Genomic DNA, 57671 nt, shown 5'->3' with positions numbered 1-57671 from the left:
CGCACCCGCAGGGCGACGCCCCCAAGGAACAGGCGGCGGTCCGGCGTGTCGTAATAGACGGTGCGCAGGTCGCGGACGGCCGGCGCGCCCTCCGCCTTCTCCTTGAGGGCGGGCAGGTCCACGACGCGGGGCAGATCGCGCGGATCGAGGTGGAGCTTCATCTCCACCTCGCGCACGGCGGAGACCGCGGCGGGCGCGGCATTCTGGGGCGCGGCATTCTGGGGCGCGGAAGACACGGGGGGCGACTCCTGCTCGGTTCCGGGCCTGCTCTGTCAAGGGTTGAAATACCCCATTTGGCAAAAGGGCGTTAAGAGAGTTTCCGTGGCAGGATGAAATCGGCCAGCCGTCCCGCCCCGCTGTCCAGGTCGGCCCAGTGGGCCGCTTCGAACAGGAGAACGGCGCAGGCGCCGGTCGGGAACTTCTCCGCCAGCGCGTCCCGATGCCGCACGTCGCCGCTGCCGGCCAGCTCGCGGGCGAGGTCGTGGAGGTCCGGGTTGTGGGCGACCAGCATCAGCGACGACGCGGAGTCGGGGGCGTCGCGCAGCCGCTCCAGAAGGACGCGCGCGCCGCACAGGTAGAGGCCGCGCTCGCGCTCCACCGGGATGTCCGGCGCGTCCATCACCTCCAGCAGGCGGTCGGCGGTGTCCGCCGCGCGCCGGGCGGTGGAGCACAGCACAAGCCCGATGCGCGCCCCGCGCTCCTTCAACGCGTGGCCGACCAGCCGGGCCGCCTTCTTTCCCCGCGGCGCCAGCGGGCGGTCGTGATCGTCCAGGGAGGGATCGTCCCACGCGGACTTGCCGTGGCGCATGAGATACAGGGTCTTCATCGAGGCGGTCCCTTCCTGTCCGGATCGCGCTCCGGCGGGATGCGCCGGGGGTGCGACTGTTTTCGCAGCGGTATTATCGTGACGGCAGTATTATGCTGTCTGACCCAAAACCGTAACGTAGTTGGGGTAGGTTGCCTGGCCCGTCGACCGCGGCGGGCGGTCCGGTTCGCCCGGACTGTAGCGGCATCACCCATCACGCAAAAGCCCGAGGCTGCTGTGACCGAACTTCAGGACCTGGAAGCGACCTGCATCGAAGCGGACGCGCCGGAGCGCTTCATCAACCGCGAACTGTCGTGGCTGGCCTTCAACCAGCGTGTCCTGGATGAGGCGTCCAACCCGAATCACCCGCTGCTGGAGCGGTTGAGGTTCCTGTCGATCTCGGCCAGCAACCTCGACGAGTTCTACATGGTCCGCGTCGCCGGCCTGAAGGGGCAGGTGGCCGCGGGGGTGAAGACCCCCAGCGCCGAGAACCTGACCCCGGCCCAGCAGCTGACCGCGGTGAACCAGCGCATCGTCGAGCTGATGAACGCGCAGCAGACCATGTGGCGCAGCCTGAAGCAGGACCTGCGCGAGGCCGGCATCATGGTGGTCGGCGCCGAGGACCTGACCGAGGGGGAGAAGGACTGGCTGGAGGCCAAGTTCCTCGACGACATCTTCCCCATCCTGACGCCGATCGCCGTGGACCCGGCGCACCCGTTCCCCTTCCTGCCCAACCTGGGCTTCTCGCTGGCGCTGCAACTGCACGAGCCGGTCAAGGGGCGGCATCTCGACGCGCTGGTCCCGCTGCCGGCGCAGCTCGACCGCTTCATCCGCCTGCCGGGGTCGGAGATCCGCTTCATCCAGCTTGAGAAGCTGGTGATGCTGTTCATCGACCGGCTGTTCCCGCCGTTCCAGGTCAAGGCCCACGGCGTCTTCCGCGTGCTGCGCGACAGCGAGATGGAGATCGAGGAGGAGGCGGAGGATCTGGTCCGCACCTTCGAAAGCGCGCTGAAGCGCCGCCGCCGCGGCAGCGTCATCCGGCTGGCCACCGACGCCGGCATGGCCGCCGACCTGCGCGAGTTCCTGCGCCACGAGCTGCGCGTCTCGAACGACGACGTGTTCATCCTGGACGGGCTGATCGGCCTGTCGGACACTCGTCAGCTGATCGTCGACGAGCGGCCCGATCTGGTCTTCCGTCCCTTCAACGCCCGCTTCCCGGAGCGCATCCGCGACTTCGGCGGCGACTGCTTCGCGGCCATCCGCGACAAGGACATCGTCGTCCACCACCCGTACGAGAGCTTCGACGTGGTGGTGCAGTTCATCCGGCAGGCGGCGCGCGACCCGCAGGTGGTCGCCATCAAGCAGACGCTCTACCGCACCAGCAAGGACAGCCCGATCGTCGCCGCGCTGATCGAGGCGGCCGAGGCCGGCAAGTCGGTGACCGCCCTGGTCGAGCTGAAGGCCCGCTTCGACGAGGAGGCCAACATCCGCTGGGCGCGCGATCTGGAGCGCGCCGGCGCCCAGGTCGTCTACGGCTTCGTCGATCTGAAGACGCACGCCAAGGTGTCGCTGGTGGTGCGGCGCGAGAACAAGGCGCTGCGCAGCTACGTGCATTTCGGGACCGGCAACTACCACCCGATCACGGCGAAGGTCTACACCGACCTGTCCTTCTTCACCTGCGACCCGGCGCTCTGCCACGACGCGGCGGTGATGTTCAACTACATGACCGGCTACGCCACGCCGAAGCTGCTGGAGAAGATCGCCATCGCCCCGATCACGTTGCGCCAGAAGCTGGGCCAGCTGATCGACGCGGAGGTCGCCAACGCCGCCGCCGGCAAGCCCGCCCACATCTGGGTGAAGCTGAACTCGCTGGTCGATTCGGAGATCATCGACCGGCTGTACAAGGCGTCGCAGAAGGGCGTGCAGATCGACATGGTGATCCGCGGCATCTGCTGCCTGCGCCCCGGCGTGAAGGGCCTGTCGGAGAACATCCGCGTGCGCAGCATCGTCGGGCGCTTCCTGGAGCACGGGCGGGTCATCTGCTTCGCCAACGGCCACGCGCTGCCCAGCCCGCAGGCCAAGCTCTACATCTCCTCCGCCGACTGGATGACGCGCAACCTGGACCGCCGCATCGAGACGCTGGTGCCCATCGAGAACCCGACGGTGCACGAGCAGGTTTTGGACCAGATCATGGTCGCCAACCTGAAGGACGAGGCGAACACCTGGAAACTCGGCCCCGATGGCGTTTATCATCGGGTGGAGGCTGGTCCGGACGCGTTCAGCGCCCATAACTATTTCATGACGAACCCCAGCCTGTCGGGCCGCGGCAGCGCGCTCAGCAGCAAAAAGACGCCGCCGCGGTTGAAGCTGCGTACGGTCATCTGATTGAGGACATCGGTTGCTTATGACGCCGGCGCAGGAACACACGGTCCCCACCAGGGCCGTCGAGAAGGTGGTCGAGAAAGGCGAGCGGATCGCCGTGATCGACATCGGGTCCAACTCGATCCGGCTCGTCGTCTATGACGCTCTGAAGCGGTCGCCCCTCCCGGTCTTCAACGAGAAGGTCCTGTGCGGGCTCGGCCGCGGGGTGGAGAAGACCGGCTGCCTGAACCCGGACGGCGTGATCCAAGGCCTGGAGGCCCTGGAACGCTTCGCCCTTCTGGTCGCGGGCATGCGCGTCGGGCGGCTGGACGTCATCGCCACGGCGGCGGTGCGCGACGCCACGGACGGTCCGGCCTTCATCCAGCGGGTGAAGGACCGCACCGGCCTCGACGTCAGCGTGATCAGCGGCGAGGAGGAGGCGCGGCTGTCCGCCATGGGCGTGTTGTCCGGCACCCCCGCCGCCGACGGGCTGGTCGGCGACCTCGGCGGCGGCAGCCTGGAGCTGGTGCGGCTGGAGCGCGGCGTGATCGGCGAGCATCTGACGATGCCGCTGGGGCCATTGCGCCTGATGGAACTGAACCCGGCCAAGCCGAACGGGCTGGTGCGCGCCATCGACCAGCATCTGGAGAAGCTGGACTGGCTGGCCCAGATGCGCGGCAAGCCCTTCTTTCCGGTGGGCGGCGGCTGGCGGGCGCTGGCCAAGCTGCACATGGAGCATGTGAAGCACCCGCTGCACATCATCCACCACTACACGGTCCCCTTCGCCGAGGCGCGGGACTTCGCCGGGCTGATCGCCAAGCAGAGCCGGTCCTCGCTGGAGAAGATGTCCGGGTCGCGCCGCCGGGTCGACACGCTGCCCTACGCGGCTCTGGTCTTCGAGCGGCTGCTGCGCATGGTCCAGCCGTCCAGCGTGGTGTTCTCGGCCTTTGGGCTGCGGGAAGGGCACCTCTACGCGCTGCTCGATCCCGAGGCGCAACGCCAGGACCCGCTGCTCGCCGCCGTCGAGGACTGGGCGCAGCGCTTCGTCCGCATCGGCGACCCGGCCCTGCTGGTGTCCTGGACCGGCAACCTCTTCGCCGGGGAGGACGACGCGGCGCTGCGGCTGCGGCAAGCTTCCTGCCTGCTCAGCGACGTGGGATGGGCCGAGCATCCCGATTACCGGGCGGAGCACGCCTGCCTGCGCATCCTGCGCTACCCCTTCCCCGGCATCGACCATGACGAGCGGGCCTTCCTGGCGCTGGCCGTCTACGCCCGCTACGCCGGGTCCATCGACGGTCCGGGCGCGCCCAACGCGGTCACCGCGGGGCCGCGGTCGCTGCTCAGCGACGCCCAGGCGCGCAAGGCGCTGGTTCTGGGGCTGGCGCTGCGGCTGGCCCACACGCTGACCGGCGGGGCCACGGCGCTGCTGCAGCGCACGGCGCTGAAGGTGTCGGGGGAGCGGCTGGTGCTGACCCTGCCGGACGATTTCAGCGTGCCGGCCGGCGAGACGGTGCAGCGGCGCCTGGACGCGCTGGCGAAGGCGTTGAACCGCAAGGGTGAGATCGTGCCGCCGGCCAGGCCGCAAGCGGCGGAGTAGGAGCGGGAGGCGGCGGAGGAGCCGCCTCCCTCACGCCACCTTGGCGTGGGCGATGGCTTCGCGGACGCTCACGCCCTTGCGCAGGATGTTGTCCACGGCGCGGCCCTGCACCATCGTGATGCCGACCTTCTGGGCGTAGACGAGGCTCGACACGCTGTCGCAGCGCGCCAGGATGAACTTGCAGCGGTCCTGCTCCTGGATGCGCTCCATGAAATACTTCTCGAAGGTCGGGTCCATCTCGAGCATGTCGTTGGACCAGAAGATCTTCGCGTAGTCGGCGTTCAGGTATTCCAGGTCGAAGTTCGTCACCCAGAAGGGGTTCAGCCCGTCCACCGCGATCTGGTAGCGGCGGTCCTGGGCGAACTCCACCACCTCGTTGAACAGCGACAGGTTCTCGATCAGGTCGCCCTTGGAGATCTCAAGCACCACCTGCCCGCGGAAATCGAGGGGAAGCCGCTCGTCGAACTTCACGAAGCCGGTGGAGATGACCGTGGACAGGTTGATGTTGATGCCGATGCGCCGGCCACGCATGAAGCTCAGCCCGTGGTTCAGCGCCCGCAGCACCGACTGGTCGAGATTGGCCGTGAAATAGTTGAACAGCCACTTGTTGGCCGTGATGTCGTAGTCCGGGCAGAGCCGTTCCTGAAGCAGCTTGATCGAGATGTAGAGTTCGAAATAGGCCATGTCCTCTTCGGCGTTGCGGCCGATGTTGGCGATGGCCTGATTGAACAGGAAGGGCGACAGGTCGAACATCTGCATGGAGCGTTCGAGCTTGGCCATCTCCTCCAGCGTGATCGGCGGCTTCGTCTCGTTGGAGTGGTCGCCGGTCTCGTTGGCCTGCAGCTCCTCGATGAAACGGATGACGTTGATGAAGTTCAACGCCAGTTCCATGATCGAGTAGAGCGAGAATTCCTTGTAGGGGTTCGCCCCGGTCAGGGTCGTCTTGGCCAGGAAGATCTGCTCCACCTTCTGGCAGACGTCGGTGACGCCGGTCAGCTTCAGCCCCTTGTAGAGGATGATGACGTCGCCGTTGGAAATGTTGAAGGACTGGAGGTAGGAGGCCTTGTTCGCCAGCTCCTGGATGATCGTGCGGACGATCATCTGGCTGGACGGGTCCTTGTCCCGCAGCAGCGACAGATGCATGTGGATCAGCCGCATGCCCTGCAGTTCGGACTTCGCGGAGCGGAGCAGATTCAGCAGCTTGTCGTTGTCGAATTCGGGCTTCTGGTCCTTCGCGGCGGCGACGGCGGCCTGCTTCTCCGTGGTGGAGAGGCGGACGCGGTCGCGTCCCATGGGTGGTTTGCCGCCGAACCTGCTCATACGCGAAATCCCCCGGGTGTGCGCATAGGGCTTGTGCGCACCTTAAAGGCGAGAATTTCCCCGCGAACCAAACCGCGCCGCCACACGGCATGGATACGGAGCCCGTGACTTATTAGCCCATGGTTTTTTTAACAATGCCTTAAAGCGCTGTTAATTGCGATGAAATGTTTCATAATTTTGGCTAAACGTCGCGAAGCTGAGCGAACCTGTAACGGCCCGGCCGGATTCTTGCGCCATTTTGGAATGATTCCGAATGGGGCCATTCAAGGCCCCTCTCCATTGGCGGTCGGAACGATGCGGACACGGCGGTCGAGCACCGCCAGGCCGATGCGGCCATGCTTGAGCGCCAGGGCGTCGTCGCCGAACAATTCCCGGCGCCAGCCCTGCATCGCGGGCACCTGGGCCTCGTCGTCCGCCGCGATCGCCTCCAGATCGGCGGCCGACGCGATCAGCTTGGACGCCACGTTGTTCTCCTCGCACTTCATCTTCAGAAGCACGCGCAGAAGTTCAACGATGGGTTGCAGTCCGGGCGGCGGCTCCTCGCGCGGTTCGACGCGCGGCAGGTCGGACTCCGGGATGTCCAGCCCCTTCTGGACGCAGGCCAGCACCTCGGCGCCTTGACGCCCCTCGGCGAAGCCGCGGCCCATGCCGCGGGTGCGGGCGAGGTCGTCCACGCTGGTCGGGGCGTGGGCGGCGATCTCCAGCAGCGCCTCGTCGCGCAGCACGCGCGAGCGGGGCAGGTCGCGGCGCTGCGCCTCACGCTCCCGCCACGCCGCCAGCTCCTTCAGCACCGCCATGAAGCGCGGCTTGTTGGTGCGCACCTTCAGCCGCAGCCAGGAGCTGTCCGGGTCCACCTGGTAGGTGGCCGGATCGGTCAGGACGGCCATCTCCTCTTCCAGCCAATGGGCGCGGCCGGAGCGGACGAGGCGGCGCTTCAGCTTCTCGTAGGCCGGGCGCAGATGGATCACGTCGGACAGGGCGTAGGTCAGCTGCCGCTCGGTCAGCGGGCGGTGCGACCAGTCGGTGAAGCGGCTGGACTTGTCGATGCGCGCCCCGGCCAGCTTGGTGACCAGCGTCTCGTACCCCACGCTCTCGCCGAAGCCGCAGACCATGGCGGCGACCTGGGTGTCGAACAGCGGGTGGGGGATCTGGCCGGACAGATGCCAGAAGATCTCCACGTCCTGCCGGGCGGCGTGGAACACCTTGAGGATGGCCGGGTCCACCATCACGCGGAACAGCGGCGCCAGGTCGATCCCTTCGGCCAGCGGGTCGATGGCGACCGCGCCGTTCGGCGCGCCGACCTGCACGAGGCAGAGCTGCGGCCAATAGGTCTTCTCGCGCAGGAATTCGGTGTCGACGGTGATGTAGTCCACCCCGGCCAGCGAGCGGCAGAAGGCGTCAAGGTCATCGGTGGTCGTGATCAGTGTCATAGCCGCTTCATACACGAGCGCGCGACCGCGCGAAAGCTCGCCCTTCGGCAACTCTCCCAGCGTGCAGCGGACGCGGATGGCGACTTGACATTCCCGCGCTGTCGGTGTGGTGTGTCGGGCCGCCTTTCCGCGCAGGATTCCGACCTTTTCCAAGGTGTTTCGACCCATGCACCCCTACCGCACGCACACCTGCGGCCAGCTTCGCGAAGAGAACGCCGGTCAGATTGTCCGCCTGTCGGGCTGGATCAACCGCAAGCGCGACCATGGACAGCTCCTGTTCATCGACCTGCGCGACCATTACGGCCTGACGCAGTGCGTGGTCGACACCTCCAACCCGGCCTTCCAGGCGGCGGAGCGGCTGAAGCTGGAATCGGTCATCACCGTGACCGGCAAGGTGGTCAAGCGCACGGCGGAGACCATCAACGACCGCCTGCCGACCGGCCGCATCGAGGTGCAGATCGCCGAGCTGTCGGTGCAGGGCGAGGCGGAGCAGATCCCGCTGCAGGTCAACCAGGACACCGACGCCGGCGAGGACGTGCGCCTGCGCTACCGCTTCCTCGACCTGCGCCGCGAGCGCATCCACGAGAACATCCTGCTGCGCTCGCGCGTCATCGCGTCGGCGCGCCGCCGCATGATCGACCAGGGCTTCACCGAGTTCCAGACGCCGATCCTGACCGCCTCCTCGCCGGAGGGTGCCCGCGACTATCTGGTGCCCAGCCGCAACCATCCGGGCAAGTTCTACGCGCTGCCCCAGGCGCCGCAGCAGTTCAAGCAGCTGCTGATGGTCGCCGGGTTCGACCGCTACTTCCAGATCGCCCCCTGCTTCCGCGATGAGGACGCCCGCGCCGACCGCTCGCCGGGCGAGTTCTACCAGCTCGACTTCGAGATGTCCTTCGTCACCCAGGAGGACGTGTTCGCCGCCATCGAGCCGGTGCTGCACGGCATCTTCGACGAGTTCGGCGGCTTCCGCCGCGAGACGCCGCCGGCCATCGACAAGCCGCCCTTCCGCCGCATCTCCTTCGCGGAGTCGATGCTGAAGTACGGCAACGACAAGCCGGACCTGCGCAACCCGCTGGAGATCACCGACGTCACCGCCGTCTTCAAGCGCGACGACGTGGAGTTCCGCGCCTTCAAGCAGACGCTGGAGAAGGGCGGCGTGGTCCGCGCCATCCGCGCCCCGAAGGTGTCCGACAAGCCGCGCAGCTTCTTCGACAAGCTGAACGACTGGGCGCGCGGCCTCGGCGCTCCGGGCCTCGGCTACATCATCTTCGAGGCGGCGGGCGGCAAGGGCCCGATCGCCAAGTTCGTGCCGGAGGCCGCCCAGGCCGAGCTGCGCACCGCGGCGGGCGTGGAGGACGGCGACGCGGTCTTCTTCGTCTGCGACCAGCCCGGCCCGGCGGCCAAGCTGGCCGGCTTCGCCCGCACGAAGATCGGCGAGGAGTTGGACCTGATCGAGAAGAACGCCTTCCGCTTCTGCTGGATCGTCGACTTCCCGATGTACGAGCTGGACGAGGAGACCAACAAGGTCATCTTCAGCCACAACCCCTTCTCCATGCCGCAGGGCGGCCTGGAGGCGCTGAACACGATGAACCCGCTGGACATCAAGGCGTACCAGTACGACATCGTCTGCAACGGCGTGGAGCTGTCGTCGGGCGCCATCCGGAACCATCTGCCGGAGCTGATGTACAAGGCGTTCGAGATCGCCGGCTACCCGCCGGAGGAGCTGGAAGCCCGCTTCGGCGGCATGCTCAGCGCCTTCAAGCTGGGAGCGCCGCCGCACGGCGGCTCGGCTCCGGGCATCGACCGCATCGTGATGCTGCTGGCCGACGAGCCGAACATCCGCGAGGTCATCGCCTTCCCGCTGAACCAGCGCGCGGAAGACCTGCTGATGCAGGCCCCGGCCCCGGTGGATCAGGCGCGCCTGCGCGAACTGCACCTGAAGCTGGACCTGCCGAAGCCGAAGGTCGCCGCCGAGGCGCCGAAGGCCGCCACCTGACGGCTTGAGTTCTCCTTTCCCTTCCCGCTTCGGCGGGGAGGGAAGGGCGGCCAACAAGAAAGCCCCCCGTCCGCGAGGCCGGGGGGCTTTCTTGTTGGGAACGGAAAGGCGAAACCGGAAGGCGTCAGGCCGCGACGTTGCCGGCGGGGGCCGATCCGATCATGCGGTAATAGTTGGAGTCGACCAGGACGAAGCAGCTCAGCGTCTTGGCGTCGCCCTCGTCCTCCGTGCTGACCACGCGGGCATGCGGGATGCCGAACAGGGTCACGGTCTCCCGCACGCGCCAGGACCGCCCGTTGGTCGCGCCAACGGTCTGGAACACCTGTCCCACCAAAACCTGCTTCTTGGCCATAGGGAAACCCTCATCCTGCTGTCGGTGCACACCATGACTCCATGGAGGCGTGGATGCACCATGCACAGCTTAGGCCAGTTTCGTCATAATATGGCACATTGAATTGTAACGATTTGCGCCAAAGGCTGTGACCTTTGCGCCCGGCGGTCAGCAACCCGACTTCGGCAGAGCCTCCACCTTCTCCAGGATGGCGTTCACGGTGAAATCGCCGTAGTCGATCTGCATGGATTCGGCCACGCCGTTCTGTAACAGGCGCAGGCTCATCTCGTACTCGGGCTGGGCGGAATCGCTCTTCAGCGGGAAGAAGGCCATGCGCACCGGCCACGCCTTCTTGCCCTTGAGCAGCGGGTCGGCGTCGTCCTCCTTGATCGGCGCCGCCGCGCCGATGACCGTGGACACCTCGGTCGCCCCTTCGGAATCGGCGCCGTCGAAGACGACCCGGTTGAAGAAGGTCTCGCCGGCCCCGGCGTGGTCGAGCACCGCCAGGGTGTGGGCGGTCGGGAACATGGTGTTGGGGGGCAGTTCCATGTCCTGGGGTTCCGGCTTGGAGAAGGCCGCGGTTCCGCTGCCGTCCTTGGCCAGCCGGGCGTCGCCGCGCACCTCCTCGTCCTCCTCGCCGTTGATCAGCTTGCGGACGTTGAAGCGGTAGCGCTGCCCGTCCTTGGCCTCCCACGTCGTGTAGTTGGTGGTCATCGCCATCTCGTCGCCCTCGGCGTAGACGAAGCGGAGTTGGAAGCGCTGCTCCGTCGTCCAGCCGTCGCAGGCGTCGGCCCACTCGAACAGCATGCGGCCCCGCACGTCGCTGACCTTGGAGCTGTTGCGGGCGGACAGCAGCGACATCTTGTAGACGGCGCGGTGCGGCAGGATGTTCGCCGCGGCGCCGGCGGCCGCCCCCACCGCCGCGCCCGCCGCGTTGGCGGGTGCCGCCTGGGCCGGGCCGGCGACGGGAAGGGCGGTCACGGACACCAGGAACGCGCCGATGGTCGCGCAAAGGGCGAGACGGGCGGCGGAGCGGCGGTTCTGCAAAGCGACATCCACAGGTGATTGGCAGCGTCGGATGGATTATGGGTGTTTCGGCGTCGGAGCGGAAGGCCCGACCCCCCGAATAAACGGAAGGCTGAGGACAGAAACATGCGCAGCGACACCCCCGCAACACGGCCCGTCCTCCTGGTGACCCGGCGTCTGCCCGAGGCGGTGGAGGCCCGTGCCGCGCGTGATTTCGATGCCCGGCTGAACCCGCAGGACCGTGCGCTGTCCGGCGCCGACATCGCCGCCCTGGCGGCGGAGACCGGTGCCGAGGGCATCCTCTGCACCGCCGGGGACCGGCTGGACGCCGCGGCCATCGCGGCCCTGCCCGAGGGCGTGCGGATCGTCGCCACCTTCTCCGTCGGCACCGACCACATCGACCTGAACGCGGCCAAGGCGCGCGGCCTGATCGTCACCAACACCCCGGACGTGCTGACCGACGCGACCGCCGACATCGCGCTGCTGCTGATGCTCGGCGCGGCGCGGCGCGCCTCGGAGGGCGAGCGGATGATCCGCGCCGGGGCGTGGAGCGGCTGGACACCGACCCAGCTTCTCGGCACCCATCTCGGCGGAAAGCGGCTGGGCATCATCGGCATGGGCCGAATCGGGCAGGCGGTGGCGCAGCGGGCGCGGGCCTTCGGCATGACCATCCACTACTCCAACCGGCGCCGCCTGCCCGCGGAGCAGGAGGCCGGGGCCGTCCATCACGCCGATCCCGAGGCGATGCTGGCGGTCTGCGACGTGCTGTCGCTGCATTTCCCGGCGACTCCGGAAACCACCCATTGGCTGAACGCGGAGCGGATCGGGCGCCTGCCGCCGGGGGCCATCGTGGTCAACACCGCGCGCGGCTCCGTCGTCGACGACGAGGCCCTGATCGCCGCGCTGGCCAGCGGACGGCTGGCCGCCGCCGGGCTGGACGTGTTCGAGAACGAGCCGAACCTGCACGCCGGCTACCGCGGGCTGGAGAACGCCTTCCTGCTGCCGCATCTGGGCAGCGCCACGGTGGAGACCCGCAACGCCATGGGCTTCCGGGCGCTCGACAATCTGGATGCCGTCTTCGCCGGGGCGGCGGCGCCGGACCGCGTGGTGTAATGGGGCCGCGGGCGCGCCTGTCGGGAGCCCGACAGTCCTTTTGTTCGAAAGCCGTTCAAAAGAGAAAATAAATCAAAAATAGATAAAATTTTCCGCAACCAGCTGTCCTCCAGGCAAATTCTGCCTGGGGGCGGCCTTGCCCGGCAGAAGTTGCCGGGACGAAAGGCCTAGTCTTCTGGATTTCACCATATGGCACGGCGATTGCTTTGAATTCGGCGCAGCCAGTGCCGATCATGTGGAGAAAGCCCATGAGCGCCGTCGTGAACACCCAGGACCCGGACCCCATTTCCTCCGACCATCACGACGGACTGCCTTTCGACCGCGGAACCCACGACCGGCTGTTGCGGATGCCGCCGTTGCGCAACCCCCGCATCGCCCATCCGGTGGCGGCCGTGACGGTCGAGGCGTCGGCCCTGGAGCGCCAGCTCGCCGAGGCCCGCGCGACCATCGCCGAACAGCGCGACCGGATCGCCCATCTGGAAAGCCTCTCCATGACGGACGAGCTGACCGGCCTGCTGAACCGCCGCGGCTTCTTCAGCCATTTCCGGCGCGAGATCGCCGCCGCGCGGCGGCAGGGGAGCAAAGGAGGCGGCGCCAAGGGAAATGGAACGGGCGGCGGGGTGCTGGTCATCATCGATCTGGACGGCTTCAAGCGGATCAACGACACCCATGGGCACATGGCCGGCGACGCCTATCTGCGGCAGGTCGCGCGGATGCTCGTCGGATCGGTCCGTGAGGAGGATGTGGTGGCTCGGCTGGGCGGGGATGAGTTCGCGCTGCTGCTCACCAAAACCGACGCGGTCTGCGGCGACGTCCGTGCCCGGCAGATCGCGGCGGCGGCGGGCCGGCACTGCGTGCGTTGGAACAACGCCGACCTGCCGGTCCGCTTCTCCTTCGGGGTGCAATCCTACGGGGCCGACGACCGGGAGGAGGAGGTGATGCGCCTCGCCGATTCCCGGATGTACAGCAACAAGGCCGGACGTCGCCCGCATCCCGCGGGACGCAAGGTCGCACGCCCGTCCGGTCATCGCGCGGCGAACCCGCGGACCACCGCCTGACACCGTTCGATTCCGCTCCCGCCGCCACCACCACACAGCGGGATCGGGCAGCCTGTCGCACCCCCCAGACCGCGCTTGACCGGACGATTGTTCCCGCCGCAGCATCGGCACCTTCCCGTCGCAGAGGTGCCCGTCCTGAACACGTTTTCGGATAGTCCGAATCCTCCCTCATCGCCGTCCAGGGTTGGCCGATCGACCCTTTGGGCCGCCGAAGGCGCGGCCGATGGGATACAACCGCACGGTGCTCTGGTGGCGTTGCACAGCGATGGCGAGACCATCCTGGCCTGCAGCGCGAACACCGCGGAATTCCTCGGCCTGGTGCCGGACCGGCTGCTGGGGCGTGGCGTGGGGGTTCTCGAACTGCCCGAGCTCGCGGATTTGTTGGCGGGGCTGCGCGCCCTGCCGCCGGACCTGCGGGCGCTGGGGGTGCACGCGTCGGTGACGCCGCCGGGAAGCCGGCCGCTGCCGGCCTTTCTGCACGAGCATGACGGACGGGTGATCATCGAGGTGGAGAGGCAGCCCGCCGGGGCGGAGCACTGGCCTGCCACGACGCCGCCGTCCGGCGTCATGCCGGGCGTCGCCGCCCTGCGCGGCGCCGCGGGGCTGGAGGCCATGGCGGCGCACACCGCCCGGACGGTCCGCCGTCTCACCGGGATGGACCGCGTCATCGTCTGCCGTTTCGACGATTTCGGCAACGGGGAGGTGGTGGCAAGGGACGAGGCGCCGGACTGGGGGCACGCGGTTCCGGAACTCCGGCCCGGCGCGGCCTTGCCGGCGAGCGTCTTCGACCGCGGTCCGGACGGCAGCCCGCGCCTGCGCGTGGTCCTCGACCATGCGGCGGAGCCGGTTCCCCTCCTGCGCGCCGACCGGGCGGTTGCGCCCCCCGATCTTGCCCACGCCCATCTGCGCAGTCCGCCTCCGGCCCGCCGGGACTTCCTGAGGCGCATGGGAGCCGGGGCGGCCCTGACTGTACCGATTCTCCAGGGTGGCAAGCCGTGGGGAGTGATCTCCGGCCACCGCCGCCAACCCCAGGGGGTGCCGCCCGCCGTCCGGATGCTGGCCGCCATGGCCGCCGACGCGTTCGGCCTGATGCTGGAGTCCGCCGAGCGAGCCGTGGAGCGGGAGCGCCGGACCGCCCACGCCACGCGGCAGGCGGAGCTGAACCGGGTCAAGTCCGACTACCTGACCGGGATGAGCCACGAACTGCGCACACCGCTCAACGTCATCATCGGCTATTCGGACTTTCTGCTGCATCCGGGGACCGGGCCGCTGACCGACCGGCAGCGCGATTGCATCGGCAACATCCGCGCCTCCGGCACGCATCTTCTCGAACTCATCAACGATGTGCTGGACCTGTCGAAGATCGAAGCCGGCCATCTCGACTTGAACGACGAGGACGTGGACGTCGCGGTCGTGGTGGGCGAGGTCTACGCCCTTCAGGAGTTGACGCTGGCGTCCGCCGGGCTGACCTTCGACGCGCTGTTTCCCCGTCCGCTGCCGCGCCTGCGCGCGGACCGGCGGTCGCTGCGGCAGATCCTGCTCAATCTGCTGTCCAACGCCGTCAAGTTCACCCCGGCCGGCGGGCGCGTCACCATCGATGTGGCGCGCACGGAGGAGCGGACCGGGACCGGGCTGCGCATCGCCGTGATCGACACCGGGGTCGGCATTCCGGAGGAGCACCGTCCCATCGTCCTGGAGCCCTTCCGGCAGGTGCCGGGGGAGCGCATCCGCGGCGGCGCTGGGACCGGGCTGGGCCTGCCCATCGTGCGGTCCCTGGTGGAGGCCCACGGCGGGCGGTTGGCCCTGTCCGGCGGGCCGGGGCAGGGCACGCGGATCGACCTGCATTTCCCGCCGGAGCGGGTCATCGCATGATGGAAGCCGTGGAATCCGCGGGACTTACCGCTTGGCGGCCGGCCGCGAAGGTCATCGCTAACGACAATTTAACCGTCGCGGCGGGACAGTGAACGGGATATACCGGTCTTTCCGGGTGTGGTCGCTGCAAGCAGAAGCGCGGGTGGCACAATGCTCGCGGAACCGAACAGCCCCAAGAAGGCGCCGATGGACGACCGAACCGTGAAGCGTGTCCTGATCGTCGAGGACAACGAGCTGAACATGAAGCTCTTCCACGACCTGCTGGAAGCGCACGGCTACGCGACGCTTCAGACCCGCAACGGGATGGATGCCCTGGCCATCGCGCGGGAGCACCGGCCGGACCTGATCCTGATGGACATCCAGCTGCCCGAGGTGTCGGGCCTGGAGGTCACGCGCTGGATCAAGGACGATCCGGAGCTGGCGGGCATTCCGATCATCGCGGTGACCGCCTTCGCGATGAAGGGGGACGAGGAGAAGATCCGGGAGGGCGGCTGCGAGGACTACATCGCCAAGCCGATCTCGGTGACGAAGTTCCTGCAAGCCGTTCAGAAGTTCCTTCGTTAACCTTTTACGGGATCGGTCGCACGTTCCATGTCCGCTCGCGTCCTCGTCGTCGATGATGTCCTTCCGAACGTGAAGCTGCTCGCGGCGAAGCTGACGCGCGAGTATTTCAACGTCATCACCGCCAGCAATGGTCCCGAGGCGCTGGAGGTGATCCGGCGCGAGTCTCCGGACATCGTTCTGCTGGACGTCATGATGCCGGGCATGGACGGGTTCGAGGTGTGCGAGAAGATCCGCTCCGACCCCGCGACCATGCACATTCCGGTGGTGATGGTCACCGCCCTGTCCGACGGCGCCGACCGCGTTCGTGGTCTGGAGGCCGGGGCCGACGACTTCCTGACCAAGCCGGTCAACGACATCGCCCTGTTCGCGCGGGTGCGGTCGCTCGTCCGCCTGAAGATGATGATGGACGAATGGCGGCTGCGCGAGACCACCTCCGGCCAGTTCGGGGTTCTGGAGCCGACCGGCACGCTGCACAGCGAGTCCTATGAGGGGGCCCGCATCCTGGTTCTGGAGGACTCGCGGCTCGATCTGGCCAAGATCGCCGAGACGCTGCAGCGCGACCATGGCCACGTCATGTCCGCCGACACCTGCGCCACGGCGCTGGAGCGCGCGCTGGGCGACGATCTGGATCTCGTGGTGATCAGCCTGACCCTGATGAACGAGGATGGACTGCGCCTGTGTTCCCAACTGCGCTCGCACGAGCGCACGCGGCAGGTGCCGATCCTGCTGGTGGTGGATGAGGGCGACCTCAACCGCGTCGCCAAAGGGCTGGAACTGGGCGCCAACGATTACGTCATCAAGCCGATCGACCGGAACGAACTGCTGGCCCGCGCCCGCACGCAGATTCGGCGCAAGCGCTACCAGGAGCGGCTGCGCGCGAACTACGAGCAGAGCCTGTCCATGGCGCTGACCGACAGCCTGACGGGCGTCTTCAACCGCCGCTACATCAACGCCCATCTGCCGCGGCTGTTGGAACGGGCGATCGACAACCACAAGCCGGTGGCGATCCTGCTGTTCGACATCGACCACTTCAAGGTCGTCAACGACAGCTACGGCCACACCGTGGGCGACGAGGTGCTGAAGGAGGTGTCCGGCCGGGCCAGCCGCAACCTGCGCACCTTCGATCTGGTGGCGCGGCTCGGCGGCGAGGAGTTCGTGGTGATCCTGCCGGACACCGATGTCGATGCGGCGCTGACGGTGGCGGAGCGGCTGCGCACCCGCATCGCCGACACCCTGTTCAAGGTGACCGCCGACGTGGGTGAGATCCCGGTCACCGTGTCCATCGGCGTCACGGTCGGCGGCCGGCTGGGCGATACCGCCGAAGGGCTGATCCGCCGGGCCGACGACGCGCTCTACGAGGCCAAGCGCGCCGGGCGCAACCGCACCATCGCCGATCCCCGCGCCGACGCCCTGCTGGCCCCCTGACGGGCGCTGGGTGATCGGTGGGCTCCTGACGGAAGCTTGAGCCCCTCCGGACAAGCAAAAGGCCGCCGAAAGGCGGCCTTTTCGATTCCGGTGGTCCCGGGGAAACCTTACTTGATCTTGGCTTCCTTGAACTCGACGTGCTTGCGAGCCACCGGGTCGTACTTGCGGAACGACAGCTTCTCGGTGGTCTTCTTCGGGTTCTTCTTCTTCACGTAGAAGAAGCCGGTGTCGGCCGTGCTCACCAGCTTGATGAGGACGGTGTTCTGCTTCGCCATGATCTCAATCCCGACTAAAAATCCGTGACCCGCCAGCCCGGCGGGGCGGCGTCGTAGCGGGGGAAGATACCCGCTACAGCCGCGATGTCAAGCCTTTGTAAACTGGCCGGAAGGGCCGATCCGAGTCCTTTTTCCGCCCGCAAATCGGGGCGGAAAAAGGCTCAGCGCTCGGCCACCGTGTTGGTGGAGGACAGGGCGACCGCGCGCTGGTAGAGCGCCGGTTCGGCGAGAAGGCGCAGCGCCACCTTCACGTCCAGTTCCGGTTCATGCTCCTTCCACGGGCAGGCCTCGCGCAGGCGGGCCAGCGCCTCCTCGTCGTCGGCGGCGCGGGCGCGCCAGCCGGCGAACTGGGTCATCGGGCGGGCCCGGCCGTCGCGCAGGTCGGACAGCAGGGCGACGGGATCGTCCTGGCCGGCGCGGCTGGTGCAGACCGTCGGCTGAACGCCCTGGCGGTGCAGGGTGTAGCCCGCGGGCGTGTAGATTCGGCTCCAGGTCAGGAACAGCTCGCCGTCGTTGGGCAGGCGGGTCACCGTCTGGACGCTGCCCTTGCCGTAGGAGGAGGCGCCGACCACAACCGCGCGCCCCGAGTCCTGGAGCGCCGCCGCCACCACCTCGGCGGAGGAGGCGGACCGTCCGTCGACCAGAACGACCAGCGGCAAGCCTTCGGCGATGTCGTCGGGGCTGGCCTCGAAGCGCTGGCGGCTGTCGGGGTGGCGGCCCTCGGTCGTGATGATCTTGCCCTGGGCGATGAACAGGTCGGCCACCGCGACCGCCTGGTCGAGCAGGCCGCCGGGGTTGCCGCGCAGGTCGAGCACGAAGCCCCGCAGGCCCTTGCCCACGCTCTGCCGCGTCGACAGCACGGCGTCGCGCAGGTTGGAGGCGGTGGCGGCGTTGAAGCGGTCCACCTTGAGCACCCCGACCTGCTCGGACACGCTGGCGTTCACGGTGTTGGGAACCACGCGCTCGCGCCGGAGGGGGGCGCGGCGCGGCGGGTTGTTGTCGCGCGCCACGGTCAGCAGGACCATGGTCCCGGTTGGGCCGCGCAGCCGGTCGCGCATGTCCGACTCGCTCAGGCGCGCGGTCAGGTCGCCGTCGATCGCCAGAAGCTGGTCACCGCCGCGGATTCCGGCACGGTCGGCCGGGCTGCGCGGCAGCACGTTGCGGATCAGGGTGCGCCCGTTCGCCGTCTCCAGCGACAGGCCGATCCCGCCGTACCCCTCGCGCTGGGCGCGCTCGCTGGTGGCGCGCTGGGTGCCGGTGTAGCGGGAATAGCCGTCCAGATCCGTCATCACGGAATCGAGGACCACCTGATAGACCCGCTCCGGCACCGCCTGGTAGAGGGTGGGGGAATAGAGGCGGGCGCGCTCCACCGCCTTGGTGGTCAGGGCGGCCCAGCCGGCGGCGTCGGACAGGGAGGGGGCGGCGTATTCCCCGATCACGCTTCCGGAGACGTACAGGCGTACGGTGTTGCCCTGGCGTTCGGCGCGGGCGGTCGGGTCGATGGTCGCGAGACCCTTCAGCCCGTCCAGCCCAAGGCGGCCGAAATCAACCTGTTGGAGATACACTTCGGCGATCTTGCCGTACGCGACGGCGAAGACCTGCTCGCTGACGAAGGCGGCCTCGGTCGCGGCTGCGGCCGGACGGGGCAGCGTCTCGCCGAGGCTTCCGAGGCCAACCGCGAGCATGGCGGCCGCGAGCGGGACCGACAGACGCCCGCGCGGCGAAAATCCTCGTTTCCGTATGCCCATGGCGCGCCGTACGCGGCCTCCTTTCCCACAGGCGGACCCGGACGGTTGCCCGCCGGATTCGAACGGATAAGGAATAGCACTTCAGAAATGAGGGCTGGCGGGACAAAAGTCGGGGGCAAGACTCTTTGTCGTGGAATGTCCACCACTGTGACTCAGCGGCCACGCTTCCGTTGCTTCTGGGTTGCACGGCCCGCGAAACGGGCGTTTCCCGTGGGGCGATCGGGGTGGCCGGATTGCAACGGATGATCGGTCCCACCAATCAACCGTCCGGTCGAATCGTCTTCGGCGCGGGGCAGGGCGAACAGGGTGCTGCCGGTCAGCGGGTCGGCCTCCATCAGCACCACCGTCACCGCGGCGCCCAGCCGGTAGCTGCGGCCGGTGCGCTGGCCGACCAGGGCGTGGGCGCGCTCGTCATGCTCGTACTGGTCGTCGGGCAGGGTGCTGGCGGGGATCAGCCCGTCGGCCCCGTTCTCGTCGAGCCGGATGAACAGGCCGAAGCGGGTGACTCCGGAAATCCGTCCGGTGAACAGGGCGCCCACGCGGTCGGCCAGGAAGGCGGCGGTGAAACGGTCGATGGCGTCGCGCTCGGCGGTGGCGGCGCGGCGCTCGGTCATCGAAATGTGCTCGCCGATGTCGGCCAGCCCGGCCATGGCCGCGTCGTCCAGCCCGCCCGGCCCCAGCCCGTGCGCGCGGATCAGCGCGCGATGGACGATCAGGTCGGCGTAGCGGCGGATCGGCGAGGTGAAGTGGGCGTAGCGGTCCAGCGACAGGCCGAAATGGCCGATGTTCTCCGGGCTGTATTCGGCCTGCGACTGGCTGCGCAGGATGACTTCGCTGACCAGCTGCGACTCCGCCGTTCCGGCGGCGCGGTCGAGAATTGCGGTGAAATGGGCCGGGGACAGCCGGGGCACCCGCGGCAGCGTGTAGCCAATGCCGGTCAGGAACTCGCGCAGCGCCTCCTGCTTGGCGAGCGACGGCTGGTCGTGCACGCGGAACAGGCCGGGCATGCCGGCCCGCTCCAGGCTGTCGGCCGCCGCGACGTTGGCGCAGATCATGAACTCCTCGATCAGCCGGTGGCTGTCGAGGCGCTCGCGCGGCGCGATCTCCGCCACCCGCCCGCGCCCGTCCAGCCGGACGCGCCGTTCCGGCAGGTCGAGTTCCAGCGTGCCGCGGCGCTGCCGGGCCGCCCACAGGCGGGCGTAGGCGCCGTAGAGCGGCGCGATGACGGCGTCCAGCAGCGGCGCCGTCGCCTCGTCCGGCGCCCCGTCGCGGGCCGCCTGCACCTGCTCGTAGGTCAGGCGCGCGGCGGAGCGCATCAGACCGCGCACGAAGCGGTGCCGCAGCAGCGCGCCGTGGCGGTCGATCCACAAATGCGCCGCGACGCAGGCGCGGTCCTCATGGGGGCGGAGCGAGCAGAGGTCGTTGGACAGCGCCTCCGGCAGCATCGGCACGACGCGGTCGGGGAAATAGACGGAGTTGCCGCGCTCGTAGGCCGCCCGGTCCAGCGCCGAGTTGGGGCGCACGTAGAAGGCCACGTCGGCGATGGCGACCACCAGATGCCAGCCGCCGTCGTTCGCCGGGTCGGGGTCCGGCTCCGCCCACACCGCGTCGTCGAAATCGCGGGCGTCGGCGCCGTCGATGGTCACCAGCGGCAACTCGCGCAGGTCGGTCCGTCCGGTCAGGGAGGGCACGGCGGCGTGCGACGCTTCGCGCAGGGCGGCGGGCGGGAAGTCGGTGGGCAGCCCGTGGGTGTGGACGGCGATCAGGCTGACGGCGCGCGGCTCCGCCGTGTGGCCCAGCCGCTCCGCGACGCGGGCCTGCGGCAAGCCCATCCGGGAGGCCGGCAGCAGGTCGGCCAGGACCAGCTCGCCCGGCTCGGCGTCGTTGCGGTTGGCCGGGAGGACCAGCAGTTCGGTCTTGTTGCGCTTGTCGGTGGGGACGATCCGTCCACCGTCCGCCGCCGGGTAATAGACGCCGAGAACGCGCCCCACCGTGCCGTCCAGCCGACGGATGGTGCGGGCCTCGTAGAGCCGGTCGTTGACGCGGCTGAGCTTCGCCAGCACCCGGTCGCCGGTCCCCAGCGTCGGGTGGCCCTTCCGCTCCGGCATCAAGAAGATGCGCGGCGGGTTGCCCTCGCCGGTCCAGGTGACCGGGCGGGCGGTGACCTCGCCGTCCGCGTCGGCACCGGTCACCTCCAGCACGGCGACCTCCGGCAGCGACTGCGGCGGGGCGACGCGTTTGTTGCGCCCGCGTTCCACGGCGCCGTCGGCCTCCAACTCCTTCAGCAACGCCTTCAGCCGTTCGCGGTCGTCGCTGCCCGACAGCTTGAAGGCGCGCGCGATCTCGCGCTTGCCGACCGGAGTCGCGCTGTCGCGGATGAAGGAGAGGACCGTGTCCTTATCGGGAAAGCTGCCGGAGCGGCGGGAGGTGTCGGTCAAGGGAATCCGTGCCGTGGAGAGTGGACCGCTTAAGTAAGCCCTGGGCGCGGCGAATCCAACCGCCGCGCCATGGCTCCGCCACAAAGGCGCGCCAGAACCGTGCCGGGCGTGGCGGGAGCGCATCCATGAGGGTGGTACGGAACGGGGTGGCGTTGGCGTTGGCCATTCCGGCGATTGCGGCCGGAGCCTACCTGCTGGCCTCTGCGGTGCTTTCCCGTCTCGCGGTGGAGGGGCGGCCGGCGGCGCGGGAGGGCGCGGAGGTCTTTGTCTGCACCAACGGCATCCACACCGATCTGGTGCTTCCCGCCGTCACGGACACCGTGGACTGGACCATCGACCTGCCGGACGGCGATTTTCCCGGCGCCGGTCCCCGGGCGAGCCATCGCTCCTTCGGATGGGGCGACCGCGCCTTTTATCTGGAAACCCGCCAATGGTCGGACCTGCGGTTCGCCACGGCCCTGTCCGCCCTATTCGGCCGCGGGCCGTCGGTGATGCATGTCTACGCGTTGCACAGCCCGGCGAGGAGCCCGGATTGCGGCGCGCTGGTGCTGGGCGAGGAACAGTACCATGCCCTGGCGGCCTTCGTGCGCGACAGCTTCCGCCGGGACGGAGCGGGGAGGGTGATGCCCCTGCCGGGCAGCGGCTACGGCGTGACCGACCTCTTCTACGAGGCGGTCGGCCATTACAGCCCGGTCGCGACCTGCAACGAATGGACCGGCAAGGCCCTGCGCGCCGCCGGAGTGACCGTGGGCGCTTGGACACCGTTCGAGGGCGGCGTCATGCGTTGGGTGCGGTAGGGGGTGAAGAGCGCGTTTTTTCCCCTCTCCCCTCCGGGGAGAGGGTTAGGGTGAGGGGGATGCGCTTGTGCCGAACGTAGTGACACGCGCAACCCCCTCACCGGCCCTGCGGGCCACCCTCTCCCCGGAGGGGAGAGGGTTAAGACAGCGTTGTCGATGTTTATGAAGTGAGGCGTCACGCCCGCTTGCGGGCGGCAGGCTTTTCCTCGTCCCCCGCGTCTTCCTTCTTGGCGGCCGCCTTTTTCGGAGCGGCCTTCTTCGCCGCGTCCTTCTTCGCCGGCTCCTTCTTGGTAGCGCTCGCCTTGGCCTTGGTCGCCTTCTCGGCCTTGGCGGGCGCCTCGGCACCGTTGGCCGCCGCCGGTTCGGCGTCCTTCGGAGCCTTGCCCTTCTTGGCGGCGTCCTTGGCGGCCTTGGCCTCCAGAAGCTCCAGCGCCTGCTCCAGCGTCACGCTGTCCGCTTCCGTGCCCTTGGGGATGGAGGCGTAGACGGAGCCGTGCTTGACGTAGGGACCGAAGCGGCCGGACCCGGTGGTCACCGGCTTGCCGGTCTTCGGGTGGTCGCCCAGCGTCTTGGCCGGGGCCGACGCCTTCTTGGCGGCGCCGGCCAGCAGATCGACCGCGCGGTTGATGCCGATGGTCAGCACGTCGTCGTCGGGCGTCAGCGACTTGTAGACGCTGCCGTGCTTCAGGTAGGGGCCGAAGCGGCCGATGCCGGCGCTGATGTCCTCGCCCGTCTCCGGGTGGTTGCCGATGCTGCGCGGCAGGGCGAGCAGCTTCAGCGCCGTGTCGAGATCAACGTCGGCGGCGGCCATGCCCTTGGGCAGCGAGACGCGCTTGGGTTTCGGAGCCTCGACCTTGACCTTCTTCTTGCCCTTGGTCTTCTTGCCGTCGACGGGGGCTTCCTCGACCACCGCCTCGGCCGGGGCGGCGGCCACCGGGGGCGGACCGAGCTGGATGTAGGCGCCGTAGGGACCGCGCCGCACGGTCACCGGCAGGCCGGTTTCGGGATCGTTGCCCAGCTCGCGCGGGCCTTCCTGCGCCTCGCCGTTCTCGTCGTTGGCAACGGCGAGCGGGCGGGTGTAGCGGCAGTCCGGGTAGCGCGAGCAGCCGATGAAGGCGCCCATCTTGCCGAGCTTCAGCCCCAGCCGGCCCTGGCTGCACACCGGGCAGACGCGCGGGTCGTGGCCCGGCGTGCCGTTGTCGGTGTTGGTCGGGAAGAAGTGCGGCCCCAGCTCCTCGTCCAGCGTGGTCAGCACCTGGGTGATCGTCAGATCCTTGGTCCCGTCCACCGCGACGTGGAAGGCGCGCCAGAAGTCGCGCAGCACGGTCTTCCAGTCGATCCGCCCGTCCGAAATCTCGTCGAGCTTGTTCTCCAGGTCCGCCGTGAAGTTGTACTCGACGTAGCGGTTGAAGAAGTTCTTCAGGAAGGCGGTGACCAGACGGCCGCGGTCCTCCGGGATGAAGCGCCGCTTGTCCAGCCGCACGTAGTTGCGGTCCTGGAGCACCTGGAGAATGGAGGCGTAGGTGGACGGGCGGCCGATGCCCAGCTCTTCCAGCTTCTTGACCAGGCTGGCCTCGGTGTAGCGGGGCGGCGGCTGGGTGAAATGCTGTTCCGGGCTGATGTCGCCGCGGGCGAGGGCGTCGCCCTGCTCCATGGCGGGCAGGCGGCGCTCCTGGTCGTCGTCGGCGGCGCCGTCGTCGCGGTCCTCCTGATAGACCTTGAGGAAGCCGTCGAACACGACGACCGAGCCGGTGGCGCGCAGCACGACGTCCTTGGACGGCGAGGCGATGTCCACCGCCACCTGATCCAGCACCGCGCTTTCCATCTGGCTGGCCAGCGTGCGCTTCCAGATCAGCTCGTACAGCCGCAGCTCGTCGCCTTCCAGGTAGGAGGAGACCTCCTCGGGGCGGCGGAACAGGTCGGTCGGGCGGATGGCCTCGTGGGCTTCCTGGGCGTTCTTGGCGGCGGTCTTGTAGACGCGCGGCTGCGCCGGCACGTAGCGCTCGCCCCAATGGGAGCCGATCAGGTTGCGGGCGCCCTCGATGGCCTCCTGCGACAGGCTGACGCCGTCGGTTCGCATGTAGGTGATGAGGCCGACCGTCTCGCCGCCGATGTCCACGCCCTCATAGAGCCGCTGCGCGGTGCGCATGGTGCGGGTGGCGCCGAAGCCCAGCTTGCGCGAGGCCTCCTGTTGCAGGGTCGAGGTGGTGAAGGGCGGGGAGGGGTTGCGGCGGCTCTGCTTGCGCTCCACCGTCGCGACCGAGAAGGACTGCGGGCTGATGCGCGCCACCGCGGCCTCCGCCGCCTCGCGGGCGGGCAGGGCGAACTTGTCGAGCCGCTTGCCGTCGAGCTGGGTGAGCTGGGCCGTGAAGGAGGCGCCGCCCGGCGTGGCGAAGCCCACCTCGATGGTCCAGTATTCCTGCGGCTTGAAGACCTCGATCTCCGACTCGCGCTCGCAGATCAGGCGCAGCGCCACCGACTGAACGCGGCCCGCCGAGCGCGAGCCCGGCAGCTTGCGCCACAGCACCGGCGACAGGGTGAAGCCGACCAGATAGTCGAGGGCGCGGCGCGCCAGATAGGCGTCCACCAGCTCCCGCGAGACGTCGCGCGGGGCCTCCAGCGCGGCCTGGACGGCGCTCTTGGTGATCTCGTTGAAGGTGATGCGCTGGACCTTGGAGTCGTCGATCAGCCGCTTTTCGCGCAGCAGCTCCGACAAATGCCAGGCGATGGCTTCCCCTTCGCGATCCGGGTCGGTGGCGAGATAGACGCGCTCGGCCCCTTTGACCGCCTTGGCGATCTCGTCGATGTGGCGCTTGGAGCGGTCGCCCAGCTCCCAGTCCATGGCGAAGTCCTCGTCCGGACGCACCGATCCGTCGCGCGCCGGAAGGTCGCGCACATGGCCGAAGCTGGCCACCACGGTGTAGTCCGAGCCAAGGTATTTGTTGATCGTTTTCGCCTTGGCCGGCGATTCGACGATGACGACGTTGCTGCCCGGCAAGAGTCCGCGCCCCTGAAAGTGCCTTTACCAAACGCTGGCGGTGCGGATCGGGATCAGATCAGGTTCACCTGGTTCCCCGGCTGGCGCTGGACACGGCCCGCAAGCTCAAGTTCCAGCACCACGGTCAACACCACCGGAGCGGACAATTGGCACCCGCGGACGAGTTCGTCAATGGCAACCGGTGTATGGCCGAGGTTTTCCAGGATGACGGCGCGCGCCGTTTCAAGATCCGCGTCGGACGGAACGGCGGGCCGGGATTGGGCGAACAGGTCGCCCTGGCGCTCCCGCAGGGTCGGTGGCGACAGGTTGTCCAGCGCCCGCAGCACGTCGTCCACACCCTCCACCAAGGCCGCCCCCTGACGCAGCAGATTGTTGGTGCCCTGGCAACGCGGATCGAGCGGCGAGCCGGGAACGGCCATCACCTCCCGCCCCTGTTCCAGCGCCATGCGCGCGGTGATGAGAGAGCCGGAGCGCAGCGCCGCCTCCACCACCAGAACCCCCAGCGACAGGCCGGAGATCAGGCGGTTGCGGCGCGGGAAATGGCGGGCTTGCGGCGTGGTGCCGACCGGGCTTTCCGCCAGGATCACACCCTGCTGCACTATGTCGCGGTAGAGAGTCTCGTTCTCCGGCGGGTAGACGACGTCGGCACCGCCCGCCACCACCGCCGCGGTTCCGCTGCCGAGCGCCCCGGCGTGGGCCGCCGTGTCGATCCCGCGCGCCAGCCCGGAGACGACCAGCAGCCCGGCCTCCCCCAGTTGCCGCGCCAGCCGTTCGGCGAATTTCTTGCCGTTCATCGAGGCGTTGCGCGCCCCGACCAGCGCCACCGCGCGCCGTTGCAGCAAATGCGGGTGGCCGAGGACCGACACCACCGGGGGCGCGTCGTCCAGCGCCGCCATCGGCTCGGGATAGTCGGGCTCGCAGGAGCAGAGCAGGCGGGCGCCGATGCGGTCGTTGGCGGCCAGTTCGCGGTCGATGTCCGCCTTCGGCGCGATGCGCAGCGGCTTGGTCCGCCCGCCGCGTTTGGCGAGGTCGGGCAGCGCCTCCAGCGCGGCGCCGGCGCTGCCGAACCGCTCCAGCAGGCGGTGAAAGGTGATGGGCCCGACATTCTCGGTTCGAATGAGTCGGAGCCAGTCGAACCGCTCGGTGGCGGACAGGGTTCGGTGCGGTTGCATCATGGCGCCATTCATACAACCGTCCGCGCGGCGCGATCAACACGCAAACGTGTGCGGCGGCCGGTGTCTCAGGGCTCCCGCGCGGTCGTCATTTGCGCCAGAAGCCAAAGAGTCCCTTCTTCTTCGGCGGGGCCTCCGGTTCGGGCTCCGGCTCCGGTTCGGGCTCCGGCTCGTCGCCGAAGGAGAAGGGATCGTCCTCGGCGTCAGCCTTTGCGGTTCCGGCCGGCTCGGCTTCGGCCTTGGGCTCGTCCGGCTCGTCGTCGCTGTCGAAGGAGAACGGGTCCTCGTCCGGTTCCGCATCCGTCTTGGCGGGAGCGTCCTCGGCCGTTTCCTCCGTTTCGTCATCGTCGAAACTGAAGGGATCGTCACCGTCGTCGTCAGCGCTGTCGGCCGAGTCGGTTGTTTCGTCTTCGGCCGTCTCCTCCGCGTCGTCGGTGTCGAAGCTGAAGGGATCGCTGCCGTCCTCATCCTCGTCATCATCGAAGTTGAAGGCGTTGGCGTCATCGCCGCCCGCATCGTCGTCCTTGGTCTCGTCGTCATCGTCGTCGAAACTGAAAGCGGAGAAATCCGAGGACTCCTCCTCCTCCTCGTCGCCACCGCCGAGTGCCGCAGTGGCAACGGCGACCGCGCTCGCCGCACTCTGGCCGCGGCGCATCTCCGTCTTGAAGCGTTCAAGCTCCTCGCGGAAGCGGTCCTCGGCCTCGCTCCAGCGCTGGCGCTCCTGGTCGAGGGTGGCGAGCAACTCCTCTTCCCGCGCACGGGCGGCGGCGCGCTCCGTGTCGAGCGCCTGGATCAGCTCCTCCTGGCGTTGGAGAAGCGACTCGTGCCGCGTCTCCATGCCGTCGATCACCTCGCGCACATACTGCTCGAAGGCGCGGAACTGGAGCGCCAGAACATCCTCGTCGGCGCTGGGCGCGGCCGCGCTGGCCGCCGCCTTCGCGGCCTTGGTCGCCTTGGCCGTCCGCGTCCCGCCGGGGGCCGGCGGGGAGGGAGCGACGGCGGTCGGCGGCGTGCGCGGACCGCCGGAGGTGGCGCCGTCACCCCCCAGCCAGCGCGACACCAGGATGTAGGAGACTTGCAACTCCTCCGCGATGCGGCGGTAGCTCCAACCCTGGGCGCGCAGCCGTTCGGCCATGCGCTGGCGGTCCGGCTCCTCGCTGGGCGACGCCGGGCGCGTGGGCAGGGAGGATGTCGGGCCGATCCCCTCGGTCGGGGTCGCGACGACGATCACATCCTTCAGTTTCTGGTCGGCCATCGGGTCTCCGCCGTCCTGCGCGCAGGGCGTTCCTTACCGCGATGTTGGCCGCTTTCGGGGCGTGCTGTCGATCCGGGACGGGTCCCGGTTGAAGCAGTCTGGACGGGAAACCCGCCGGACCGGGCCAATTCGCGCCGGCCCGGCCCGGTCAGGTCAGGTCCTGGATGTGCTCGACATAGTCGGACAGGGCGACGATCCCCTGTTCGGTCAGTTCGATGAAGACGCGGCGGCCGTCCTTCTCGTCGGCGATCCGGCGCACCAGACCGCGATCGTGCAGTTCGGTGATCCGCCGCAGCGCCGTGGTCTGGGCCACGCCGGAGGCCATGCACAGCGACGACACGGAAATCCGCCGCCCGCGCAGGTGGTTGGCCATCAGATCGAGCAGCATGTCCCAGCAGGGGTCCTCGAACAGCCCCTTCGGAAAATACTTGTCGCGGGCGACGCGGGATTGCTGGAGCGTCCTCAAAACCGCCAGCCGCCGGTTTTCCCCCGCCGCGGCAGGGGGCGGGGGCGGAGCGGCCTGCGCGGTGACCCTTGCCGGCGCGGCCGCCTCAGGCTGGTTCTCCCGCAGCGCCTTCACCGCTTCGATGAGGGCGAGGCCGTGGCGGTAGGCGTCCTCCAGCGCGCCATGCAACGCGCCGTTGCCGGCGTGCGCAGGCGGGGCGGGCAGCGGCGCCGCCGCCTGATGGGCGGCCAGGGCGCGGGCGAGCGCGCCGTGAAGCTGGCTGCCGTCCTGCGGATCGCTGACGAAGTCCGCCGCGCGCAGATGCATGGCGCGGACGACGTCCGCCGCCGTGGCGTCGGGTGCTACGACGATGACCTGGAGATGCCGCTGCACGCTCTTGCGCATCCGCTCGACCAGAGCCAGCCCGTCGAAATGGGGCAGGGCCAACTCGACCGCCACGATGCCGATGCTGCCGTCCGCTTCCAGCGTGTCGAGCGCCGCGATGGGGTCGTGGGTCACGTGGATGCGGTGGCCGTTGCGTTCGAAGGCGTCGTGCATGCCGATTCCCAGCGCGCGGTCGGCGCAGGCGATCAGAATGGACGTCGCCGAAACATGAAGGCCGGCGCTGGTCTGAACCGGGCGCACCGGCCACGCCAAGGGTCGCTCCAACTCGATCCGCATCGAAGCCCTTCCCCCGTTGGGTGCATGGAATGCTGTGCATAAGGATTACCACGCAAAGCAAACCATCATGGATGCAATCATGGTCCAAAACAGAGCGATCGATAAATGTCGCAAAATTCCGCAAAAATTCGATGGATTAGGCGAAACGGCATAATTCGACGGACTTGTGTCGCCGACTGTTCTTGATTTGATAAGTAAATCCCAGTGGAATGCCCTTCCCGGTTGCGATGCGGTGGGTGGGTGTGCGCGTCCGGCGGGGTCGGGCCGGAGCGGAGCCATGTCGCCGGGGTCTTCTCCAGACTGGACCCGTCTTGGAAACGGCGGCGCACGCGATGCGCGTAAGGTGGCCGCACCCCTTGCCGGCACCGGACCCATGCGCCTGACCCTGACGACCAAGATCATTTTGCTGCTGCAGGTGGCGCTCTGTTTCGCGCTGCTCTCCACCGCCGCGCTCTCCTATCTGAAGATGGAGCGCATGGTGGAGGACACCGTGGCGTCCCGCTTCACCGTCGCCCTGCGCGGGCTGGCCGGGGAGGTCGAGGGCGCGGTCAGCCTCGGCGTGTCCATCACCGCCCTGCGCAATCTCGACGCGCTGATCCAGCGCGCGATGGTGCGGGACGACCGGATCACCGGTCTGGTCCTGTTCACCGACACGGGCGAGGTGCTGGCGGCGGCGGGCCGGGGGGCGGGGCACGGTGGCCCGGTGGGCGCGATCCCCGCCGGCTGGAAGGCGGCCTTCGCCCGCGACGGCAAGTCCGACCGGGTGGCGGCCGTCGCCGACGGCGACAGCCAGGCGCTTCTGCTCGGCATCCGCAACGCCTTCGGCGGCGTGGCCGGCGGCGTCGCCCTGACCTATTCGCTGGGCGAGGTGCAGGCGGGCATCCGCGGCACCATTCCCGACCTGCTGCTGTCCGGCGGCATCAATCTGCTGACCGGGCTGTTGATCACCATGGTCGCGGTCTGGCTGCTGCTGCGTCCGATCCAGCGGCGGCTGCGCGAGATGACCGTCAGCATCAACATGCTGGGCATGGGCGAGCCGCCCAAGCTGACCCCGGAGCTGGCGGCCTTCGCCCCCGGCCTGAAGGATTTCGCCGACCGCATCCTGGAACAGCAGCAGCACGGTGCGGAGGAGGACCCTCCCCAGCCCGCCGGTCCGGCGGCGGAGGCCGCGCGCCCGGCGGGAGTCGCGCCATGAAGCTGTCCTTCATACGCCGCCTGAACTGGATGCTGACGGGCGTCGTGTCCGTCCTGATGCTGGTCAGCCTCGCCGTCCAGACCAACCACGTCAACACGCTGTTCCGCCCGCTGATCGAGCCGGAACTGGCCCGCAAGGCCGAGGTCGTCGGGTCCTATGTGGTGGCGCAGATCGACCGCGCGGTGGCGCTCGGCTTCGAGCTGGACAAGCTGGTCGGAGTGGACGAGCTGTTGTCCGACGCGCTGGCCGCCAACCCGGACGTCAAGTATCTGGCGCTGGAGATCGACGGGCGCCTCCACGCCTTCTCGGGAACCGAGGAGGCGCGGGCGGGCAGCCGCCTGACCGTCGCCGACACCCCGCCGGAGGGCGAGTCCCCGCAATTCCTCGACACCGTCCTGCCGCTGGAGGGCAACGAGGCGGCGCGGCTGCATGTCGGCGTCGATTCCGGCTATGTCCGCTCGGCCATGAACGAGGTGGTGTTCGACCTCGGCTCCGTGCTGATCGTCGCCATCCTGCTCAACATCGAGATCCTGCTGCTGGTCGTCGGCTCCTCCGTCGCCGCACCGCTGCGCCGGGTGACGGCGGTGATGAAGCAGGCCGCCGACGGGCATCTCGGCGTGCGCGTCGCCCTGCGCAACCGCGACGAGGTGGGCGAGCTGTCGCGCGCCGTCGACTGGGCGCTGGACAGCGTGCAGCACAAGGCCGACATGACCGCCTCCGAGCAGGCGATGACCAAGATCGGTATGATGCAGCGGGTGGTCGAGCTGCGCTTCGCCATCTTCGTCTTCTCCCTGGCGGAGGAGCTGACCCGCACCTTCCTGTCCGTCTACATCAAGCAGCTGTTCGAGCCGGTGCCCGGCCTGTCGATGGAGATGGTCATCGGCGCGCCCATCGCGCTGTTCATGCTGCTCTGGGCGGTCAGCCAGCCGATCGCCGGCAGCGTGTCGGAACGGCGCGGGCGGCGGGCCGTGTTCCTGGGCGGGGCGCTGCTGTCCTTCGTCGGCCTCGTCGGCTCCGGCCTCGCCACCGACCTCATCCAGCTCATCGTCGCGCGCTGCCTGACCGCCGTCGGCTACGCCAGCGTCTTCATCGCCGCGCAGGGCTTCGTCATCGACGCCACCGACCCCAAGCAGCGCGCCCAGGCCATCGCCATGTACGCCGGCGGCATCCTCAGCGCCGGCGTCTGCGGCCCGGCCATCGGCGGCGTGATCGCCGGGCAGGTGGGCTTCCGCACGACCTTCCTGATCTCCGCCGGGCTGGCGCTGCTGGCCGCCTTCATGGCGTGGCAGGTGCTGCCGCGGGTGCGCGCGGCCCAGGCGAAATCCAGCCGCGGCCTGCGTCTGGCCGACGCCGTGCTGTGCCTGCGCAACCCGCGCTTCGTCGGGCTGGCCGTCTTCAGCGCGGTTCCGGCGAAGCTGGGGCTGACGGCGCTGCTGTTCTTCCTGCTGCCGCTGGCGCTGGACGACCAGGGGGTCAGCCAGTCCTGGATCGGCCGCGTGCTGCTGCTCTACTGGCTGCTGATGATCGTGGTGTCTCCGATGGCGGCGAAGCTGTCGGACCGCTCGGGCCAGCGCATCGGCTTCCTGGTGGCGGGCGGGCTGGTCGCCGCCGGAGCCGCCTGGGTGCTGTCGATGCCGGGTTCGCTCGGCACGGCGCTGGCCGGGGTCGCCCTGCTGGGGGTGGCGCATGCCATGCTTGGCGCGCCGCAGCTCGCCATGCTCGCCGACGTCTGCGTCAAGGAGCGGGCGGCGCTGGGCGAGACCACGGTGATCGGCATGTTCCGCCTGATCGAGCGGCTGGGTTCGGTCATCGCTCCCTTCCTGGCCGGGCTGTTCCTGGCCCATTACGGCTACGCCGGGGCGCTGAAGGGCATCGGCGCGGTGCTGGCGGCCTGCGTCGCCGTGCAGCTTCTGCTGAGCACCCTGTTCCGCCCGCGTCCGCCCGCCGCCGACCTTCCGCAGAGGACCCCCGCATGAGCCTGTCCCGCCGCACCGTCCTGACGGCCGCCCTGAGCGCCGGAACTCTGCTGGCCGGGGCCGCACCATCCTTCGCGCAGCCGTCCTTCGGTCCGGCGGCCCGGACCTTCACCGCCGCCAAGCCGGCGCGCATCGTCGTGCTGACCCCGCGCAAGGACGTCGGCGACGTGCTGGGCCTGCGCGACTTCATCGCGTCGAGCGGCCTGTCCGCCACGGTGGAGGTGCGCGAGGTGCCGCAGGCCTCCGCCATGCCGGCGCTGCTGCCGGAGATCCGGGCCTCCAAGCCCGATCTGGTGGTGACGGTCTTCACGCCGCTGACCCTGGGAGCGGTCGGGCGCTACGACGATCCGGACCCGTCGCGCTTCCTGACCGACGTGCCGGTGGTCTTCACCTCGGTCACCGACCCGGTGGCCTCGCGGGTCGTGCGCGCGCTGGACCGTCCGGGGCGCGCGGTCACCGGCACGAGGCACATCGCGCCGGCCGCGGTGCAGATGAAGACCATGCTGTCCTACCGGCGCTGGAAGAAGATCGCCGCGGTCTACAACCCGGCCGAGGACAACATGGTCGTCGCCGTGCGCGACCTGAAGGAGGAGGCCGCCCGCCAGGGGGTGGAGATCCACGACGCGGCGCTGCCGCGCGACGCCTCCGGCGCGCCGGTCGCCGCCGCCATCCCCGACCTGATCGCCGACGCGGCGCGCGCCGGGGCGGAGCTGGTCTACATCGGGCCGGACACGCTGGTCGCCTCCAACAACAACGCGGTGGTGGCCGAGCAGGCGCTGGCCCACCGGCTGGCCACCTTCTGCTCCACCGAGCTGCCAATCCGCCGGGCCAACCTGCTGATGGGGCTGGTCAGCCCGGCCGTCAACGTCGGGCGCTTCGCCGGGCTGAAGGCGGTGGAGATCCTGACCGGAGCCAAGCCCGCCGACACCATTCCGGTGGAGACGCTGAACCGCTTCTCCCTGCTGCTGCGCATCGGGGCGGCCAAGCAACTGGACCTCTACCCGCCGATGCGCCTGCTCAACATCGCCGAAATCGTCCAGGACGCCTGACATGACGGTCCTCTTATCCCCCGAACAGACGGTCCACACGGGCATGCTGCGCGTCCGGCGCGGCGAGCCGGTCTGCGTTCCCTACCGCATCCGCTTCCTCGGCCCCGCCGACCTGCCGGCGCTGGAGGCGTTCCGCGGCTACATCTTCGGGCAGTTGCCGGACATCGACGCCTATTTCCCCGAAACGCCGGAGTTCGCCGGTCTGCATCTGGGTGAGCGCGGCGTGACCCTGGGGCTGGAGGCCGAGGGGCGGCTGATCGGCTGCGCCATCCTGGGGCTGCCGCAGCCGGGCATGCCGGCCTTCGTGGACGACCTGCCGGGCGCGCGCCCCGCCGTCACCGCCACCGCCCACATGGCGAGCTGCATGGTCCATCCGGACTTCCGCGGCAACGGGCTGCAACGGCTGCTGGTGACTCTGCGCACGCTCCACGCGCTCGGGGCCGGGCGCCCGCACCTGTTCTCGCGCGTCGCCCTGTCCAACCCGCGCAGCTTGGCGAACCTGCTGGCCGGCGGCTTCCTGGTGCGCCGGGTGCTGGTCATGCACGCCAGCGGCCGGCTGCGCTACCTGCTGCACCGCGACCTGGGGGCGGCGCCGCCCGCCTGGGTGCCGGGCAGCGAGCGCGTTTTCGCGGTGCCCGAGCTGGACGAGCAGAGGGCGGTGATCGAGGCCGGCTGGATCGGGCGGTCGGTGGAGCTGGACGGTCCCGTGCCGCTGGTCACCTACGCGCGCCCGCAGGAGCCGGTGCAGGCCGTACCCCAGGACGCCGAGCTGGAGGCCACGCCGTGAGTGCCCTGCGCAAGATTGCGGTCGTCGTCGACCCCTATTCCACCGGCATCCTTCTGGCGCCGCGCCTGCGCGCGCGGGGCTACGACGTGGTCGCGGTGCAGAGCCGCCCGGACCTCGCCCTGTCGCTGCTGCGCAGCTATCAGCCCAACGACTTCGCGGCGCACATCCTCCATGACGGCGACCTCGACGCGCTGGCGAGGACGTTGCGCCCGCTGGCCCCGGCCTTCATCCTGCCGGGCAACGAGTCCGCGGTGGAGCTGACCGACGCGCTGGGCGCCCTTCTCGGCACGCCGGGCAACAGCCCGAAGCTGACCGCCGCGCGCCGCAACAAGTTCATGATGATCGAGCGGCTGGCCGCCGCCGGCCTGCTGACCGCCCGCCAGACCATGGCGACCGGCGCCGCGGAGGCGGTGGAGTGGGCGGCACAGGCGGGCTGGCCCGTGGTGGCGAAGCCGATGGCCAGCGCCTCCACCGACCATGTCTATTTCTGCGACACCCCCGCGCAGCTCCGCGCCGCCGTGGACGCCATCCTGGGCAGCCGCGACTTCTGCGGTTCGGCCAACGAGCGGGTGCTGGTGCAGACCTACCTCGACGGGCTCGAATACGTCGTCAACACGGTCAGCCGCGGCGGGCGCCACTATGTCTGCGACGTCCTGCTGTCGGCCAAGCGGGCGCTGAACGGGTCGCCCTTCGTCTACGACTATTACCGTCTGCTGCCGCCGGAGGAGCCGGTGGCGCAGGCGCTGATGGCCTACATCCGCCGGGTGCTCGACGCGCTGGAGATCACCGACGGCGCCGGCCATGCCGAGGTGCGGATGACCGCGCGCGGACCGGCGCTGGTGGAGATCGCGGCGCGCGCCATGGGGCCGGCCGGCTCGACCACCGGCATCGCGGCGGGCACCGGGCACGATCAGGTCGATCTGCTGGTCGACGCCTTCGACGGGGCGGCGGCGGTCGGGCCGCTGCTCGACGGCCATTACCGGTTCCAGGCCGACGCGATGGTCCTTTACCTGCCGGTTCTGGTGTCGGGCCGGGTGGCGGCGCTGCCGGACCTTTCCGTCCTCGACGGGATGGCGAGCGTGCGCGGCTACGGCCTCGTGCCGCGGGTCGGGGACGATGTGGTGCCGACCCTCGATCTGACTCAGGTGCTGGCGAAGGTCTATCTGGCGCATCCGGACCGCGCCGTGTTCGAGCGCGACTGGGCCGCCATCCGCTCCCTGGAGGACCGCCTCCAGCCGACCGTCGCGTAGCGTCGGAACGGACGGGCGGCGATGGCGCATGTCCCTTACGAGCAGCGCTGGGCCGCGGCCCGCAAGCGCTTCGAGGCCGCCACGGCGAAGCACCGGCCTAAGGACGCCAAGGCGGTCGCCGCCGCGCTGAACGGCGACGCCGCGCTGGTCAAGGCGTTGAAGGCCGGCGACGCCGTCCACCGCGCCGCCACGGCCGGCGATGAGGCCGTGAGGGCTCTCGTCGCCGTGGGGAAGGACGCCGCGAAGGCGCGCAAAGCCTATCTGGCCACGCTCGGCAAGGCCCTGGACGAGGATACGGCAAGCCGTGGCGACAAGGCTGCGGCGGCGGTCTGCGAACGGGCGATGAAGGCCCTTGTCAAGGAGGTCGCCGAACTGGAGGCGGACATCGGCGCGGACGCCGACCGCTTCAAGGCGCAGGCCGCCCAGGCCGAGAAGGACGCCGCCTCGTCGGAGCGGGCGCAGAAGCGATGGGAGGCCAACATCAACGGCGCGCTCGCCCGCGCCGCCGCCGGGGTCGCCAAGGTGCGCGCCAAGCCGACGCCGGACACCTACAACGAGCTGTTCCCGGCGCTGGCCCGCGATCTCGCCGCCCAGCTCGCCGCGGCGAAGGCGCTGGACGGGCTGCGCGCCGATCCCGACTTCTACCGTCGCAAGCTCGCCCCGTGGGCCGGGCAGGGCGGCGACGGGCCGCCGATGCGCGTGCCGCCCGACTACACCGCCCGCCAGATCACCGACCTCATCAAGGAGTTCGCCACCGTCTGCAAGGGCGTGGTGCAGCTGGTGGGCGGTCGCTGAAGCGGGGCGGGGGGCGAAGCCGCCGTTTTGGACCCATTCGGTTCCGGTCGCGGCGGGAGAGGAGCAATCGCCGATTCCGAGGGGCGCGCCCGCCTCCTACCATGCGGACCGATAGGGTGAATGCTTGGTTAAGCGGAGGAGGTGAGACATGGGTGGTCCCCTGAAGCGGATCGACATCCCGGACATCCTGACCCAGAAGGATTGGGACAAGAAGAAGGGCGCCATCGCCAAGATCGCCGGCAAGACCGGCATCGGCGACGCGATGAAGGCGGTGGACAAGGCGCACGGCGCCATCAATTGGAAGACGCTGAGCGTGTCGGTGAACGCCCCCAGCAACGCCACGCTGGACGACCTCAACTCGCTGCTGGACGAGGCGCGGGCGGAGTACAAGCGCTCGGTCGAGCCGCTGCGCACCCAGCTCCAGAAGCTCCGCGATCTGGCCGAGGCGACGGCGAAGAAGTTCAAAGCGAACAAGCTGATCCCGAAGGATTCCACCGCCCACGCGGAGAAGGTCGCCAAGGCCGCCGACCAGCTCTTCGTCGCCTTCAACCAGTCCTCGCTCGGCGACAAGATCGTCGATGACTACGAGGGCATGAAGGACGCCATCGAGAAGGCCGACAAGGTGCGCGCCAAGGGGCGGGAGATCCTGGAAAAATACATGCTGTCCCTGGCGAAGAAGCTGAAGACGGCGAAGACGGTGGGCGATTACCAGGACCTGTGGAAGGAGGACATCCGCGGCGTCGGCACCCAGTTGCCGAAGATGCCCGAGCTGAAGGCCTTCCTGAAGGACTGGCGCAACATCTCCTCCCAGGACGGCATCCCGGAGACCGACGAGGATGTGAAGAGCCGCTGCAAGGAGGTGATGGCCGTGCTGGCCCGCATGGACAAGCAGATGAAGGCCATGGCCTGACCGCGTTCAGCGTCATCACCCATCGGGTGCGTTGTGTCGGAGCGTCCAGAGGTTCGCCTGTGTTCGGGCGGTTCCGGGCGCTCTGCCCATTAGCGAACGCTGTTGAAATCGCCACGTTCGGTGGTCAGCGCCAAGTATGGGCCTCATCCTCGATTGAGAGGTTAAAACCACATTTTCTATAGGATTTACGATTGATGAAGCTTGCTGTGAATTTGTGAGTCGTTGTTGCGCCGATGGCCGATTATACTTCGCAGCGTGGCCGGTTTCGGTTTCATGGGGTTTCGGCTTTAAATGCCTGGGTGCATCGGTATTTCCGCAACGACCGTTTTGCGATACCTCTCATGATGGGATCGGCTGGGCGTCATTCGACCTGCGGGTCGGGCCGCGGCCTGTGCCATGCGCCTGCCGAAGGAACTGTGTCCCGGTGCCTCTGCCGCCTGCCGTCATGCCGTCCGTAACCGCCATTTTTGCTTGTGGCGCCCGACGGCTGGGCGCGGTTCTGCTTCTCGCTCTTCTTTGCACCGTTCTGGCCAGCGGTCCGGCTCTGGCCACGGTCCTGCCGCAGGCGGAGCGCGGCGTGCTCGACCTGCGCGGCTGGTACGCCGACCTCGACGGGCCGGTGTCGCTGGACGGTGAATGGCTGGTGTCCTGGGACCGTCTGGCCGGGGAGGAAAGCCTGAATCCCCTGCCGGAGCCGGATGGGTCGCTCTGGACGCTTTTCACCCTGCCGGCGATCTGGAACGGGGTGGAGCGCCCGGACGGCCGGGAGATGGGCGGGTTTGGCGCCGCCACCTTCCGCCTGAAGATCCTGCTGCCGCCGGGAATGCCACCGCTGACGCTGAAGATGCCGCCGGTCAATTCGGCCATGCGGGTGTGGGTGGACGGCCGCTCGGTCGCCGGCGCCGGAGTGCCGGCCCTGGCCGCCGCGCAGGAGCGGTCCTCCTCCGTTTCCCGCTTCGTCACGTTGCACGGCGGGCAGCGGGTGATCGAGTTGGCGGTGGAGGTCTCCAACCACTTCCATTTCGAGGGCGGAATCGGGCGCACGATCTATCTCGACGCCAACGGCGGGCTGTCGCGTCTGTGGCAGCGGCAGTTGATGACCAACGCCGGGGCGTTGATGTCGCTGTCGCTGATGGCGCTGTTCATCGGCGCCTTCCTGCGCCGGCGCCTCTCGGCGGCCCCGCTGTTCCTGGTCATGCTGCTGGCCGCCTGCGCCATGCGGCTGATGTGCACCAGCGAACTGCTGCGCGTCTTCTTCCCCGGCGTGTCGGAGGTCTGGGCCTACCGGCTGGAATATCTGCCGATCTACATGTTCTACCCGATCTACTTCCACCTGTTGCGCGAGCTGTTTCCCGGTTGCCTGCACCGCGGGGTCGGGCGCGCCATGATGGCGGTCGCGGTGCCGGGCATGTTCCTGGTTCTGGTGACCGAGCCGGCGCAGTTCACCCGGCTGCGCGACGTGGCGAGCCTGCTGCTGGTGCTGTCGGCCCTGTATTTCGCGTGGCGCCTCGCCGTGGCCGCCCTGCGCCGCCATTCCGGCGCGCTCCTGCTGGGGGCGGGCGCGCTGGCCTTCCTGGGGTCGGTGGTGCACGACGCGCTGATGTACGCGCATTTCTTCGAGAGCATCGACCTCGTTCCCTACGGCGCGCTGCTGTTCCTGTTCAGCCACGCGCTGGTGCTGGGGCGGCGGGTGGAGACGGCCTTCCTCAACGAGCGCCGGCTGTCCCAGGAGCTGGCCGCGCTCAACGAGGGGCTGGAGCGCCAGATCGCCGAGCGCACCCGCGCCCTGTCGGACAAGTCCGCGACGCTGGAACGCTTCCTCGCCAACCTCAGCCACGAGGTCCGGACCCCGCTGAACGCCATTCTCGGCATGGTGCGGGTGATCCGCCGCGAGGGGCCGACCGACCGGATGGACGAGCGGTTGCGCGTCGCGGACGGGGCGGGGCGGCACCTCGTCTCGATGCTCGACACCATTCTCGATCTGTCGCGGCTGGAAGCGGGCCGGATGGAGCTTCATCCCCAGCCCACCGACGTGGTGGCGCTGGTCGAGGACGCCGTGGCGCTGATGCGGGCGGGCGCCGAGGAAAAGGGGCTCGCCCTGTCCCTGACGGTCAGCGGCCTGGGGGTGGCGCGCTTTTGGATCGATCCACTGCGCCTGCGCCAGATCGTTCTGAACCTGCTGAGCAACGCCGTGAAATTCACCGAACGCGGCGGGGTGGAGGTGACGCTGACCACCAGCCATGCGCCACCGGACGCGGCCAGCGGGACGGTCGTCCTGTGCCTGACCGTGGCGGACAGCGGTCCCGGCGTGCCGCGGGCGGCGCAGGCCATCATCTTCGAGCCCTTCCATCGTTTGGAGGGAAGCCGGCTGGAAGGCAACCGCCGCGAAGGCGCCGGGCTGGGGCTCGCCATCGTCGACGGGCTCGTCCGGCTGATGGGCGGCACGGTCTGCCTGGAGGGGCGGCCGGGTGGCGGCTCCCTCTTCACGGTCTCGCTGCCGACCCGCCCGTTGCCGGTCGCCGATCCGTCACCGGACCGCGCCGCTCCCATGCCCGTTCCGGGAAGCCTGGACATCCTGGTGGTGGAGGACGCGCCGGAGAACCAGGCCATCCTGCGCGAGTACCTGGCGCCGGGCGGCCATCGCGCCGTCTATGTGGAGAGCGGCGAGGCGGCCTTGGCGGTGCTGGCGACCAGGACCGTGGACGTCGTCCTGCTCGACATGCGGCTGCCGGGGATCGACGGGGTGGAGGTGACGCGGCGCATCCGCGCGTTGCCGGATGCGGAGCGCGCGCTGGTGCCGGTGATCGCGGTGACCGCCAACAGCTCTCCGGAGGACCGCGCGGACTATCTGGACGCCGGCGTGGACGAGGTGGTGGCGAAGCCGGTGGACCCCGACGCGCTCCAGGACGCGCTCGCCCGTCACGCGCCGTCGGGCTCCGGCGCGCCCGCTCCGTCCGTGACGGTCCAGCGGGCGCCGTTCACGGCGGGGCCGGTTGCCGGCGGGCTGTCCAGCGCCGATCGGACCCGGCTGATGGACCGCTTCGCCCAGGCCTGCCGAGAGGTCCTGGCGGTCCTCGACGACGCGGACTCGCCGCCCCGGCGCGTTGTCGATGCGGCCCACCGCATGAAGGGCAGTGGCGGCACCTATGGCTTTCCGGAGGTGAGCGCCGCGGCGCGGGCACTGGAGCGGACGGCGCAGGCCGTCGAAAGCGGGGGCGGGGGGACCGCTTCCATGCAAGGGGACGCGGCGGCGCTGCGGGACCGGCTTCACGCCGCCCTGCGCGCCATCGAAAAGGGGGAGGCGGGGCTGACATGACGGCGATGAGAGTTGACGCGACCGGAGTTGTCGCAACGGGGACGGCAGCGGTGGGCAGGGCATCATGAGCGTCGGATCGGAGCTGGTCGGGCGGACCGTGCTGGTGGTCGAGGACTCCCCGGAAACACAGGATTTGATCGCGACCTACCTGGAGCATCAGGGGCTGCGGGTGCTGCGGGCCGCGAACGGGGCGGAACTGACCGCGCGCGTCGCGCAGGACCGGCCCGACCTGGTGCTGCTGGACATCAATCTGCCGGATTGCGACGGGCTGGCCCTGGCCGAGCGGCTGAGGCTGGGGGAGACCGTTCCGCTGATCTTCGTGACCGGGCGCGACAGCCCGACCGACCGCATCGCCGGTTTGTCCCACGGCGGCGACTATGTGACCAAGCCGGTCGATCTGCTCGAACTGCTGATCCGCATCCGCAACCTGCTGCGCCGCTCCGGGGCGTCCGCCGTTCCGCCCGCATCCGCGGAGGCGGCGGCGGGGCCGGCGCCCGACGCGCCGTTGACCTTCCGGGGATGGCGTCTGGATCTGGTGCGCCGCGCGCTGTTCCGTCCCGACGGTTCCTACCTCGCCTTGACGACGGGGGAGTTCAACATTCTGGCGGCGCTGGCGGCGATGCGGCCCAACCCGGTCAGCCGCGAATATCTTCTGGACGTGATCAGCAACCGCGACCCGCGTTCCATCAGCGAGCATACGGTGGATACGCTGATCACCCGGCTGCGCCGCAAGATGCGGCTGGACGACGGCACGTCCTCGCCGATCGTTACCGTCCGTGGGGTCGGCTATGCACTGGAATCCGACGAATCTTGACGATAATGATTAATATGCAATAATAAACCGCACATTACTCCGACAGAAAAGTATCAACGGCCGTTGATACGCGTTCGAACGGGGTAATGCTATACATCACCCAACGAATGATTGACGGTTCCAAGCGGGGTACCTGGAGGTGGCGGATCGTTCCGCCGCATCGGGGCGCCGCGCCGGGCCTGACACCGCCGCCGGTCAACCGGCGCGCGATCTGATGCGGGTGAGAGCGGCATGCAACGGTCCCTGGTTTCGCGTTCGGCGGAGCGTCTCGCGCTGACGGGTCACATGGCCGCCGGTCAAACGGCAGCCGGCCAAACGGCGGCGGGCTACTCGGCACCGGCGTACTCGGCGGCGGCGCCTTCCATTTTGATCATCGGCAACGACAGCGCGGCCATCGCCGGTATCCGCGATTGCGCCCTGCGGCTCGGCCACCGGGTTCAGGACACGCGGGACGTCATCTCCGCGCTGGGCCTGCTCGATGTGGACCGCAGCGTCGGCGTGGTGTTCGTGGACGGCGGGTCGCCCTGGTTCGACGGTCTGGCGCTGATGGAACGGCTGCACCGCACCCACCGCGGCCTTGCCTGCATCCTCTTCGCCCGCAATCCGGAGGCCGACGACGTGGTGCGCGCCCTGCGGCTGGAAGCGGCCGACGTGGTGACCGACCCGGAGGACGAGGCGCAGATCGAGCGTGCGCTGGCCCGTGTCCTCGACGGTGAGGAGACGGGTGCATCGCCCGCTCCGGAATTCCCGGCGGCCATGGACAGCCGCGACGACGCGCTGGAGCAGGCCTACCGCCACGGGCTGGCGCTGGTCGAAACGGTGCGGGCCTTGCGCGGGGAAGCCGCGGCGGCCCGCATGATGCCCTTCGTCGCCGCCCATCGCACGGCCGCCGCGCCCGCGGCGTCCCCCACGGTCATCGCGGCCGCGGCTCCGCCCGTTTGCGACCCGGCGGCGGACGGCGGCGCGCCGGACAGCCTGGGCATTCTGACGGCGATCCGGCGCAAGCGCGCCGCCCGCGAGAAGTTCTTTCCCAAGGGGCTGTTCGAGGACCCCTGCTGGGACATGCTGCTGGACCTGATGATCAACCATCTCCAGGGGCGGCGGATTTCCGTGTCGTCGCTGTGCATCGCGTCCGGCGTCGCCCAGACCACGGCGCTGCGCCGCATCAGCGACCTGCACGACCGCGGGCTGGTCCGGCGCATCGCCGACGACAAGGACGGCCGCCGCGTCTTCATCGAACTGACCGAAGAGGGCGTCGCCGCCATGGAGCGTTACGTGGAGACGGTCGGTCCGCTGGGCTGATCGCCCTCCGCTTCCGCCTCCGCCTGACGGGAGCAGTCCGGCCAGGGACAGGCGCAGGAGGGGAAACGGCAGTCGTCGCCGTTCACGTCCCCGGCCTGCACGGCGATCTTGTAGCGCAGGCCGTGGGCCGACGGCGTGTCGATCAGGCCGCAGGCCTCGTAGACCTCGACATTGACGCGGGCCGATTGCAGGGCAACCCGCGCGATCTGTTTGGGATCCTTCATCATCGGCGTCTCGGCCTCGCTTCCGCTGCGTCGTCGGGTCTTTCAACGCATGGTCCGCGCCGTTGTGCCAGGGCGTATCGGAAGGACTTCCTTTGGCACGCCCACGGCACCCTTACGGTTCGCGCCACATCGACCGATAGGCGTCCTCCAGCGACCGGGCAAAGGCCGGCGCGTCGCACAAAGGCGATTGGCGCAGACGCTCCCGCAGGCCGATGCGCAGGGCGGCCAGGGTCTCCGGGTCGCCGGCCAGAGCGGCGGTCTTGGCGACGTAGTCCCCCAGGTCGTCCGCCACCAATTGCTCTGCGAGGCCCAGCGTCTCCAGGAAGCTGACCCCGATCCGCCCCGCCCAGCGGTCACCGCGCAGGGTCACCACCGGCACGCCCATCCACAGGCTCTCGGCCGTCGTCGTGCCGCCGCCGAAGGGGGTGGGGGATAGCGCGAGGTCGATGCGGTTGTGGCTGTTGAGATAGTCCGCCCGCGGCGTTTTCCCTTCCATGCGCAGGCGGTTCGGCGCGATGCCGTGCGCGGCGAACTGGTCGCGCAACACCTGCCGCACGCCGTAATCGGCGAACTCCCGTGATTTCAGCAGCAGGCGGGCTTGCGGCAGCGCGGTCAGGACCCGCGCCCACAGCGCGACGGTCGGCCGGGTGATCTTGGCCCGGTTGTGGAAGGCGCCGAGCGTGACCGGACCGCCGCCGAGCATGGGAAGCGGCCCCACCGGCACATCCTCCGCCGGCGGGGTGAAGCACAGGTAGCTGGCGGGCAGGCGCCAGACCTTCTCGGTGAAGAAGCGCTCCTCCCCCGGCGGCAGGACATGGCGGTCGGCGATGATCCAGTCCATGGCCGGCAGGCCGGTCGTTCCGAAGTAACCAAGCCAGCTCGCCTGGACGGGCGCGGGCCGCCGGGCGAACAGGGTCAGGCGGTTGTTTCCCGTATGGCCGGAGAGATCGACGAGGATGTCGATGCCGTCCCGCCGGATCAGCTCGGCCACCGCCGCGTCGTCCATGCCGACGATCGGCCGCCATCCGTCGGCGGCGGCGCGCAGGCTCTCCGTCACGTCGTCGGTGCGGCCGTTGTTGGCGTAGCCGAAGGCGGTGACCGCCTTGCGGTCGTGCGCCCGCAGGACGCTTTCCAGGAAATAGCCGACCGGGTGGCTGTTGAAGTCGCTGGAGACGTAGCCGATGCGCAGCGGGCGGGGGCCGTCGTCCCGCACCGCCGGAGCGGCCGCCGGGAGCCCGCCGTCGTCCGGTCCGGCCCACTCGCGGGCGGCGGCGCGGAAGTCGGCGTTTCCGCACTCCGGCAGGTAATGCTGGGCCATCAGGACGTTGCTGTGCGCCATCGAAAAATCCGGACGGTGCGTCAGCGCGGAGCGGTAGGCGGCCATGGCCTGCTCCAGATGCCCCTGAGCTTTCAGGACGTTGCCGAGGTTGGACCAGGACAGGGCGAAATCGGGCTGGAAGGTCAGGGCGACGCGGTGGGCCGCCGCCGCCTCGCCCAGCCGGTCCTGCAGGTCCAGCGCGTAGCCGAGGTTGCCGTGGGACTGGGCGTTGGCCGGTTCCGCCTGGATGGCGTCGGTGAAGGCGGCGATGGCGGCGTCGGTCTGCCCGACCTCCAGGAACAGGGAGCCGAGGTTGTTCAACGCCTCCACGAAGCCGGGCTGGAGCGCGATGGCCTGCCGGTAGGCGGCGACGGCTTCGTTGGGCCGCCGCTGCCGGCGGAACAGGTTGCCCAGCCGGAAATGGATGTCCGCCCGGTCCGGGCCGAGGCGCAGCGCCGCCATCAGGGCGTCCAGCGCCTCGTCCACGCGGCCGGCGTCGAGCAGGGCGGAGCCGAGATTCAGGTGGTATTCCAAGGCGTCCCGGATCGACAGGGCGGTGCGGATGCCGGCGATTCCGGCCTCGTGATCGCCCCGCTCGGACAGCAGCACGCCCAGCAGGTGCCAGGCGTCGGGATTGCGCGGCTCGCGCTTCAGGATCTGGCGGTACGCCCGCTCCGCCTCCTCGCCGCGGCCGTCGTTGTGCAGGGACAGGGCATCGGTGAGCGAGGGCCGGGTGCTGCGGCTGTCCGTCATGAAGCGTCCATTGAGCGGGCATCGCGGGGAAGGGCGGTGCAACTCGGGGGAGAGTAGACCGCCCGGCCATGTCACGTCCACGAAGGAAGGCGATGGTCTCAGCGGAAGAGGCCGGGGACGATCCGCACCATGATTCCCGAGCGGGACGCCACCAGAACGGCGTCCGACCCGGCGCGGACCCAGTGATGGCCGCGCGGCGGCCGGTGCAGGTGATAAGCGGCGGGCGTGGCGATGACGTAGCGCCGCGACGCGTAGGCGGTGGGCAGCCGGTCGCCGGGCCTCCAATGCCGGGCCGTGTGGTGGACCGGCGGCGGGCGATGGGCTTCCGGGCGGTGCGCATTGGGGCCGCGGTGGTCCCGCTCCATCCGCGGCGGTTCGCGATGGTCCGGTCCCCAACCGGCGGCCGAGGCGTCCTGGGTGCCCAGGCCGACCAGCATGGTGGCGGCGGTCAGGGCGGTGGTCATGGCGGCGATCAGGGTGCGCGACATGGGGGTGTCCCTCTTCTCGTCAGGCCGGGATCGTGATCCCGATGCCCCGATGCTGCGCGCTCCCTGTTGCCGGCGTGTGTCCGGCGGCCCGCTGTTTGGTAACGGACTGTTACGGCAACGCTTGCCCGTCTTCAGCCCAGTTCGAAGGTCGTCACGCCGAACAGGCGCGCGGTGTCGATGGTTGGGGCGGGGCCGAGATGCATGCGGGCGGTTTCGAATTGCGGGCTCAGGCCCAACTCCTCCGCCAGCAGGACGGCGTCGCGGTTGACCTCCGGAACGTCGAGGACAATCGGGCCGTCGCCCGCCGTGGCGGCGAGCGCCAAAGCCAGATCGCGCGCTGTGCCGCGGTCGGCGGCGTAGAGCGGGCCGATCTTGCTGCCGCTGTGGCAGGGGCGGATCACCCCGAAGCCCCGCAGGTCCCCGTTGCTCATGGCGGCCAGCGCGGTGGCGCCGGGCAGCGTGATCCAGTTGGACAGGAAGCCGGCGCGCGGTGCCGGGAACAGCGCGCGGTCCCAATCCAGCAGCCGGTCGAAGGGCACCGTCCGCGCGTCCACCAACGAAGCGGCGGAGGAGGTTCCGGCGGGTGGCGCGCCGCCGTAGCGGATGTTGCGGTGGGCCAGCGCGAAGCCGGACTTGCGGTAATTGTCCTGCTGCGCCACCACCCCGTCGAGCCCGACGGTGCAGCCCTCCAGATGTCTCAGCCCGGCTTGCCAGAGCTCCCAGCCGAACCCGCGCCCGCGCATTTCGGGCCGCACGATGTAGAAGCCGAGGAAGCCGAAATTCCCGGGATAGCGGACGACGGAAAGGCAGGCCGCCGGCTCGCCGTCCAGCTCCCCGATCAGGAAGCCTTCGGGGTCCACGGCGTGGAAGGCCCCGGCGTCGTGCAGGCCGGGGTTCCAGCCCTCCGCCCGCGCCCAGTCCACGGCGAGATCCAGCTCGGCCCGGCTCATCACGCGCACGCGGTAGCCGTCCATGGCGTTCCTCCGGGTCAAGGCTGCGGGGCGGGGGTGAAGCGCGCCATGTCCCCGGCGTAGGGTTTGGGCAGGGGGAAAGCGTAACCGCCGGTCTTGCCGGTGCGCAAGCCCAGCACGGCCAACCCCTCCACCAGCTTCACCGCGGCGGTGACGCCGTCCACCACCGGCACGCCCATTTCGGCGGTCAGGGCGCGCGCCAGATCGGCCATGCCGGCGCAGCCCAGGACAATGCTCTCCGCCCCGTCCTCCGCGATGGCCCGGCGGATGGTCTCGCGCACCCGCTCCACGGCGCCCGACGCCGGGTCCTCCAGCGCCAGCACCGGCACGCCGGCGGCGCGCACCCGGCAGCGTCCGGCCACGCCGTAGCGCTCCGCCAGATGCTCCAGCGCCGGGACCGAGCGCGGCATGGTGGTGACCACGCTGAACCGCCCGCCGAGCAGGGTGGCGGTCTTCACCGCCGCCTCGCAGATGCCGACCACCGGGACGGCGGACAGGCAGCGCGCGGCGTCCAGCCCGACATCGTCGAAGCAGGCGATCACCACGCCGTCGATGCCGGGCGCGGCGCGCCCGTGGGCGGCGATCACCTCCAGCAGGCCGGGGACGGCCAGCGCCTCGTCGTAATAGCCCTCGATGCTGGCGGGGCCCATGGCCGGGTTGGCGGCGACGATCTCCGTCCCCGGCGCGGCGACGGCGCGGGCGGCCTCGCCGGCCTTCTCGGTCATCGAGGCGGTGGTGTTCGGGTTGACGACCAGGATGCGCATGGTTGGTTCTCTGCCTCTCAAGCGGCGGCGCCGGTCCGTCGCAGCCGGCGGCGGCGCAGGATCATCACCCCGGCGAGGAACAGGCCGATGACGGTGAAGGAGAAAAGCGTCGTCAGCGTGCCCAGCGCGTAGAGCACGGGCGTCGTGACGTTGGTGGTCATGCCGTAGATCTCCAGCGGCAGGGTGTTGAAGGACCCCGCGGTCATCAGCGTGCGCGCGAACTCGTCGTAGGACAGGGTAAAGCCGAACAGCCCGACGCCGATCAGGCTGGGCAGCAGGATCGGCAGCACCACATGCCGCACCGTCTGCCAGGGCGTGGCGCCGAGGTCGCGCGCCGCCTCCTCGTAGGCCGGATTGAAGCGGTTGAAGATGGCGAAGACGATCAGCAGGCCGAAGGGCAGAGTCCAGGTCAGATGCGCGCCGAGTGCCGAGCCGTACCAGGTCGGCTCGATGCCCAGGATGTTGAAGAGCAGGCCGATGCCCAGGCTGACCAGGATCGACGGCACGATCAGGCTCGCCACCGCCAGATAGAACAGCGCCCCGCTGCCCAGGAAGCGGCGGCGGAAGGCGAAGCCGGCGAGCAGCGAGAACAGCACCGTCAGCACCATCACCGTCAGCCCGAGCGCGATGGAGCGGCGGAAGGAACCGCCGAAATCGCCGACCGCCTGCTGCTCGAACAGGTTCCTGAACCAGTGGATGGAGACGCCGTTCATCGGGAAGGTCAACCCGCCCTCCGGCCCCTGGAAGGACAGGATGGTGATGGTGGCGATCGGCCCGTAGAGGAACAGGACGAACAGCCCGAAGAAGGCGGCGAGCAGGTAGAAGGACAGGCCGCGCCGGGTGCCGGTGCCGGTCATCGCTTACAGCTCCTTGCGGATGTCGACGATGCGCAGCATCGCCACGACCATGATGAGGACGACGGCCAGCAGCACGACCGCGTTCGCGGCGGCGGCGGGGTACTGGAGCAGCGAAATCTCGTTGGCGATCATCAGCCCGATGGAGGCGCTCTGCCCGCCGCTCATCAGACGCACGGTGATGAAGTCGCCCATCACCAGCGTGACCACGAAGATGGAGCCGATGGCGATGCCCGGCTTGGCCAGCGGCAAGATGACGTTCCACACCACCTGCGCCGCGCTGGCGCCGCCGTCGCGCGCCGCCTCGACCAGGGCGCGGTCGATGCGCATCATCGAATTGAAGATCGGCACCACCATGAACAGCGCGTAGAGGTGCACGAAGGCCAGCACCACCGCGAAGTCGGAGAAGAGCAGGAACTCCAGCGGCTGGTCGATCAGACCGGCGGAGATCAGCCCGGAATTCAGCAACCCGTTGCGCCCGAGGAAGGGAATCCACGAGATCATGCGGATGATGTTGGAGGTCCAGAAGGGAATCGTGCAGACCAGGAACAGCACCATCTGCCAGGTCGTGGACTGGACGTGGAAGGCCAGGAAATAGGCCACCGTGAAGCCGATCACCAACGTGATGCCCCAGGTCAGCGCCGCGAACTTCACCGTGTTCAGGTAGGTCTTCCAGGTGACCGGCGAGGTCAGCAGCTCCTCGTAGTTGGTCAGCACGAAATCCGGGTAGATGCGGATGCTGTCATAGTCCCAGAAGCTGACCGCGACGATGGTCAGGATGGGGATCAGCAGGAAGACCAGCAGCGTCAAGGCCAGCGGCCCGGCCTGGAGATAGGGGGCGGCCCGGCGCAGCATGGAACGGCGCACCCCGCCGCCCCGCGGTGCCGCGGATGCGCTGGACGCTTCGGATGGGACGGCGGAGACGGTCATGGCGCAGGGGTCCGGTGCCGTGGGGAGTGTTGGTGTGGGAGAGTCTTGCCCCCACCCTGACCCTCCCCTGCGACAGCGGGGGAGGGTCGGGGTGGGGGCGATGCTCTCTCCAGCCCCCGGACCGTCCGCCCATGACCTCCGCCAACCCTGCCGCCAGCCCTGACGCCGCCAACCTCTCTGCCGCCCTCGACCGGATCCGCGCCATCGTCGGCCCGAACGGCCTTCTCACCGCGCCGGAGGACATGGCCCCCTACCTGTCGGAATGGCGCGGGCGCTTCAAGGGCAACAGCCCGGCGGTGGTCCGCCCGGCCAGCACCGAGGAAGTCGCGGCGGTGGTGAAACTCTGCGCGGAGGCCGGCATCCCGGTCGTCCCGCAGGGCGGCAACACCAGCCTCGTCGGCGGCTCCATCCCCTACGAGGAAGGGCGCGAGATCGTCATCAGCCTGTCGCGGATGAACAAGATCCGCGGCATCGACACGCTGAACTACACCATGACGGTGGAGGCCGGCGTCGTGCTGAAGACCGCGCAGGAGGCCGCAAAGGACAAGGACCGCCTGCTTCCCATGAGCCTGGGGGCCGAGGGCACCTGCCAGATCGGCGGGCTGATCTCGACCAACGCCGGCGGCATCAACGTGCTGCGCTATGGCAACATGCGCGATCTCGTGCTGGGTCTTGAGGTCGTGCTGGCCGACGGGCGCGTCTGGAACGGCCTGCGCAGCCTTCGCAAGAACAACACCGGCTACGACCTGAAGCACCTGTTCATCGGGGCGGAGGGCACGCTGGGCATCGTCACCGCCGCGGTGCTGAAGCTCTACCCGCGCCCGCGCCAGGCGGAGACGGCCTTCATCGCCGTGCCCAGTCCCGCCGCCGCCATCGAGCTGCTGGCCCGCCTGCGCGCGGCGTCGGGCGACGCCGTCGCCGCCTTCGAACTGATGTCGCGCCGCTGCCTGGAGTTCGCGCTGAAGCACGTCGCCGGCACCATCGACCCGCTGGCCGAGCCGTCGCCCTGGTACGTGCTGACCGAGCTGACCGCCGGCACCCAGTCCGACGCCTTCCGCGAGACGGTCGAGGCGGCGCTGGGCGAGGCCTTCGAGGCGGAGTTGGCCACCGACGCCACCATCGCCCAGTCGGAGACCCAGGCCAACCAGCTCTGGTTCATCCGCGAGGCCATCGTGGAGGCGCAAAAGTTCGAGGGCGGCTCGATCAAGAACGACGTGTCGGTCCCGGTGTCGCGCGTCGCCGAGTTCATCGAGCGCGCCGAGGCCGCGGTGGCCCAGGCCTGCCCCGGCATCCGCCCGACCCCCTTCGGCCATGTCGGCGACGGCAACATCCACTTCAACCTCAGCCAGCCGGAGGGCGCCGACACCGCCGCCTACCTCGCCCGCTGGGACGAGATCTGCCACGTCGTGAACGAGGTCATCTTCGACCTGGACGGCTCCATCTCCGCCGAGCACGGGGTGGGCCGCTTCAAGAAGGACGAGATGCCGGTCATCAAGAGCCCGGTCGAGTTCGACCTGCTGCGCGCCATGAAGGCGGCGCTCGACCCCAAGGGCCTGCTGAACCCCGGCAAGATGCTGCCGTAAGGGGCGCCCGCGGTGGCGGAGGAGCCAACACGTCTTCCGCCGCTGCCCTTCTGGCGGACCCGCTATTTCGCCCTGGTGGTCATGGCAAAGCCGGAACGGCGCGGCATCGATCCGCTGGATGTGCTCGCCGTGCTGTCCAACCCGATAAAGCGGCAACGGGAGCCGAGTGGCCGTGTGCGGTACTGGGGTTGGGTCACACATCTGCGGTCTTATGTTAGAGTGGTGACTCTGGAGGATGGCGAGACCGTCCACAATGCCTTTCTGGACCGGGATTTCGAACCATGACCGACCCCCACAGCCCCGTTCTTTACGACCCGGATACGGACAGCATGTATGTCAAGGTCCGGCCCGGGCCTGGGGTGGACAGCCGGGTCGATGACGCCCGCGATCTGGTCATCGATCTTGGCGAGGACGGTGAACCGGTCGGCTACGACATCCAATACGCATCCAAGCACCCCGACGTGATTGCGGAGGCGCTTGCCACGTTGCGCACTCTGCGGGGTGAAGCCCGCGCCGCCTGACTCCTTCCCTGCCTTCAGGGAAACCCCGATCCCGCCCGCGCTGTTCACATTGTCATGGAAACCGGCAACGCCGGCTCATCGACCATGGACAGGGGGCAAGCGATGCTTCTCACGATGTCGGCGTGGATGCGCCTGATGCTGGGCGAGGCCGAGACGGCGCCGGAGCACGGCACGCCCACGACATGCGCCCTGCCGCCGGAGCGGGAGCGCATCCGGCGGGCGGTGCATGACGCCGTGACCGCCCATCCGCTTCACCGCGAGTTGGTCCACACCCACCGGCTGGGCGGCTGCCAGTATTACGCCTTCGCCGGGGCGATGCTGCTGGAGTCCCTGGGCCACGGGAAAACGGAGGTCGCGCTGGGCCGCGTGGCCTTCCGCAAGTCCGAGACCCACAGCCGGGGGCGCTGGCTCGGCTACCCGGCGGCGCCCACCGACGTCCGTCCTCCCGATCCGGCGCAACGGCGGCAGGAGGCGGAATCCTTTCCGTTCCACGCCTGGATTCGCCTGACCGGCCCCGGAGGGCGGCGGGTCCTGATCGACTTCGACCTGACCAACGTGCTGCGGGAGGTGAGGCTGCGCGAACCGCGCCATGCCACGGCCCTGCGCCATCGGCCGCCGGCCTTCTGGGGAAGCGCCACGGCGGCGCACCGGGCGGGATTGCGGTTCGAGCCCCACCGCCGGCTGACCGCCGACGCGCTGCTGCCCGGCGACCGCCGGGTCTTCGCGGCCATCGCGGCGGACGCCCGCGACCGGCTCAAGGGCGCGTAGCCCCGCGGTCAGCCGATCAGGCCGCCTTCGCCGTCGTCGCTGTCGTGTCCGACGTCCCGGCCGCAATCCCCTGCCCGACCACCTTGGACAGGCCCAGCCCGAGGCCCAGTCCGGTGTGCTCGTTCTGATCCGTGCGGACCGGCTGGTCGCGCATGCGGCGGTTGTCCTTGTCCTCACCCTCCGGACGGCGGCCGCGCGCGGGCCTGCCGGAGATGCTGTCCACCTCGTCCGGCGTCTCCAGCGCGTTCAGGGCCAGCACATGGTAGATCGACAGCGGCGTGCCGTTCAGCGCCTTCTGCGGCATGCTGGGCACCTGGACGGTGAAGCCGTCGGGCATGTCCTGGCGGCGCACCCGGTCGATGGCGGTCTGGGCCGGGGCGAAGTCGGCGTTGGGCGACTCCGCGAACTTCGTCGCGAAACGGTCGTAGATGTCCTTCAGCGACTTGGCCCGGCCGGTGTCCTTGTCGAAGAACACCGCCTTGTTGGCCGAGGCGGCGTCGGGGAACAGCTCCTTCGCCGCGCGGTTGGGGTTGTCCTGCATGGCGTTCAGGAACTTCGACGCTCCGCCGGCCCCGAGGAAATGCGCCATGTAGAGTTCGGTGGAGCCGACCTTCCCTTTGACCGTGTCCTCCAGATACTCCTTGTTGTCGCGGGTGTATTCCGCGGCCATCAGGGCCGACGCGTTGGGGTCCTTGCGCAGGTCGAGGATCTCGCGCTTCAGGTCGGGATCGGTCACATAGGGCCGCCCGTCGCCGCGCGTCTGGATCGCGTTGGCGTATTTGGCGTAGCCGTGGTCCGCCCCATGGTCGCGCATCGTCGCCAGCCAGGTGCTGTCGATGAACTGGTAGAGCCCGGTCGCCGAAGAGGAGGAGGACTTCACGTCCGTCCGGTACCCGCTCTCCACGGCAGCTTTTTCCATGAGGTAGGAAAAATCGACCCCGGTCTTGGCGCTGGCGTTGCGGACCGCCGCCTCGACGTTCTCCGGCCCGCGGCTGGTCTTCGCGGCCTGGACGGCGGATTCGGCCTGACGGGCAAGGGCGGCGGCGATGGTCATGGGAGGAACCCCTGTGAGCGGTGCTGCCCCACTCTTGCAACCGCGATGCCAAGTCCCGCCTCGCCTCCTGCGTCGCAGCCGCGCTGTTCGCGCCGCAACCCAGATGCCAATATTCCTGTCCGACGGTGAGGCTCGCCATGCACCATTCGGTACGGTATGGTGACGCGCACGTAAACCGCCCAAGCCGTGTTCACGCGCAATCGGGCACGCAGAAACGCACGCACAATCGGGTCACGGGAGGCCGCTCCATCCATGATTCCCTACACCGCTCCGGTCGATGACCTCCGCTTTGTCCTCAACGAGGTGGTCGGCCTCGAAACGGTCGCAGCACTTCCGAACTGCGATTCGGCGGCCCCCGATCTGGTGGACGCCGTGCTGGAGGAAGCCGGCAAGTTCGCCTCCGGCGTGCTCGCCCCGTTGAACCGGGTCGGCGACAAGGAAGGCTCGGTGCTGGAGAACGGCGTGGTCCGCACGCCGACCGGCTGGAAGGACGCCTACAGCCAGTTCACCGAGAGCGGCTGGAACAGCCTGCCCTTCGAGCCGGAGTATGGCGGGCAGGGGCTGCCTTGGACCGTGGCCTTCGCGGTGAATGAGATGTGGCAGGCGGCCAACCTGTCCTTCGGCCTGTGCCCGCTGCTGACCCAGGGCGCCGTCGATCTGCTGACCGAACACGCCAGCCCGGAGCAGAAGGCGCTCTACCTGCCGAAGATGATCGCCGGCGAGTGGAACGGCACCATGAACCTGACGGAGCCGCAGGCCGGCTCCGACCTCGCCGCCGTGCGCACCCGCGCGGTGCGGGCCGACGACGGGACCTACCGCATCACCGGCCAGAAGATCTTCATCACCTACGGCGAGCATGACCTGACGGACAACATCGTCCATCTGGTGCTGGCCCGCCTGCCCGACGCGCCTCCGGGCATCAAGGGCATCAGCCTGTTCATCGTGCCGAAGTTCCTGCCCAACGCGGACGGCACGCCGGGCGCGCGCAACGACCTGCGCTGCGCCAGCCTGGAGCACAAGCTGGGCATCATGGCCAGCCCCACCGCCGTGATGGCCTTCGGCGATGATGGCGGCGCCACCGGCTTCCTGGTCGGCCAGGAGAACCGCGGCATCGAATACATGTTCACCATGATGAACAACGCCCGCCTCGGCGTCGGCATCCAGGGCGTGGCGATCGCCGAGCGCGCCTACCAGCAGGCCCGCGACTACGCCAAGGGCCGCGTGCAGAGCAAGGATCTGGCCGACCCGAAGGGCTCCGGCGTCGCCATCATCCGCCACCCGGACGTGCGCCGGATGCTGCTGGACATGCGCGCCAAGACGGAGGCCGCCCGTGCGCTGGCGCTCTACGCCGGCACCCAGCTCGACGTGTCCCGCCACCACGAGGACGCCGCGGTGCGCGCCGCCGCCACCGCCCGCGTGGACATCCTGACCCCCGTCGTGAAGGCGTGGAGCACCGACATCGGCTGCGACGTCGCCTCGACCGGCGTGCAGATCCACGGCGGCATGGGCTTCATCGAGGAGACGGGTGCGGCCCAGCATTACCGCGACGCCCGCATCACCCCGATCTACGAGGGCACCAACGGCATCCACGCCAACGACCTGACCTTCCGCAAGACCGGCCGCGACGGCGGCGAGTCGGCCCGGACCTTCATCGCGGAGATGCGCGCCACGGTGGCGGAGCTGGAGAGCATCGCCGGCGACGACATGGAGGCGATCCGCACCAACCTGTCCGCCGGCCTGGACGCGCTGGAACAGGCGGTGGCCTGGGTGGTGAAGACGCAGGCCGACGGCGACCTGCGCGCCGCGGCGGCGGGGGCCGTGAACTACCTGAAGCTGTGGGGCACGGTGGCCGGCGGCTGGATGCTCGCCCGCTCCGCCGCCAAGGCGCTGGAGGGGCTGCGCCAGCCCGGCGCCAACGCGCCCTTCCTGGAGGCCAAGCTGGTCACCGCCCGCTTCTACGCCGAGCAGATCCTGGCCCAGGGGCCGGGCCTGCTGCTGCCGATCCTGACCGCCCACCGCACGGTCATGGCGCTGAGCGAGGACCAGTTCTGAACACGCTCAGGACCCATCGCTGTGGCGCTTTGGCCACAGCCAGCTGAAAGGCGGCCGACGCCCCACGCCGGCCATCGCCGCCCGCTTCTGGCCGGTGGTCGCGATCGCCGCCTCCTACCGCTTTTGATAAAGGGTCCGCTTTCGGGGGGCGGCGGGCACCAAACACTCACCTGAACCGTTACGTCTCCATGGATCAACTGTGGAGACCATCCCATGGCTCGTCGTAACGGGATTCGCACCGCCGTCCTTGCCCTTCCCCTCCTGGCCCTGCCGCTGCTGGCCGCCTGCGACGACCAGCAGTCGGCGGAGAAGACCGGCCAGGAGATCGGGCGCGCGGTGGACCAGACCGCAGAGCGCGTGGGCGAGGCCGCCAAGGGCATCGGCGCCGAGGCCGGCCGCATGATGCAGGACGCCGGCGCGGCCATCCAGCAGAAGGCCCGCGACGCCAAGGACGACATCAACCGGGAAACCGCTCCCGAAAAGCCCTGAGGGAGGCCCTGAGGCGTTTTACGCCTCGGCCGGCCCACGCAGCGTCCGCCACGCGCAGACCGCCGCGTAATAGGCGCTGCTGGCCAGCCAGACGTACCAGACGGCGTCGGGCCGATCCGGATAGAGGACCACCAGCGCCGCGCTGGAGGCCAGCCACGCGCCGCTGACCAGAAGATTCAGGCGCATCCAGCGGCGCACCCGGAAGGGATGCAGGAACTTGACCGTCGTGAAGGTCAGCAGGCCGAGGACCAGCACCACGGCGGTGTTGATCCACGGGTCGAGCGCCAAAAGCCACAGATAGAGCGCGACCACGTTCCAGATCGCCGGAAAACCGACGAAGTAGTTGTCGCCGCTCTTCATCCCGGTGTTCGAGAAGCAGTAGAGCGAGGTCATCATGATGAAGGCGGCCAGCGCCACGCCGAAACCGTCCGGCAGCAGGCCGAAGCGGTACAGGAAGACCGCCGGAACGACGACGTAGGTCAGATAGTCGATCACGAGGTCCAGCGCCGACCCGTCGATGCCCGGAAGCACCTCCTTCACTGAGGCGCGGCGGGCCAGCGTGCCGTCCACCCCATCGACCACCAGCGCCAGCCCCAGCCAGCCCAGGCACGCCTTGGCCTCGCCGTTGACCGCGGCGAGCAGGGCCAGCAGCCCCAGCACGACGCCGCTGCCCGTGAAGGCGTGCACTCCCCAGGCCGACAGCCGCCGCCCGATCCCGTAACCGCCGTCGCTGTCGTCCTTAAACCCGCTGTCCACTGAGCGCCCCATCGTCCCGTTGGCGCCAACCTAGCCATACGGCGAGAAAAGTCCAAGGGGGTCGGTGCGTCCCCTGCAAGGAGGCCGCATGCGTCCGAATAGCCCTCTCCCCTCTGGGGAGAGGGTGGCCCGAAGGGCCTCTCGCGCTGGCTGAAAGCCAGCGCTGACGGCGGCAGGCGGATGCCTCTGACATCCGCCGAGAGCCGGTGAGGGGGTTGTGCTTGGCGGAGCGTCCGGCACAAGCGCAACCCCCTCACCCTAACCCTCTCCCCGGAGGGGAGAGGGGATATGGTCGACTTACTCCGCCGCGCGCGCCGCCGTGCCCGGCGACCGGTCCGGACCGGCGAACGCTGGGTTGTCCCTCAACGCCTCAGGCTTCGGGCCGCCGGTGGCCCAGTCGAGCAGCTCCACCGTGTGGACGACGGGGAGCCCGGTCCCGGTGGCGATCTGGGTGATGCAGCCGAGATTGCCGGCGGCGATGGCGGCGGCCTTCGTGCTTTCGATGTTGCGGACCTTGCGGTCGCGCAATTGAACGGCGATCTCCGGCTGAAGCATGTTGTAGGTGCCGGCGGAGCCACAGCAGAGATGCGCCTCCGGGATCTCCTTCACCTCGAAACCGGCACCGCGCAGCAGGGCGCGCGGCGGGTCCTTGATGCGCTGGCCGTGCTGCATGGAACAGGCGGAATGGTAGGCGATGGCCTGCCCGGTTTCGATCACCGGGGCGGACAGGCCGATTTCCGCCAGGAACTCCGTCACGTCGCGGGCGATGGCCGCCACACGCAGCGCCTTGGGCGCGTATTCCGCGTTCTCGCTGAACTGGAAGGCGTAGTCCTTCACCGTGGTGCCGCAGCCCGAGGTGTTGACGATGATGGCGTCCAGCCCCTCACCGTCCATCTCGGCGATCCAGGCGTCGATGGTCTTCTTCGCCGCGGCGTCGCTGAGGTCGGTCTTGCCCATGTGATGGGTCAGGGCGCCGCAACAGTCGGCTCCCTTCGCCACCACCACCTCGACCCCGTGGCGGTTCAACAGGCGGATGGTCGCCTCGTTGATCTGCGGGGCCAGAACCTGCTGGGCGCAGCCGACCAGAAGGGCGGCGCGCCTGCGGCGCGGCCCGACCGCCGGATGGCTGCCCGGACGGTCGCTGTGGCTCGGCCCCGGCACCGATTTCGGGGCCAGCGCCAGCAGCGCGCCCAGCCGACCCGGCAGCAGACCGGCGAAGGGCTTGCCGAACCAGGCGGCGATCAGGGCCAGACGGAACAGCCGCGGATTCGGCAGCACACGGGCCAGCAGATCGCGGATGGCCCGGTCGGCGGGCGGGCGGGCGTGGGTCGCCTCGATATGAGCGCGGGCGTGATCGACCAGATGCATGTAATTGACGCCCGACGGGCAGGTCGTCATGCAGGACAGGCAGGAGAGGCAGCGGTCGATGTGCTTCACCTGATGTTCGGTGGGCGGCCCGCCTTTCTCCAGCATGTCCTTGATCTGGTAGATGCGGCCGCGCGGGCTGTCCAGCTCGTCGCCCAGCAGGACGTAGGTCGGACAGGTCGCCGTGCAGAAGCCGCAATGGACGCACTTGCGCAGGATCGCTTCCGAGTCCCGGTAATCGGCGTTGGCGAGCTGTGTGAGCGTGAAGTTGGTCTGCATGGATGCCTACACTCCCGCGTGCATGCGGCCGGGGTTCAGGATGCCGCAGGGATCGAAGCTCTCCTTCACCCGGCGGCTCAGCGCCATCACCGGCTCGGCCAGCGGATGGAAGACCTCCGTGGTGGCCCGCACGTCCTCGGGCGCGCGCACCAGCGTCGCGTGGCCGGCGGCGCCCAGCGCGCCGCGGATCGCGGAGGCGGCGTCGGACGTCGGCGCCACCGCCGCCCAGATCAGCCCGCCACCCCAGTCGAAATACAGGTCCGCGTCCAGCGCCCAGCGGATCGACTCCGCCACGCGCGGCCCTTCGGAGGGCTGGACGGAGATTTTCCAGATGTGGCGCGACTCCTGGCCCCCACCCCGGCCCTCCCCCGCTGGGCGGGGGTGGGAGTCGAGTTCCCTCC

The 57671-nt window shown here is 69.4% G+C and carries 48 protein-coding genes and 1 pseudogene (1 of these 49 running past the window's edge); 25 read left to right on the top strand and 24 right to left on the bottom strand.

Annotated elements, in window-relative coordinates:
- A protein-coding gene (locus tag DXK32_RS08765) for a CYTH and CHAD domain-containing protein (RefSeq protein ID WP_247877054.1) crosses the window boundary here: on the bottom strand, positions 1–236 show its 5' portion. Its footprint begins 1378 nt before the window's first position; 236 of the gene's 1614 nt are visible here — the first part of the coding sequence; its start codon is at positions 234–236; its stop codon lies beyond the left edge, outside the window.
- 71 nt (positions 237–307) lie between these two features.
- Complete coding sequence (locus tag DXK32_RS08760; protein WP_114858149.1) at positions 308–826, bottom strand: SixA phosphatase family protein; 519 nt, start codon at positions 824–826, stop codon at positions 308–310.
- A gap of 216 nt (positions 827–1042) precedes the next feature.
- Here DXK32_RS08760 and DXK32_RS08755 point away from each other — a divergent pair, with 216 nt between their 5' ends.
- Positions 1043–3190, top strand: coding sequence for an RNA degradosome polyphosphate kinase (locus tag DXK32_RS08755; protein ID WP_114858148.1), 2148 nt, complete (start codon positions 1043–1045; stop codon positions 3188–3190).
- A gap of 19 nt (positions 3191–3209) precedes the next feature.
- On the top strand, positions 3210–4763 hold the full coding sequence (locus DXK32_RS08750; RefSeq protein ID WP_114858147.1) for a Ppx/GppA family phosphatase: 1554 nt from the start codon (positions 3210–3212) through the stop codon (positions 4761–4763).
- A 30-nt stretch (positions 4764–4793) separates the two neighbouring features.
- Here DXK32_RS08750 and DXK32_RS08745 read toward each other — a convergent pair whose 3' ends face one another.
- Together DXK32_RS08745 and rnd are read right to left on the bottom strand one after the other, a co-directional pair.
- The gene (locus tag DXK32_RS08745; protein ID WP_205215675.1) at positions 4794–6083 is read right to left on the bottom strand and encodes a hypothetical protein; all 1290 of its coding nucleotides are present in this window, start codon (positions 6081–6083) and stop codon (positions 4794–4796) included.
- Positions 6084–6346: 263 nt separating this feature from the next.
- The gene (gene rnd, locus DXK32_RS08740; protein ID WP_114858145.1) at positions 6347–7513 is read right to left on the bottom strand and encodes a ribonuclease D; all 1167 of its coding nucleotides are present in this window, start codon (positions 7511–7513) and stop codon (positions 6347–6349) included.
- 166 nt (positions 7514–7679) lie between these two features.
- On the opposite strand from rnd, the gene aspS reads away from it, so the two are divergent.
- Positions 7680–9509, top strand: a complete 1830-nt coding sequence (gene aspS / locus DXK32_RS08735) for an aspartate--tRNA ligase (RefSeq protein ID WP_014197455.1) — start codon at positions 7680–7682, stop codon at positions 9507–9509.
- A 124-nt stretch (positions 9510–9633) separates the two neighbouring features.
- Here aspS and DXK32_RS08730 read toward each other — a convergent pair whose 3' ends face one another.
- A complete protein-coding gene (locus DXK32_RS08730) occupies positions 9634–9831 on the bottom strand; it encodes a hypothetical protein (RefSeq protein WP_247877053.1) in 198 nt (65 codons plus the stop codon).
- Positions 9832–10008: 177 nt separating this feature from the next.
- Positions 10009–10887 carry a cell envelope integrity EipB family protein gene (locus DXK32_RS08725; protein WP_247877052.1) on the bottom strand — a complete coding sequence of 293 codons (879 nt, stop codon included), beginning with the start codon at positions 10885–10887 and terminating at the stop codon, positions 10009–10011.
- A 105-nt stretch (positions 10888–10992) separates the two neighbouring features.
- Here DXK32_RS08725 and DXK32_RS08720 point away from each other — a divergent pair, with 105 nt between their 5' ends.
- From DXK32_RS08720 to DXK32_RS08700, 5 genes are all read left to right on the top strand, one after another.
- Entirely contained in the window at positions 10993–11979 is a 987-nt protein-coding gene (locus DXK32_RS08720; RefSeq protein WP_114858143.1) for a 2-hydroxyacid dehydrogenase, read from the top strand.
- 248 nt (positions 11980–12227) lie between these two features.
- Positions 12228–13037 carry a GGDEF domain-containing protein gene (locus DXK32_RS08715; RefSeq protein WP_114858142.1) on the top strand — a complete coding sequence of 270 codons (810 nt, stop codon included), beginning with the start codon at positions 12228–12230 and terminating at the stop codon, positions 13035–13037.
- 126 nt (positions 13038–13163) lie between these two features.
- Positions 13164–14909, top strand: coding sequence for an ATP-binding protein (locus DXK32_RS08710; RefSeq protein WP_282184576.1), 1746 nt, complete (start codon positions 13164–13166; stop codon positions 14907–14909).
- Between the two features lie 150 nt (positions 14910–15059).
- Positions 15060–15473 (top strand): response regulator, encoded by a 414-nt coding sequence (locus tag DXK32_RS08705; RefSeq protein WP_081863163.1) that lies wholly within the window; start codon positions 15060–15062, stop codon positions 15471–15473.
- A 27-nt stretch (positions 15474–15500) separates the two neighbouring features.
- The gene (locus tag DXK32_RS08700; RefSeq protein ID WP_114858140.1) at positions 15501–16898 is read left to right on the top strand and encodes a PleD family two-component system response regulator; all 1398 of its coding nucleotides are present in this window, start codon (positions 15501–15503) and stop codon (positions 16896–16898) included.
- Positions 16899–17005: 107 nt separating this feature from the next.
- Here DXK32_RS08700 and rpmG read toward each other — a convergent pair whose 3' ends face one another.
- The 3 genes from rpmG to rnr all read right to left on the bottom strand — a co-directional run bounded on the left by rpmG (position 17006) and on the right by rnr (position 21359).
- On the bottom strand, positions 17006–17173 hold the full coding sequence (rpmG, locus tag DXK32_RS08695) for a 50S ribosomal protein L33 (RefSeq protein WP_012974790.1): 168 nt from the start codon (positions 17171–17173) through the stop codon (positions 17006–17008).
- Positions 17174–17334: 161 nt separating this feature from the next.
- Positions 17335–18858 carry a S41 family peptidase gene (locus DXK32_RS08690; RefSeq protein WP_114858188.1) on the bottom strand — a complete coding sequence of 508 codons (1524 nt, stop codon included), beginning with the start codon at positions 18856–18858 and terminating at the stop codon, positions 17335–17337.
- A gap of 215 nt (positions 18859–19073) precedes the next feature.
- Positions 19074–21359, bottom strand: coding sequence for a ribonuclease R (rnr, locus tag DXK32_RS08685; RefSeq protein WP_114858139.1), 2286 nt, complete (start codon positions 21357–21359; stop codon positions 19074–19076).
- Between the two features lie 125 nt (positions 21360–21484).
- Between rnr and DXK32_RS08680 the strand changes: the two genes are divergently transcribed.
- A complete protein-coding gene (locus tag DXK32_RS08680) occupies positions 21485–22156 on the top strand; it encodes a TIGR02117 family protein (RefSeq protein ID WP_114858138.1) in 672 nt (223 codons plus the stop codon).
- Positions 22157–22331: 175 nt separating this feature from the next.
- Here the strand turns inward: DXK32_RS08680 and topA are convergent, their stop codons facing one another.
- The 4 genes from topA to DXK32_RS08660 all read right to left on the bottom strand — a co-directional run bounded on the left by topA (position 22332) and on the right by DXK32_RS08660 (position 28707).
- The gene (gene topA, locus DXK32_RS08675; protein ID WP_114858137.1) at positions 22332–25154 is read right to left on the bottom strand and encodes a type I DNA topoisomerase; all 2823 of its coding nucleotides are present in this window, start codon (positions 25152–25154) and stop codon (positions 22332–22334) included.
- A 53-nt stretch (positions 25155–25207) separates the two neighbouring features.
- Positions 25208–26329 carry a DNA-processing protein DprA gene (gene dprA, locus DXK32_RS08670; RefSeq protein ID WP_114858187.1) on the bottom strand — a complete coding sequence of 374 codons (1122 nt, stop codon included), beginning with the start codon at positions 26327–26329 and terminating at the stop codon, positions 25208–25210.
- An 85-nt stretch (positions 26330–26414) separates the two neighbouring features.
- Positions 26415–27581, bottom strand: coding sequence for a helix-turn-helix domain-containing protein (locus DXK32_RS08665; protein ID WP_114858136.1), 1167 nt, complete (start codon positions 27579–27581; stop codon positions 26415–26417).
- A gap of 148 nt (positions 27582–27729) precedes the next feature.
- Positions 27730–28707, bottom strand: coding sequence for a response regulator transcription factor (locus DXK32_RS08660; RefSeq protein ID WP_114858135.1), 978 nt, complete (start codon positions 28705–28707; stop codon positions 27730–27732).
- A 343-nt stretch (positions 28708–29050) separates the two neighbouring features.
- Here DXK32_RS08660 and DXK32_RS08655 point away from each other — a divergent pair, with 343 nt between their 5' ends.
- From DXK32_RS08655 to DXK32_RS08605, 10 genes are all read left to right on the top strand, one after another.
- On the top strand, positions 29051–29902 hold the full coding sequence (locus DXK32_RS08655) for a hypothetical protein (RefSeq protein WP_247877050.1): 852 nt from the start codon (positions 29051–29053) through the stop codon (positions 29900–29902).
- Positions 29899–31878 carry an MFS transporter gene (locus tag DXK32_RS08650; protein ID WP_114858133.1) on the top strand — a complete coding sequence of 660 codons (1980 nt, stop codon included), beginning with the start codon at positions 29899–29901 and terminating at the stop codon, positions 31876–31878. Before DXK32_RS08655 ends, DXK32_RS08650 begins: the two co-directional genes overlap by 4 nt.
- The gene (locus DXK32_RS08645) at positions 31875–32927 is read left to right on the top strand and encodes an ABC transporter substrate binding protein (RefSeq protein ID WP_114858132.1); all 1053 of its coding nucleotides are present in this window, start codon (positions 31875–31877) and stop codon (positions 32925–32927) included. The genes DXK32_RS08650 and DXK32_RS08645 overlap by 4 nt, the downstream gene beginning before the upstream one ends.
- Before the next feature lies 1 nt (position 32928).
- Positions 32929–33714 (top strand): GNAT family N-acetyltransferase, encoded by a 786-nt coding sequence (locus DXK32_RS08640; protein ID WP_114858131.1) that lies wholly within the window; start codon positions 32929–32931, stop codon positions 33712–33714.
- Positions 33711–34964, top strand: a complete 1254-nt coding sequence (locus DXK32_RS08635) for an ATP-grasp domain-containing protein (RefSeq protein ID WP_247877049.1) — start codon at positions 33711–33713, stop codon at positions 34962–34964. Before DXK32_RS08640 ends, DXK32_RS08635 begins: the two co-directional genes overlap by 4 nt.
- Positions 34965–34985: 21 nt before the next feature.
- Positions 34986–35759 carry a hypothetical protein gene (locus tag DXK32_RS08630; RefSeq protein WP_114858130.1) on the top strand — a complete coding sequence of 258 codons (774 nt, stop codon included), beginning with the start codon at positions 34986–34988 and terminating at the stop codon, positions 35757–35759.
- 148 nt (positions 35760–35907) lie between these two features.
- On the top strand, positions 35908–36669 hold the full coding sequence (locus DXK32_RS08625) for a hypothetical protein (RefSeq protein WP_114858129.1): 762 nt from the start codon (positions 35908–35910) through the stop codon (positions 36667–36669).
- 424 nt (positions 36670–37093) lie between these two features.
- Positions 37094–39985, top strand: coding sequence for a response regulator (locus tag DXK32_RS08615; RefSeq protein ID WP_114858127.1), 2892 nt, complete (start codon positions 37094–37096; stop codon positions 39983–39985).
- 64 nt (positions 39986–40049) lie between these two features.
- The gene (locus DXK32_RS08610; protein ID WP_114858126.1) at positions 40050–40799 is read left to right on the top strand and encodes a response regulator transcription factor; all 750 of its coding nucleotides are present in this window, start codon (positions 40050–40052) and stop codon (positions 40797–40799) included.
- 231 nt (positions 40800–41030) lie between these two features.
- A complete protein-coding gene (locus tag DXK32_RS08605; RefSeq protein ID WP_114858125.1) occupies positions 41031–42101 on the top strand; it encodes a response regulator in 1071 nt (356 codons plus the stop codon).
- Here the strand turns inward: DXK32_RS08605 and DXK32_RS08600 are convergent.
- The 7 genes from DXK32_RS08600 to DXK32_RS08570 form a co-directional block, all read right to left on the bottom strand.
- Entirely contained in the window at positions 42071–42328 is a 258-nt protein-coding gene (locus tag DXK32_RS08600) for a hypothetical protein (protein ID WP_114858124.1), read from the bottom strand. The two genes, DXK32_RS08605 and DXK32_RS08600, sit on opposite strands and share 31 nt — an antisense overlap.
- A gap of 109 nt (positions 42329–42437) precedes the next feature.
- Positions 42438–44396 carry a tetratricopeptide repeat protein gene (locus DXK32_RS08595; RefSeq protein ID WP_114858123.1) on the bottom strand — a complete coding sequence of 653 codons (1959 nt, stop codon included), beginning with the start codon at positions 44394–44396 and terminating at the stop codon, positions 42438–42440.
- A 98-nt stretch (positions 44397–44494) separates the two neighbouring features.
- Entirely contained in the window at positions 44495–44884 is a 390-nt protein-coding gene (locus tag DXK32_RS08590) for an RcnB family protein (RefSeq protein ID WP_114858122.1), read from the bottom strand.
- Positions 44885–45015: 131 nt separating this feature from the next.
- Positions 45016–45858: a GNAT family N-acetyltransferase gene (locus tag DXK32_RS08585; RefSeq protein WP_114858121.1), complete on the bottom strand. Its 843-nt coding sequence runs from the start codon at positions 45856–45858 to the stop codon at positions 45016–45018.
- A 14-nt stretch (positions 45859–45872) separates the two neighbouring features.
- The gene (locus DXK32_RS08580; protein WP_114858120.1) at positions 45873–46619 is read right to left on the bottom strand and encodes an aspartate/glutamate racemase family protein; all 747 of its coding nucleotides are present in this window, start codon (positions 46617–46619) and stop codon (positions 45873–45875) included.
- 17 nt (positions 46620–46636) lie between these two features.
- Entirely contained in the window at positions 46637–47476 is an 840-nt protein-coding gene (locus DXK32_RS08575; RefSeq protein WP_114858119.1) for an ABC transporter permease, read from the bottom strand.
- 3 nt (positions 47477–47479) lie between these two features.
- Complete coding sequence (locus DXK32_RS08570) at positions 47480–48403, bottom strand: ABC transporter permease (protein WP_114858118.1); 924 nt, start codon at positions 48401–48403, stop codon at positions 47480–47482.
- Positions 48404–48534: 131 nt separating this feature from the next.
- On the opposite strand from DXK32_RS08570, the gene DXK32_RS08565 reads away from it, so the two are divergent.
- From DXK32_RS08565 to DXK32_RS08550, 4 genes are all read left to right on the top strand, one after another.
- A complete protein-coding gene (locus tag DXK32_RS08565) occupies positions 48535–49986 on the top strand; it encodes an FAD-binding oxidoreductase (RefSeq protein ID WP_114858117.1) in 1452 nt (483 codons plus the stop codon).
- A gap of 12 nt (positions 49987–49998) precedes the next feature.
- Positions 49999–50271 (top strand): hypothetical protein, encoded by a 273-nt coding sequence (locus DXK32_RS08560; protein WP_247877048.1) that lies wholly within the window; start codon positions 49999–50001, stop codon positions 50269–50271.
- Positions 50268–50507, top strand: a complete 240-nt coding sequence (locus tag DXK32_RS08555) for a DUF2283 domain-containing protein (RefSeq protein ID WP_114858116.1) — start codon at positions 50268–50270, stop codon at positions 50505–50507. The genes DXK32_RS08560 and DXK32_RS08555 overlap by 4 nt, the downstream gene beginning before the upstream one ends.
- A gap of 102 nt (positions 50508–50609) precedes the next feature.
- The gene (locus DXK32_RS08550; protein WP_162801118.1) at positions 50610–51275 is read left to right on the top strand and encodes a hypothetical protein; all 666 of its coding nucleotides are present in this window, start codon (positions 50610–50612) and stop codon (positions 51273–51275) included.
- A 16-nt stretch (positions 51276–51291) separates the two neighbouring features.
- Here the strand turns inward: DXK32_RS08550 and DXK32_RS08545 are convergent, their stop codons facing one another.
- Positions 51292–52329: a hypothetical protein gene (locus DXK32_RS08545; RefSeq protein ID WP_114858114.1), complete on the bottom strand. Its 1038-nt coding sequence runs from the start codon at positions 52327–52329 to the stop codon at positions 51292–51294.
- A gap of 252 nt (positions 52330–52581) precedes the next feature.
- Here DXK32_RS08545 and DXK32_RS08540 point away from each other — a divergent pair, with 252 nt between their 5' ends.
- The gene (locus DXK32_RS08540) at positions 52582–54381 is read left to right on the top strand and encodes an acyl-CoA dehydrogenase (protein ID WP_114858113.1); all 1800 of its coding nucleotides are present in this window, start codon (positions 52582–52584) and stop codon (positions 54379–54381) included.
- A gap of 213 nt (positions 54382–54594) precedes the next feature.
- The gene (locus DXK32_RS08535; RefSeq protein ID WP_014239820.1) at positions 54595–54870 is read left to right on the top strand and encodes a hypothetical protein; all 276 of its coding nucleotides are present in this window, start codon (positions 54595–54597) and stop codon (positions 54868–54870) included.
- 18 nt (positions 54871–54888) lie between these two features.
- On the opposite strand, the gene pcsA is transcribed toward DXK32_RS08535, so the two are convergent.
- From pcsA to DXK32_RS08520, 3 genes and pseudogenes are all read right to left on the bottom strand, one after another.
- Entirely contained in the window at positions 54889–55626 is a 738-nt protein-coding gene (gene pcsA / locus DXK32_RS08530) for a phosphatidylcholine synthase (RefSeq protein ID WP_114858112.1), read from the bottom strand.
- A 297-nt stretch (positions 55627–55923) separates the two neighbouring features.
- Positions 55924–57270 (bottom strand): glycolate oxidase subunit GlcF, encoded by a 1347-nt coding sequence (gene glcF, locus DXK32_RS08525; protein ID WP_114858111.1) that lies wholly within the window; start codon positions 57268–57270, stop codon positions 55924–55926.
- 6 nt (positions 57271–57276) lie between these two features.
- Positions 57277–57671 (bottom strand): annotated as a pseudogene (locus DXK32_RS08520) (2-hydroxy-acid oxidase); the annotation flags it as partial.

The sequence above is a fragment of the Azospirillum brasilense genome (assembly GCF_003349955.1).
GTDB classification, from domain to species: Bacteria; Pseudomonadota; Alphaproteobacteria; order Azospirillales; family Azospirillaceae; genus Azospirillum; species Azospirillum brasilense_B.
This window is presented reverse-complemented; position numbering and strand designations above follow the sequence as displayed.

What these genes read in the sequence shown, in the direction of transcription:
- DXK32_RS08745 (WP_205215675.1), bottom strand. Translation starts at nt 6,083, where the DNA reads ATGAGCAGGTTCGGCGGCAAACCACCCATGGGACGCGACCGCGTCCGC.
- DXK32_RS08605 (WP_114858125.1), top strand. Translation starts at nt 41,031, where the DNA reads ATGCAACGGTCCCTGGTTTCGCGTTCGGCGGAGCGTCTCGCGCTGACG.
- DXK32_RS08595 (WP_114858123.1), bottom strand. Translation starts at nt 44,396, where the DNA reads ATGACGGACAGCCGCAGCACCCGGCCCTCGCTCACCGATGCCCTGTCC.
- DXK32_RS08650 (WP_114858133.1), top strand. Translation starts at nt 29,899, where the DNA reads ATGAAGCTGTCCTTCATACGCCGCCTGAACTGGATGCTGACGGGCGTC.
- DXK32_RS08600 (WP_114858124.1), bottom strand. Translation starts at nt 42,328, where the DNA reads ATGATGAAGGATCCCAAACAGATCGCGCGGGTTGCCCTGCAATCGGCC.
- DXK32_RS08760 (WP_114858149.1), bottom strand. Translation starts at nt 826, where the DNA reads ATGAAGACCCTGTATCTCATGCGCCACGGCAAGTCCGCGTGGGACGAT.
- DXK32_RS08555 (WP_114858116.1), top strand. Translation starts at nt 50,268, where the DNA reads ATGACCGACCCCCACAGCCCCGTTCTTTACGACCCGGATACGGACAGC.
- DXK32_RS08680 (WP_114858138.1), top strand. Translation starts at nt 21,485, where the DNA reads ATGAGGGTGGTACGGAACGGGGTGGCGTTGGCGTTGGCCATTCCGGCG.
- DXK32_RS08585 (WP_114858121.1), bottom strand. Translation starts at nt 45,858, where the DNA reads ATGGACGGCTACCGCGTGCGCGTGATGAGCCGGGCCGAGCTGGATCTC.
- aspS (WP_014197455.1), top strand. Translation starts at nt 7,680, where the DNA reads ATGCACCCCTACCGCACGCACACCTGCGGCCAGCTTCGCGAAGAGAAC.
- DXK32_RS08665 (WP_114858136.1), bottom strand. Translation starts at nt 27,581, where the DNA reads ATGGCCGACCAGAAACTGAAGGATGTGATCGTCGTCGCGACCCCGACC.
- DXK32_RS08705 (WP_081863163.1), top strand. Translation starts at nt 15,060, where the DNA reads ATGCTCGCGGAACCGAACAGCCCCAAGAAGGCGCCGATGGACGACCGA.
- DXK32_RS08540 (WP_114858113.1), top strand. Translation starts at nt 52,582, where the DNA reads ATGATTCCCTACACCGCTCCGGTCGATGACCTCCGCTTTGTCCTCAAC.
- DXK32_RS08750 (WP_114858147.1), top strand. Translation starts at nt 3,210, where the DNA reads ATGACGCCGGCGCAGGAACACACGGTCCCCACCAGGGCCGTCGAGAAG.
- DXK32_RS08535 (WP_014239820.1), top strand. Translation starts at nt 54,595, where the DNA reads ATGGCTCGTCGTAACGGGATTCGCACCGCCGTCCTTGCCCTTCCCCTC.
- DXK32_RS08565 (WP_114858117.1), top strand. Translation starts at nt 48,535, where the DNA reads ATGACCTCCGCCAACCCTGCCGCCAGCCCTGACGCCGCCAACCTCTCT.
- DXK32_RS08630 (WP_114858130.1), top strand. Translation starts at nt 34,986, where the DNA reads ATGGCGCATGTCCCTTACGAGCAGCGCTGGGCCGCGGCCCGCAAGCGC.
- DXK32_RS08625 (WP_114858129.1), top strand. Translation starts at nt 35,908, where the DNA reads ATGGGTGGTCCCCTGAAGCGGATCGACATCCCGGACATCCTGACCCAG.
- rpmG (WP_012974790.1), bottom strand. Translation starts at nt 17,173, where the DNA reads ATGGCGAAGCAGAACACCGTCCTCATCAAGCTGGTGAGCACGGCCGAC.
- DXK32_RS08580 (WP_114858120.1), bottom strand. Translation starts at nt 46,619, where the DNA reads ATGCGCATCCTGGTCGTCAACCCGAACACCACCGCCTCGATGACCGAG.
- glcF (WP_114858111.1), bottom strand. Translation starts at nt 57,270, where the DNA reads ATGCAGACCAACTTCACGCTCACACAGCTCGCCAACGCCGATTACCGG.
- DXK32_RS08715 (WP_114858142.1), top strand. Translation starts at nt 12,228, where the DNA reads ATGAGCGCCGTCGTGAACACCCAGGACCCGGACCCCATTTCCTCCGAC.
- DXK32_RS08640 (WP_114858131.1), top strand. Translation starts at nt 32,929, where the DNA reads ATGACGGTCCTCTTATCCCCCGAACAGACGGTCCACACGGGCATGCTG.
- DXK32_RS08610 (WP_114858126.1), top strand. Translation starts at nt 40,050, where the DNA reads ATGAGCGTCGGATCGGAGCTGGTCGGGCGGACCGTGCTGGTGGTCGAG.
- DXK32_RS08690 (WP_114858188.1), bottom strand. Translation starts at nt 18,858, where the DNA reads ATGCTCGCGGTTGGCCTCGGAAGCCTCGGCGAGACGCTGCCCCGTCCG.
- dprA (WP_114858187.1), bottom strand. Translation starts at nt 26,329, where the DNA reads ATGATGCAACCGCACCGAACCCTGTCCGCCACCGAGCGGTTCGACTGG.
- DXK32_RS08570 (WP_114858118.1), bottom strand. Translation starts at nt 48,403, where the DNA reads ATGACCGTCTCCGCCGTCCCATCCGAAGCGTCCAGCGCATCCGCGGCA.
- rnd (WP_114858145.1), bottom strand. Translation starts at nt 7,513, where the DNA reads ATGACACTGATCACGACCACCGATGACCTTGACGCCTTCTGCCGCTCG.
- DXK32_RS08720 (WP_114858143.1), top strand. Translation starts at nt 10,993, where the DNA reads ATGCGCAGCGACACCCCCGCAACACGGCCCGTCCTCCTGGTGACCCGG.
- DXK32_RS08575 (WP_114858119.1), bottom strand. Translation starts at nt 47,476, where the DNA reads ATGACCGGCACCGGCACCCGGCGCGGCCTGTCCTTCTACCTGCTCGCC.
- DXK32_RS08545 (WP_114858114.1), bottom strand. Translation starts at nt 52,329, where the DNA reads ATGACCATCGCCGCCGCCCTTGCCCGTCAGGCCGAATCCGCCGTCCAG.
- DXK32_RS08645 (WP_114858132.1), top strand. Translation starts at nt 31,875, where the DNA reads ATGAGCCTGTCCCGCCGCACCGTCCTGACGGCCGCCCTGAGCGCCGGA.
- DXK32_RS08550 (WP_162801118.1), top strand. Translation starts at nt 50,610, where the DNA reads ATGCTTCTCACGATGTCGGCGTGGATGCGCCTGATGCTGGGCGAGGCC.
- DXK32_RS08660 (WP_114858135.1), bottom strand. Translation starts at nt 28,707, where the DNA reads ATGCGGATCGAGTTGGAGCGACCCTTGGCGTGGCCGGTGCGCCCGGTT.
- DXK32_RS08590 (WP_114858122.1), bottom strand. Translation starts at nt 44,884, where the DNA reads ATGTCGCGCACCCTGATCGCCGCCATGACCACCGCCCTGACCGCCGCC.
- DXK32_RS08700 (WP_114858140.1), top strand. Translation starts at nt 15,501, where the DNA reads ATGTCCGCTCGCGTCCTCGTCGTCGATGATGTCCTTCCGAACGTGAAG.